This window comes from Mesorhizobium sp. IMUNJ 23232 (genome assembly GCF_044326205.1).
Lineage (GTDB): Bacteria > Pseudomonadota > Alphaproteobacteria > Rhizobiales > Rhizobiaceae > Kumtagia.
In genome coordinates this window covers 57,672-109,498 of sequence record NZ_JBIRCY010000024.1, presented here as the reverse complement: position 1 = coordinate 109,498, position 51,827 = coordinate 57,672, and the positions used below count along the sequence as shown (strand labels likewise).

The window sequence follows — 51,827 nt, the reverse complement described above, 5'->3', positions numbered from 1 at the left end:
CGGAAAAGCATCCGGGTGTGGCGGCGATGACGGCTGCCTGCAGGGGACAGTTTACTTTTCCGCGGAAGGGCGCAGCCGCTTCAAGGCTGGCGCAGGCGGAAAAGTAAACTGTCCCCGGCGTTTGCGCTGTTCCGTGCTGGTCAGAAAATACCGTTGCTCGTCCACTGGCGAAGCCCGGTCGAAAAAACCCGCTTAGCGACAACAGGCATGCAAAACCCCTATCGGGCTTTCTTCTCAGTTTATTCTTGGCCCGTTCGGTTTCGGCAACGCCTCGAGATTCGGCTTGCCGGTGTCGAAGAACGACTGCCAGACCGCCATGGTCTGCTGCCGCGAGCCGTCACGCGGCATGGCATCCAGGATCGCCCGCTTCATCTCCGGCGGAATGGCTCCCGCCTGGGCGCGGCGCGCAAGCTCGGAGCCCAGCTCCTGTGGAGACAGCATCTGCTGTGCCATGGCGAGCCATTCGAACCGCGCCTTCGCCTGCTGGTCGGGCAGATGCGTGACCAGCAGGAAACGGCGCGCCGCCAGCGCATTCCGTTCGACACTAAACAGGCGCGCCGCGAAAACCGGCCTGATCAGCAGGACACGCGGGCCGATGGCATAGCGGAATGGTGCGATGCCCGCGTACCCCAACTGATCGTACATGGTCTGGACAAAGCTTGCCTCGACCTCGGGAGAACCATGCAGCGCCATGGTCGCCAGCAAATCGCCAAAGAGCCTGTTGCCCGCCCCCTTGGCTCGCGCGATGTTGACGACCTCCGCAAGGTAGGCGTCAAGCTGGTCGACCGGCAGTTTCTGGGCATAGGCAAGCCATTCCCGCACGACCCGCTCGACCAGATCATACCGGCCATTGTCGGAGAGGAGCTGGGCAACGCGCGCCATCAGCTTGGCGTCGTCGATGGACTCCCGGCTGGTCGCAAGCCGCAGAGCCTCCTCGTCGGCGCGGGCGCGCAGCAGATAGCCGACGAAGACATCCTGCAGTGCCAGCCGCTTCTTGTCCTTCTGCCAGACGAGCGCCCCGTCCACGGCCTTGGTAAATTCCCGCTGGTCGAGCAGCGCCGTAAAGAGCTGGATGCGGCCCTCATCGGAAAGTCCCGGCGCCTTGTCGTCAAGGGGTCCCAGGATGCCGGCCACCTCGGACGATCGGCCCCGCACCGCAAGCAGATGGGCAAGCCGGATCGCATCGGCCTCGGCGAGGCCCGCTGCCTCCGGCATGCCGAGCACGCGCAGTTCGTTCTCGTCGTCGCCCCGGAGCCGATAGATGGCCGAGAGCTGGCTGGCTGACGCCGAATCGCGGGTCAGTCTGACGACGTTCTCGAGCGCGTTCCGGAACTGTTCGGACTGCCCGGACGCCTGGAAGGCCTCGGCCACCGCCCGCCACGTCGCAGCGTCGTCGGGCCGCTGTTTCAGATAGGCGTCCAGGATCTGGGCGGCGCGCTCGTATTCGCCAGCGCGTTGGTTGAGAAAGAACGCCTGGAGAAGCAGGGCCGGATCGCTGACGCCGCGCGCAACCAGATCGTTGGCTTTTTCCAGCGCGATTTCGCCCTGGCCGTCACGCACCAGCATGGCGAGCCGCTCGCTCTCGCCCGGGATCATGAAGTAGCCGCCGACCGCGGCGCCCATTGCGCAGACGAAAGAAGCGATGACCGGTAGCTTGTTCATGACGCCTTCTCCGGCGAAGGCTTCACGCAGCTTACGGTGAAGTCTAAGGGGCCCATTCCGAGCCCGGGGGGCTCGATCCTCAGAATTTCGTCGCCGCCGACGCTCACGTCGGCCTGCCACATCACGTCAGCGCCAAGCTTGGCCTCGATGTGGTAGCCACCCTGCGCGATGTCCTTCCATAGGAACCGTGGTGCGCCATACCCTCGGGCGGAATAGCTCAGCCGGCACGTCTCGCGTTCGACATCGCGCACCATCCAGTTCGCTTCGTCGAGCTGAGCGAGGGTCGCGTCCGCCACTGCGTCGTCCACGGCTTGTGTGGGCCGCAGCGAAACCAGCGCTTCCGGAACCGCTGCATCGAGCGCCACATAGAGCGAGCCCTGGTAGCGCGTGCTGCCCACCACTCCGGTGCTGCTGCCAATGTCGACCGATCGGCCGGCGACGTCGTCGAAACGCACCGTCTGCAGTCCATCCCGATTGGAAACCCGCCACCTGGCCGGGCCGGCCTGCTCCAGGCGGGTCGAGAAGAACCCGTCCGCGATCGCCGCATACTGGGACGCGGTGATGGGCGCGAGATCGGCACCGCGCGCCCAATCGAGATGGCCGCGTACCGCTTTCAGCGATGCCGGCGTCTTGGCGGCAAAGGCATGATAGTAGAGATCGACACCTTTCAGCCGGACCGGACTTTCGGTCGCTTCCAGCGTAGCCTTGAGTGCCGAGAATGCGCCGAAGTTCCCTTTGGTGTTGTCGACAAAGCCGCTGTCGGAGGCGTCGACGGCATAAATCTGGCGCTCCGCCCCAACCTGTCGCCCGATCGGCGTCACATAACTCATCGATGGATGATCGGCGTCGAAACGGGAGCCGCCGCCATTGATGTTGCGGAGTCCGGCGAGCCGCGACGCCTTCACGGCCGCCTCGAACGGCATGGCATCGCCGGTCCAGGTGTAGACCGTCGCCTGTTTGCCTTCGGGAGCGAGCCCGTTCGCCGTTTTGGCGGCACCCATTACTTCCGTCTCGAGCGAGAAGGGATCGCGCAGATAGGCGCGAGGCAGCGCGCGCTCACCCGAAAGGTACAGCGCGCGGTTGCGCTCTATGTCGGATGTCGTCTGGACGATGCCGAACGCCACCCCCACAGTGCTCAGCCAGTTGTCGGAGCCGCCGGCGCCCTGCGTGCCGGTCATCAGCTTTTCCTCTTCGGCGCGGCTGTAGTTCTCATAGAAGGACCACACCAGAGGACTTGTGGCGGAATGGCTCGCCACCTCCACCTGGGGAAGCGAGAGGATGTGGCGCGCCGCCGCCGCCGCCCGTTCGCCGTCTCCGAACGCAGGATCGAGATCGGACGCGATCAGCCCGACCGTGACGGGCAGGTCGGGATAGGGCTCGATGAACTCCTTCGCCATGACTTCCGCCGCGAGCGCATTCGATTTGCGATAGCGGTCCATTTCGACGTCGTCGTTCCATCCCTCCCCGTCCACATGGCTGAAATAGAGGCGGCGTCCCGACACGGTTGTCGTGTCCGGGACCGGGAAGGGGCTTGCGCCGAGCACTTTCCGGAATATCACGAAGGGGTTGACGATCCACTGCGTCCGGCCGTGCGAGGGATCGACATATAGATTGAAACCGGATGGGATGAACGCGCCTTTCGGGCCCGCCGTCACAAGCGCGCTGCGAACTTGCCGCTCGCGCTCCGGCGCCTGGACTTCGAGCAGCACCCCCGCATCCGCCGCCACGCGGCGGATGATCGGATAGCTCGGAAATATGGCTCCCAGCGGACGCTCGAATCCGATTGCCGAAGCGTCGCTCACCAGCACCGTCGTGCCGCCCGTCGCCTCGACGAAATTGGTCGTGTAGGCGATGCCCATCGGGCCGAGCAGCTTGTTGATCGAAGACAGGTACCGAGGCGTGGCCGGTGCACCGGCCTGGCCGAAGATGATGAAGGGGATATTCTTTCCGGCGGCCCGCCTTGCCCAGGCCATGTATTCACCCGGGCGGCTCACGTCATAAGTGAACCAGGTAAGGATCGCCGCATAGCCCGACAGGCTTTCCGGGTCCGGCAGGGGCTTGGCGGCATCGACGTAGTCGAGGATGTAGCCGAGATGGTTGAGCGGCATCTCCGCCTTCGAATGGACGAGCGTCGCAGCCGACGTCGTTTCGAAGGTGCTGTCATAGACGACGAGAATGCGGCGGTTGACCGCCTCCGCGGCGGCCGTTCCCTGGACCGTCAGCAGGCCGGCAACAACGAGCAAGGCCAGTTGCACGCCCCTGAAGGCGAGACAGAAAGCAGCTATGCGAAGGGAGTTTGCCATGCTCGCGTCAAGTCCTGGAGGTCGAATCCTGGCCGGGCAGACGATCCAGCCCGAGCGTGCCGAAGAAAGGCTTGAAGCCGAGCTCGGTCAGGCGCTGCGCGGTTTCGGTCCGTAGCTCGGGCTCCGTTATGTATTCGGTGGCGAATGTTGGGATGCCCAGTCCCTGCAGGGGCTGCAGATATCCAAGGCTCCAGTCCACGTCTTCCTGCCGGTTCAATGTATCCGGCCCGGAAAGGCCGGTGAGCAGGCTTTCCTTGCTGTGCGCGTCGATAGCCTCGACCAGATTGGCGTGATGAAGGATGTGCTCGGCATTCTGAGCCATCAAGATGAACGAAGGATCGCGCTTGCGCGCTTTTTCTCCGAGGCTGGCGACCAGCTCGGCCATCGCGTCCAGCGCCTCCGGCTTCATGCCCCAATCGCCGTAGCCGTCGACGCGATCCAGGAAAACCCCGTCGAACCCGACATCCATGATGCGATCCAGCATGGAGTCGCTGCCGGCGAACACCAGGTCCTGCCACCCCGCGTTCCAGTATTGGACGCTGCGTGCGCCGGCCCAGTTCGGGTTTTCCGGTCCTACCCAGTCGGGCACGTTCTTGCGCCAGGCCGAGGGCCAGTACCAGCGATTGATGCCGACCTCGCCGACGCACAGATAGCCGAGCACGACACGGCGGGAGCCGTCGCTTCGCTTCTGGATCGACCGGCACTCCCTCTGGGTAACGAAACGGCCGAGATCGTCATTGAGACTGGAATCGAGGACGATCAGGTCCAGATCGGATCGGGCCACGGCCTCCAGGTCGACGTTCTGATACTGGCAGCCCCAATGGGTGACTTTCATCAACGCGTCGCGTGATTTCTGCCTCGCGGCGGGAAGCGCGCGCATGGCGTCGGCGCTGCCGTGCGCCAGTCCCGCGGGCAGGAGCAGTCCGGCTAGGACTGCCCGCCGCGTGAGGTGGAGCGCGTTTCGGAGCCGCGTCATCACGGTGCATCACCACATCAAAGGGTGTTGGCCGATGTCACCACCGCGTCGCTGCCCGACACGACCTCGACCTTCACGACATCGCCCGGGAAGAGGTCCGTCGTCTCCTCGGCGGCCATGATTTCGGTCTTGCCGGGCGTGCGACGCAGTATGCTCACGTGGAGCGGCTCGCCCAGCCTGGCACCGGAGGTGGCCGTCTCAAGCGCGGCGATCATCTTCTCGGCTGCCTCGACGATGGTCCGCTGCTGGTTGATCTCCTCTTCGATGCCTGCCAGTTCGCGCTGGATCAGCACGCGGCGATCCGCCACCAGCTTCGTGCCTTCGGCTTCCGTCTGGACGATATTGTGTTTGGCGGACCCGAGTTCGGCGACCAGACGTTCTCGCTGCATTTGAAGATCGCTTACGTCCTTCTGCGCATTCCAAAGGGTTTCAAGCGTCGAGAAGCCGCGCCCCTGTATGGTCTGCAATACTCGCAGCCTTTCGGACCGGACGTCGATCTGTCGCGCGAGCAGGTCCAGGAGCGAATTCATAGTCTCGACCTGGCCACTCGCGTAGGCAAGCCTCGCCTTCTGAAGACCGTCGGCGCCCAAATTTGCAGTCAGTTCCGCGTCCAGAAGGCGCAGTTCCCCTTCCATGGCCTTGTTGGGCCCCTCGCCATCGTCCGCGTTGGACTGCTTCTCCCCTTTGCCGTTTTGCGAGTCGTGTTGCTGCATGAGGCGGGCGCGCTTGGCGATCAGCCATTGCAGGCGGTCGACCGCCTGGGCGTGGCGCTCGCGCTCCCGCTGCGCTTCGAGGAGACGGGCCGCCGCCTCGGCGCCGCGGTCGTAGCCGCCGGCCAGGGCGATCACCTGGAGCACAACCATGCCGGGCTCGAAGCGGAAGGAGCCCGGCGCCTTGACGATCCCGGTCACGAACACCGGTTTGCGCTCCAGTATGGCTATATCGACCTGGCCTGTACGGCCCATGATTTCGTCATAGGCCTGGACGATCTTGGCGCTCGCTTCTTCCGGTGTTTCCTGAGCGACCTTGAAGCGGCCGAGCAGGGGAATGCTGATCTCGCCGTCGGCGCCGACCACATGCTCGCCTGTCAGATCGAGCCGCTGATAGAACGTCCTGGCGTCGGTGGTCAGCCCAGCATCGGCTCCCTGTCCCAGGTCGAACTGCTCGAAAAAGCTCACCCGGACCTTGTCGCCGATCATGAGTTCCTCGCCCGAGACGGCTTTGGCGGCTGCCTCCCCGGCGCCGGTTCCGCTCGTGGTCGGCGTGATCGCGCCGACCGTGTCGGAAGCGACCGTGCCTTCCACCGGGGCAGCCTGCGGTTCCGTCGCCAGGGCTGGGGGACCGAACAGCAGCAACGCCGCCGCCGCAGCGGCGCATATTGAAGTTGAAGCCGAAAGTTTGGCTTTGAAATTTTTCGATACGGTAGTCATGTTGAATCCTCCAAGGTTCATTATGGCCGCAGGAGCGGGCCAGACTGCAGGACTGGCAATACGGGCACTACTTCTTCTTCAAGCCTGATCGGATTATTGGCCACTTTCTTCCTTGCCACAGCGGGGATGGTGGCTCCGTTCGGCCGCCGGAAAGCGGTGGCGAACGAGAGGAACACGACATTGCCGAGCGTCCGATCGAGGACGGCCATGGCGAGGAAGGCGCTGAAGGCACAGGCCAGAAGATGCCCGTAGCCGAAATATTCCTGGCCAAGGACGATGGTCATGAGCGTGAAGCCGACCTGTGCGGTGAAGAAGATGAGCTGAAGCGTCAGGAATCTCGCCTGACGGTCAAGAAACAGCACGATCGACGTGGCCGCCACGAACATGAACTGGAAGAAGACGGCCAGGATTCCCAGCCGGAAGATGCCGAGCTGATGGTACTGCAGCCCGACAATCGGAACGAGCACGGGCGACAGCAGGATGGAGACCGCGCAAAAAGCTGCCAACGTCATGAGGACGCGATAGACCATGCGGTAGGTCTGCTTCTCGAGGTCACGGGCGTACCGCTCGATACGCCCGAGCGGGGCCTGGCCCTGGATCGCGTCGAAGAGACGCCGGCTGTCCTCGAAGAAGGTGGTTTCAATTGCCGTCACGAAGAGGCCGAGCGCCGGGATCATGACGAGATAGGCCAGGAACATCGCACCGTCGTAAGCTGGCGCGCTGAACAGCCCGTTGGACAGGACCACCTGGTCAGGCCCCACCCACATGATCCATTTGTCGGCCCATATGGCCGCGATGGCGAAGAGGGAGCCCCCGGCGAGCATCCAGTGCTGGCGCAAGCCCTTTACCAGTTCCAGCAAATTCGTTCCCAGTCCTCCTACCTGGTCGGGGAAGGCGAGCAGGATGCGGCTGGCAAGGGTGAAGAAGACGATCGACAGGCCGAGGAGGAACATGCCGATCATGGCCGCGGCGCCAAAACCCTGGCGCGCTATCCAGATCGTGCCAAGGATCGAAACCAGCATGCCGACGCCAAAACCGGTCGTGATGCCCTTGTAGTCGCGAACAGCGCCGCAGAAGGCCAATGTCGGCCAGATCAGCGCCACGATCGCGGTTGAGCAGACTGCCAGCACAAGGTCATTGCCGGCGAGCCCGAAGACGGAGATGTGGATGGCCAGCGCCACCGCCGCCGAAGCCAGGCTGCCGACAAACAACGCCGCCAGGAAACGAGCCCTGACGCTGGTAAAGGTTTGCCGATAGATGTCGTCGGAGGCAAGCCGGATGGCGACGTTGACGAAAGGTGCCGTCGCCAGGAGCGACAGGGCGAAGGCGTACATGACGAAGCTGCGGAAGCTATAGCTCTGATCCGACGTCAGCGCCGTCGAGGTGCCGCGATGAATGAGGGCGAGCGACACGACCGTGAAGAGCCACGGGCCGGCCGCGACGATCATTCCGTGGCCTGCCGAGGAGATCGATCCGGTGATCGTATCCCGCCGGTCCAGATCGCGAAGAACGAAGCCTATGCCTGCCATCTTGCCGCCTCCCGGCCCTCAGCCTGTCCGTAGAGCCTTGCGTAGGCGTCGCGGGAAAGGTCCGAGGAATAGAGATTGTGTACGCGCGCCCGCAGGTTCTCCCCCATCTGGCGCCGCAATTGGTCGTCGCGCAGCAGCTTGATCACGCCCTCCGCAATCTGGTCCGGGGCGACAACGTCGGTGACGATTCCGCCCATGCCAAAGGCGGGATCCTCGTCCGCCGTTCCGTGCAGGATCTCGCGGCAGGAGCCTACGTTGGTGGTCACGCACGGGATGCCGGCGGCGCCTGCTTCGAGCACGGTAAGGGGCTGCGCTTCACTGAGGCTGCTCAGCACCATGACCTGAATCTTCGGCAGCCACTCGAGAACGTTGACGCGGCCGGCCAGGACGACCGTCTCCTCGAGATCCATGTCCTCGATCATGGCCCGGCATTCGTCGGCGTATTCCTTGTCCTCGTCGAGCGGCCCGAGAACCAGGAGGCACACATCGGGAACGGCATCGCGCACCGGCTGGGCTGCGGCTATGAAAGTCTTGACGTCCTTGATCGGAACGACGCGCCCGATCAGGGCTACCGTCGGCCGGGATGTCGGCTCCGGCTTCAGCGAGCCGAAACGCTTGAGGTCGATGCCATTCGGGATGACCGTCAGCTTGCCGTACTCCGCGCCCATGTCGAGCTGAAGCTTCTGGTTGTCGCTGTAGAGTGTGGTGATCTTCTCGCAGGCATCGTAGCAGGTCCGCGCATAGCTCTCGAAAGTATCGATCCAGAGGTCGCGCAGATCCTTGCGCCTGTTCTCGACCGCCAGGCCGTTGTCGATCGTGTCCTCGATCCAATCGGCCGTCAGGATCTCGATGCGGCGTTCGTTGGTATAGATGCCATGTTCCGTGACGATCGCGCGCGCGCCCCTTTCGACCGCCGCCCTGGCTGCCAGCAACCCTGCATAGCCTGTGGAGATCGCATGGTAGTTCCGGGCTGGAGGCAGGGGGAACAAGAGCATCGAGAAGAGGCCGCCCACCAGCGATTGCCAGGCCCAGAAGTAATCGATGAACGATGCTTCCGGCATCATCCGCCGGTACATGCTGCAGACAACCTGCCACGCGAATTCCGAACGGGTGAGGTTGTGGTATGTCGGGCAGCGCGGAAAGCGGTCGAGCGTGGAAAGCACCTCGCCGAGTACGTCGGCGCCACCGCGCTGGAGCAACCGGGTAAGCTGTTCGGCAAAGACCTCCGCCAGCTCGGCGTCCGCTTTGAAGTGACCTGAAAACGCCTTCTTCGGCGGCCCTTTCAGATTGATCTCGGCAAAGCGCAGCAGATTTGGCGGGAAAGTATATTTGCTCGCCCTAGCCTCGTCGCCCGAAACCAGCGATATGACGGAGAAGCTACACTGCGGCAGATTGCGCATCAGCCAGTCGAGCCAGGAGGAAACGCCGCCGGTAATGTGCGGATAGCACCCTTCCACGATCAGGCAGACATCTGTCTCCTGCCCCGGGATCCGGTCGAACGCGGGGATGCCCACGGCCGTCATTGTCCGTCTCCATGCCCAAAGGACAATAATGCGTGGTCGCCGTCGGTACGCCGCGACAGGTTCAGCCGCACCGAGTTCCCCTGGCGGTGCCGGATCACCTCCGCCGCTTCCGCCATACGTCCGGCCTTCATCAGCAGGCGCGCATGCAGACTGCGAAGGACCGCGGACTGTCCGGTATCAATTGCCGCCAGGCGCTCCTGCAATGCCTGGAGGTGCCCTGCCTCAAACAGCAACGTGCAAATCACCTCCTCCAGTTCGTCGGCTTCCGTCGCACGAGGACGAGCCCGCTGGAGCAGGTCGAGGCTTTGATTGCGTGCTGCGACGAGATCCGCTGGGTCGAGCAGCCCGCTTTTGACGCCGCGCGCCAGGGCAATCCCTCGCTCTTGCGCATCTTTGGGAGTAAGCACATCCGGCAGCGGCTTGCCGGCGCCCATCTGCAGGCGGTTCTTGTCGCGCAGTCTGGAAAAGACTGCCGCCGCCGACACTCTGACGGCGGCCTCTTCGCTCCTCAACTCCTGCCGCAGGGTCGCGCTGAAGCTCGGATCGAAGCGCTGCGAAACCAGCCCCAGCATCGTCTGGCGCTGCGCAACCGATCCGTATTGGGAGACGTCCTGGAAACTCGCCGGGTTGGTCACGCCCGGCTCGAGCATGCGGCCCTCGTTGATGGCCTGCGAAAGCCGCTGGGACAGGTCGACCTGGGACGGTTTCGCAAGTTTGCTGTGCCAGTCTGCCAGCGAGCTTGCGGAAGACTTGCTGCCGGCCAGGGAGGCGGAAAGCAGCAACGTTCCCAAAGCGCCTACCGGCCCCATCGCAAGGTTGGCGATGACGGCCATGGCCGACAGGGTCGGATCGCAATTCCGGGTGGCCAGCCAGATGAAAGGCGCGATGCCTATATGCAGCGCCAGAAGGATCGGCAGCGGCGCCAAATTCTGCAAACCGGCCACGATCAGCAGGATATCAGCGAACGCCGACACCAGGACGACGCCTACAAGTATGACGATAGACCCGTGCGCTTGCGGGCGTTTGATTTCACCGTTCCCCTGAATATTCATGACTGCGATTGCCCCCTCGCGCCTTCACCGTTCACGACCTTCAATTGAATCTTCGGATGCTGCGCATGGCTGTCTTCCAGGACAGGCAGCTCTGTCTCGAGATAGCGGAAGCCGAGGATAAAATTGCCGAGTGAAATAGCCGCCTCTCCTGCGCTGGTCATGCAGGCTGGATCGACCTCGCCGATGAAGACCACGCCGACCGGCCGGCCGTCCTTGCCCCGGATGCATGCGGCCATCGCCCCATATCCATTCAGCACCGCGGCATCGGCGGGACGGAGAGAGGAAAGCACGCTGGCGGATGAGGCGACGGCGTCGCAAACCTCTCCAGGCACTTCCTCCGGGGCGATCTCCTCCGATTCCGGCAGGGCGACCCAGTCCGACCCGGCCGGGACATAGATGTTTATTTCCTTGGCACCGATCAGCATATGAAGCGCCTGTTTGTAGCCGTCGACGCTTCGTGCACCGGAGAGCCGCAGCACCTTCTGGAAGACTTCCAGGACGGAGCCTGCGGCCGATGCGCCGGAAGAAGCGATGCGGCGCTCGAGATCGGCTGCCTCCCGCGCAAGCGCCCGGCAGCGCTCGGCCAAGACACGCGCTTCTTCCGTGCGCTGGTCGCGAGCTTCTTCGGCCTCTCTTCGGCGCTCTACCTGCCGCTCGCGGAAGCGACCGAGCACGGCAGCGGCAATAAGCCAAAGAATAGCGTTCCTGGAACTTGCTACCAGAAAATCATAGAAGTCCGGATGATCGGCGAATTGGAGCCAATCGAGGAAGGTAGCGCAGATTGCGACGAAATACCCAGCTGGCCGACCGTAGCAGGATGCCGCCAGAACCACCGGAATCCAGTACGGATGTGGCTGTAGTTGCGTCAGTTTGAACGGAAACCAATGAGCGTGGTCGACGGCGGCCATCGCGAAAAGCAGGGCGGTCATCTCCAGCGCCCCAAACCAGGCCCATCTGGAGAAGTACCTGTGAAGTCTCGCAATACTTGAAAACTGGATCTGCATCGCTCCAGTTCCGATCTGTTATGCCCACTGTTAAGTCATTCTTTACCAAGCGTGCTCGCCCCTTGGTTGACAAACGTCAACCGCGCTGGCCCGTCGCTCCGAAGTTGAATCCACGGATCGAATTAGATCATGATGGATAGAATAACATGGGCGGAAATTCTGAAACCAGAGATGGTAGGGAAAGCTGTACGCTTCGTCGAAGTGTTCAGAGCGAAGTTTACGTCCAACTTTCGAGTTCAACCCTAGGTGGGAAAGGAAAATGCCTCGCGAGATGCCTTCAGATGTACTCATTTCGCAATCGTTCTGCTGCCAGTCGCTCGAAGTTAAGGTTATCAAACTATTTATTTCGCAATGGACGGGTTGTGGTGTATTATGCTCTCGGGTGGTAGGGGAAAGAAATGGCGGCGGCGACTATCGTCAGCCCGAGCGCGCTTGTTGTGGCTGCGCTCGACGAGGCTATCCGGGCGCACTTCGATATCGTGGTAAGAAGCCCGAACCTTGTGGGTATAAACCTTCCGGTAACGGACGCGGATGTGATCCTGTACGACATGCAGTCGTCTCAGGCGGAGGTCGCATCCCTGCTGCAGTTTGGTGCAATCCACGAGCAATTCTTGCAAAGGGTCGCCGTCATGACCCACGAGGACACCGTCCTTGCCGACCTCATTCCTCTCGTCGGGGCGGTCGGCGCGATCCTACCCTCATCGAGCACCGCCCAGGAGATCGCAATGACGGTCCGGGTGATGCGGACCGGCTTGGTCATCCTTCCGGCAGACATCCTCGCCCTGTGTAAGGTCGTAGGCCCCGACGCTTCTGCTCCGGATCTCATTGCCGAGTTCGGACTTACCCATCGCGAAACGGAGGTCCTCACCTTTCTGACGGAGGGCCAGAGCAACAAGATGATCGCTCGGGAGCTCGGGATCAACGATACGACGGTACGTGTCTACGTTCGTTCGATCCTGCAGAAACTCGGGCTCCAGAATCGAACGCAAGCCGCCTTGTTCTTTTCGGGAAAGAATAAGGCTGCTGGCCGGCGTCGCTAAATCGCGAAGCCGCTTCCTCGGCATCTCGAACCGAGGCAAGCAACACTGCTTTTGATCCACTTTGGCATCGCGCCCGCCGAAGGCGAGTGCGCCTGTTCTGTGCATGCGCAGGAATTGCGTCTTAGCCAATTTAGGCTAGGCGAATTGTTTAGATGCAGCGCACCTACTACCGAATCTGAAGTAGCTCCAATGAATAAAATGGCAATTTTCAAGCCGTGAAATAGCAAAGTAAGATTACCGTGGGGTTAATGGGTAACTGGGGACACTGTGTCGAACAGACACAGTGACGGGTGACGTAGTGCAGACTTTTAGTAATCCTAAATATTTTCCATCCATCGCGGAACATGTGGCGTTGCAGGGCTCGGTGCACGCGCTCCGGCCGGCAGGCGCGAAGCCGCTGCTGCAATTGCGTGCCGGCAACTCGCTGTTCTTCGAAGACGATGAGGGGGACAATGTCTTTCATCTGGTGAGGGGCACGGTCGCTTTCTATCGATTCATGTCCGACGAACATCGCGTGATATGCGGATTCGCTCTGGCCGGCGAAGTCTTCAACATGTCGCACAGAGGCAGATATCTCTGCTCGGCGGAAGCCCTGTCGGACTGCCTCTATCGCCGGCGTAGTTGGCAGGATGTCGAGGCGAACCAGGTTCAGGACGAGATGCAGGAGAAATATCTGGCCTACCTGCATAGCGAGCCGTGGACGATGCAATTCCAGACCCTGCGCCGGTTGCACCTGTCGGCGGACGAAAGCGTCGCCAACTTCATACTCGAAATAGGCCGGCGCACCAATCCCGGGCTGACCAACGGCTCCCGCGTGCATCTGGAGATGTCCAGGGCCGATATCGCCAGCTATCTGGGGCTGACTGTGGAAACGGTTGTGCGATCGCTGAAGCGCCTGACGTCCAAGGGGCTGCTTATCGCGTATACGCCTCACGAGTTCGGCATCTGCGACATCGCGGGTATCTATAGGTGCTTGCGCGGATCGCACGACTAGCCCTGAAATCTCAGTTGAGGCGCCCTGGCGTTCCGAACCAGGGAACGATCCCTTCGGACGCCGGTGCGCTTCTGCTGGATTGACGGATCGTGCCGTCAGTCTGGTCGCCGGACCGGCGGCCCGACGTCTACTATCTTCCTTCAGAGCATTTTCACGGACGCCAGGGGCCGTATGTCTCCCGTCAGGGGAACTGACGTCAATCCCAGCCTGTTTGCGAAACAGCCTGTATTCGCAAGCGTTGATGAATATCAAGGGGACCAAGTCTCCACACAATATAGTCGACCCACCTTCGAGCTGGATGACAGAACATCTGGGCCGTTGCTGTGCAGTGGCTCTCATTGCTCTCTTTTTGGAGCACGCAATTGACAGTGCTGATCAGTGGTGGGGCTGGCTATATCGGAAGCCATATGGTCCTCAGCATGTTGGACAAGAGCGAGCAGACGGTCGTGCTCGACGACCTCTCGACCGGCTTCCGGTCCGCCGTGCCTGCCGAGATTCCTTTCTACGACGGCGACGTCGCCGATTCCGAATTGGTGGCAAAGATCATCCGGCATCACGACATCACCGAAATTGCCCACTTCGCGGCGCGAACGGTCGTACCGGATTCCGTGCGCATGCCTCTCGGTTATTATGAGGCCAACACGGTCAAGACCAGGTCTCTGATCGAGACGGCAGTCCTTCATGGCGTCAAGCGATTCATCTTCTCTTCGACCGCCGCCGTCTATGGCGAGCCGGACGTGATCGAGGTCGACGAGGACGTCGCTCCCGCCCCCATCAATCCTTACGGCCGCTCGAAGCTGATGAGCGAATGGATGCTCGGCGATGCCGCTGCTGCCACGGGACTGAGATACGCGATCCTGCGCTATTTCAACGTGGCCGGCGCGGATCCGCAGATGCGAGCGGGACAATCCACCGAACAGGCGACCCACCTGATCAAGGTCGCATGTCAGGCCGCACTGGGGCTGCGGCCCTCGATAACCGTCTTCGGCACCGACTTGCCCACGCCCGACGGGACCGGTGTGCGCGACTACATCCAGGTCAGCGACCTGGCGGACGCGCATGTCTGTGCGCTCTCCTATCTCCGCGAAACCGGCGCCAATCTCTTGCTGAACTGCGGCTACGGCCGCGGCTACTCCGTCCTGGAGGTGCTCGACGCGGTGAAGCGTGTTTCGGGCGTGGACTTTCCAGTCATCTTCGGCAGCCGGCGTCCCGGCGATCCGGCGGCGCTGATTGCCAAGGCAGACAGGATCCGATCCCACCTCGACTGGCGCCCGCGGTTCGACACTCTGAAGGACATTGTTTCGCAAGCACTCGCCTGGGAGCGGTATGAGGCACTCAGGCGCCATCCCGCATCCAGCAGCCATGAGGCGGCATCTTCAGCCTCCACGCGACAACCAAACTGAAGGAGATTAGGCCATGTGTGGCATCGTCGGCATAGTCTCGCACGAACCCGTCACGCCCCGGATCGTCCTGGCGCTTAAGCGGCTGGAATACCGCGGCTACGATTCGGCTGGAATCGCCACTTTGGAAGATGGGCGCCTGACCCGCAGGCGCGCCGAGGGCAAGCTGGCGCGTCTCGAGGAAACCCTGCGGACGAGGCCGCTGGAAGGCTACATCGGAATTGGCCACACGCGCTGGGCAACGCATGGCAAGCCAACGGAGACCAACGCGCACCCACATGCAAGTGACGTGGTGGCGGTGGTCCACAACGGCATCATCGAGAATTTCCGGCAGCTCCGCCGCGGCCTCGAGGCGGAAGGCGTCGTCTTCGAATCCGAAACGGATACGGAGGTGGTGACCCATCTGGTGAGCCGGCAGATGCGCTCTGGCCTTTCGCCGAAGGAAGCGGTTCTGTCGGTACTTCCCGGCCTGCGCGGTGCGTTCGCGCTCGTGTTCCTGTTCGTGGGCCATGACGACCTTCTGATCGGAGCCCGCAGAGGGTCGCCGCTCGCCGTCGGACAAGGACCTGGCGGCGCTTTCCTGGGTTCCGATGCGCTGGCGCTCGCTCCCCTTGCCGAGAGCATCACCTATCTCGAGGAAGGCGACGTCGCAGTCGTCCATCACGAAGTGGTGGAATTCCTGGACACGGCCGGTCAGCCCGTCCAGCGAAAGTCGCAGGCTCTCACAACCGAGTCGCTGCTCGTCGAAAAGGGTCACTACAGCCATTTCATGGCGAAGGAAATCCACGAGCAACCGGAGGTCATCGCGAAGACGATCGCCGCCTATGTCGATTTTGCCGGCGGCCGCCTTAATCCGCTCGAAACGCCTTTCGACTGGCGCGCGCTGGAGCAGGTGACGATTTCCGCCTGTGGCACCGCCTATTATGCCGGGCTCGTCGCCAAATACTGGTTCGAGAAGATCGCCCGGCTGCCGGTCCAGATCGATGTGGCGTCGGAATTCCGTTACCGTGAACCGCCGATGCCCAGAAACGGGCTGATGCTGTTGATCTCTCAATCCGGCGAGACAGCCGACACGCTGGCCTGCCTGCGCTTTGCCAAGAGCCGGTCGCAAAATGTCTGCTCCGTGCTCAACGTGCGCACATCGAGCATGGCGCGCGAAAGCGAAATGGTCGTCCCGATCCATGCCGGCCCGGAAATCGGCGTCGCCTCGACCAAGGCATTCACCTGCCAGCTCGCGGCTCTGCTGGCGCTCGCGCTGCATGCCGGCTGTGCGCGCGGAACCGTTGCGGAAAACGACCTGCCGAGCCTTCTCGACGAGTTCGCGATGCTGCCAGGGCTGGTCCGCGAGGTCCTGCTGCGCGAGCGGGAGGTCGAGGCGATTGCGGGCGAGATCGCCGGCGCCACGACTGTCCTCTATCTGGGCCGGGGCACCTCGTTCCCGCTTGCGCTCGAAGGGGCCCTCAAGCTCAAGGAAATCTCCTACATACACGCGGAAGGCCTGGCGGCGGGGGAGTTGAAGCACGGCTCCATCGCGTTGATCGACCAGCACGTGCCGGTCGTGGTGCTCCTGCCCAGTGACGACGTTCTGGACAAGACCATATCCAACCTGCAGGAGGTCGCTGCTCGGGGCGCCAAGGTCATCCTGATCGGCGACCGGCGCAGCATTGAGAGTTCCGGAGTCGAGGCTGCGGCACAATTCATCATGCCGAAGGTGGCGCCGACACTCGCGCCGATCCTATACGCGGTCCCGCTGCAACTCCTGGCCTTCCACGTCGCCCTGCGGCTTGGGAGGGACGTCGACCAGCCCAGGAATCTGGCGAAGTCGGTGACCGTCGAGTAATCATGTGGAACGCGAGTGTTGCTGCGGCACAGCACGGCTAATGTCGCGAGCTCGGCGCGGTAGGCTGCGGCGCAGCCAATCGGCAGCGAACCATGGCGGTTATCTGTCGGCTTAGAGGCGTCGCGCTCAATCTGCCTCATTCTGCCGGGCAGTTTTGGGTCCAGGTCGAGGGTTTCGTCGCCCGTCGGGCTGGTGGCCCGGATAAGACGAAGACCGAAAAATTCGACCGAAACCTGCCCGGCAGAACGAGGCAGATTGAGCGCAACACGCTTTAGTTCTTGGTCAACCGCCGTATCACCTTTCCCCTTTCTGTCTTGGTTGACAGTTGTCAACCAAGACCGGGGACAACCAAAGTAATGCTGCGGTTGGAAAATCACTTCGAGCATGGGCGCTTGGTCCGTGCCTTTCGGGGACCGTGTCTTCTCCGGGAATGAGGATATGTGGGGCATTGGGCATCAACCAGCGCCGGTAATGGCGTTCCTGTTGGCGGGAGGAGTAGCGGCGTTTGCGACGCACTACGCCTCCACCGGAACTTCTTCCCATACCCGATCCTGCGGATACGAGCTCCAAGAAGTCGGCCTGCAGGATGACGCCTGCTACTTCCCGCTCGCGGATTTTTCGCTGGACGGGTCCGCAGCGGCGGAACCATCAGCCGCCGACGTCACCGCGCTAGAGCAGCGCGATGTCCTCCCAAGTAAGCTCTCCGCCGGAGGCTCAACCATTTCTCTTCCCGCCAGGGCGGCCCCTTCCCCGGCGCTTCGCGCCTCTATCGGCGACGGCAGAGCGGGCGCGTCGAACACTGTTTTCAATCCAGATTATGAACAGGAGTCATCACCATGACGATCACAATCGACGGCTCGCTCCTTGACTGGACGCAGGACGATCGTCTGGAGACTTCGGCCACCCAGGTTCCTGGCTACGAGATGTACGGGCGGGTCGAGAGCGACACGTTCTATCTCGCCTTGCTTTCTTCGCAGGCGATTGGCACCAACACGACATTCTGGCTCAATACCGACGGAAATCCGACGACTGGCTACCAGGTGTTCGGTGCATATGGCGGCGCCGAACTCTACATCAATTTCGACATAGCGGGCGTGCCGCATCTCTACGATGCAAGCACGAACCAACTCGTCAGTAACATCACCTACGCGCTAAGCCCGGACCACCTCTCGCTCGAAATTGCTTTGCCAAAGGCGCTTTTCGGTCCCTCGGTTACATCGCTCGGCATTCTGGCCGACGTGAACGACGCCCAGTTTTTGCCGGGAGCCTATGCAAGCGGTTACTATTCGCTGACCGATCCGTCGGTTCCATCGCAGTTCGACGGCAACCTGAACGACTGGTCCCAGTCGCAGCGGCTCGACCATGGCACCAACGTTCAGGCCGGCTACGAGATCTACGGAAAATTCGCCAACGACGCCTTCGTCTTCGGCGTGAAGAGCGCGCTCGACATCGGCGTAGGCACGACGTTCTGGTTTGACACGGACGGGAACACCTCCAGCGGGCACCAGATCTTCGGCTTTGCCCTGGGCGCCGAGTTCAACATCAACATCGGCGGCGATGGCGTGGCGCGGCTCTATTCCGGTGACGCCGGCCAGACCTTCGTCGGCAACATCGACTACAAGGTCGCCGTGGACGGCAAGTCGATCGAATTCGAGCTGTCGAAGTCGCTGATCGGCAATGGCGTCAACACCGTCAAGATGCTCGCCGACATCAACGACCAGCAATTCCTGCCGGCAGACTACAGCAGCCAGCCCTTTACCGTGACCGACCCTGCATCGATCCCGCAGCCGGCCGGCGACGGCTACAAGATCGCCATCGTTTATTCCGCGACGACTGCCCAGAACTACTTTTCGGAGACGGCCTATTCGCAGCTCTTCATGGCCGCGCAAAGCCAGGCCATGGCTGCCGGCATTCCTTTCGATGTGCTGTCGGAAGCCGACCTGACCAATGCTAATCTTGCAACTCTGGCCGGTTATGACGCGATCGTCTTTCCGTCGTTCCAGAACGTGCCGGCAAACTATGCCGAGATCGAAGCCGTACTGAACGACCTCGTCTTCGATCATCATGTCCCGCTGATCACCGCGGGCAATTTCATGACAAGCGATGCCGAAGGCAATGCGCTGCCGGGAAATGCTTACGCACGCATGCAATCCCTGCTCGGCGTTACCGTGAACGGGAGTGACACCGGGACCGTCAACCTCATCGCCGAAGACCATCAGATCACCGACGGCTATGGCGACGGCCAACTGATCCGCTCCTATACCGGCTTCAACGGCGGCGGCGTCGGAACCTCCTTTTTCGAGGCCTTTGGCAGCAACCTGTCGACGGTCATCGCTGAGCAGACGGTGAACGGCGGCACGGCCCACAATGCCGTGATCGGTACCGTTACCGGCGGACGCAATGTGCACTTTGCGACGGACGGGTTCCTGGCCGACAACAACCTGCTCGGCCAGGCGCTCGACTGGGTGACCGAGGACGCCAATGACGGGCCGCAGCTTTCGCTGCACATGACCCGAAACGAGTCGGTCGTTGCTTCCCGCACCGACCTCGACCAGGCGATGGAAACCGAGGATGTCGGAAACAACGGCGGCATTCTGGCGTCGCTGGTCAACATCCTTCAGCAGTGGAAGACCGATTACAATTTCGTCGGTTCCTACTATGCCGATATCGGCCTCTACCCTGCAGACGGCCAGCAGACGAACTGGGCTGTCTCCAAGCCCTTCTACGACCAGATGCTGGCCATGGGTAACGAGATCGGCTCGCATTCAGTCTCGCATCCGGAAAACACCAACCTGTTGTTCCCGGAAGTCTTGACCCAAGATATTCTGGATCAGATCAAGGCCGCCTACGCCGATCCGCTCATCGTACCGAACAATCCCAACGGAAATTTCACACCCTACGGCATGCGCGACGGCGCCAGCCAGGCGATCATCAACCAGCTTGCCAACATGTCGCTGACCGAGATCAACCAGCGCATCGCCGCCGCAAAGCTGGTCGCCGATCCGACCACGCTGGACACCGTGGACAAGGCCCTACTCGAGGCCACGTTCCAGTTCCAGTTCGAGGCATCGCGGGAGATTCTTGAGGCGCAGGGTATCACCGTCACCGGTGCGGCGGTGCCCGGCATGCCGGAATCGCACGCCACCGCCAGCCAGATCCTGCAATATTACGATTACATCAGCGGCGGCGGTTCTCTGGTCGGCGCCGGTTATCCAGGTGCCATCGGCTATCTCTCGCCCAGTGAGAACGACAAGGTCTATATCGCACCGAATATGTCCTTCGACTTCACCTTGGTCGGCTGGCAGAACTTGACGGCGGAGCAGGCGGCCGACGCATGGCTCGCCGAGTTCAACTCCCTGTCGAAGAATTCCGACATGCCGATCGTGGTCTGGCCTTGGCACGACTACGGCCCGACCGGCTGGATGATCGATCCTCCGACGGCGTCGGAATATACGCTCGCGATGTATACGAGCTTCATTCAGGCGGCCTTCCAGGCCGGTGCCGAATTCGTGACGCTTGCCGATCTCGCCCAGCGCATCGAAACCTTCGATCACACGACATTCTCGTATTCCGTGTCGGGCAACACGATCAACGCAACCGTGACGCCGGACACGAATGCGCTCGGAACTTTCTCGCTCGATCTCGACGAGCTCGCCGGCGGGGACAAGATCAAGAACGTTGCCGGCTGGTATGCCTATGACGAGGACAGCGTCTTTCTTGACGCCAACGGCGGCACCTTCCAGATCGAGCTCGGCACCGCGCAGGACGACGTGACCCATATCACCTCGATCGGCCAGCGCGCGAAGCTGGTCGACCTGACCGGCGACGGCACGAACCTCAGCTTCACCATCGCCGGCGAAGGAAAGGTGGTCGTCGACCTGAAGAACCTGCCCGGTTCCAACCTGACCGTGACGGGCGCTACGATCCTCTCGCAGGCCGGCGAGATCCTGACGCTCGATCTCGGCGGCATGGGCAACCACGTGGTTTCCGTCCAGCAGACTGCGCCAAGCAACACCGCGCCGACGGACATCACCGTCACAGGCCTGACCGGGTTGCTGGAGGAAACGGCGACCCTGACCAAGGTGGCAACGCTGACAGTCGTCGACAATGACGTCGATCCGCTCATGAAGAACAACACCGTGACGGTCAGCGACACTCGGTTCCTCTACGACATCAATGATGGCGGGCTCTATCTCAAGGCCGGCCAGAAAGTGGATTTCGAAACGGAACCGACGATCTCGCTTACTCTGACGGCGACCGATGCGGGCAATCCGGCGCTCACCTTCTCCAAGCCGCTGACGATCACCGTCATCGACGGCAACGATGGGTTGGGCCTCCTGCCGACCAAGATTGTTTCAATGGAGCGCGCATCCACCGATACGCCGTTGAACTTGTCGGTTCCGGTCGATCCAAATGGGGATACCCAGACATTCATCGTCGCCAGCCTGCCGAGCCTTGGCCAGGTCCTCCTCAACGGAGTGGCCATCGCTAACGGGCAAAGCCTGACGCTGGCTGAGTTCCAGTCTCTCACCTATTCGTTCCCGGATGTGGTGCCGCAGGATATCAGCCTCGCATTCCAGGTAGACGACGGCCATGGTCATCTGGATCCATTCAACGTGACCCTGCAAGTAACCGCGGGCGTGAACAACACGTTCAACGGTACCCCGGACCCCGACCGGCTCGACGGCGCCTGGGGCGACGACAAGCTCAACGGGCTTGGCGGCAGCGACATTCTGATCGGCGGGATCGGCGCCGACACCCTCGACGGCGGCATCGGTGCCGATACTATGCTTGGGGGCGCCGGCAACGACAAGTTCTACGTCGACAATGCGGCCGATCAAATTATCGAATTGGCCGGAAACGGCGACGATATCGCTTACGCGACCGTGAACTACACGCTTGCCGCGGGTCAGGAAGTAGAAACTCTGTCCGCACACAATGCGGCCGCGAAAAACGCGCTGAACCTCACTGGCAATGAGCTTGCCAACAAGCTCGTCGGCAATTCCGGCGCCAATGCGCTGGATGGCGGTGCGGGCAATGACAAGCTCTACGGGCTTGACGGGAACGACAAATATTACGTCGATAGCGCCAGCGATCAGGTGTTCGAAACGACCGGCGCCGGCGACGACACGGTGTACACGACAGCGAGCTACGCCTTGCTGGCGGGCCAATACGTCGAAACCCTGAGCGCCAAGGATGTCAACGGCACGACGGCCCTGAACCTAACCGGCAACGCCTTTGCCAACAGGCTGGTGGGAAATGCCGGCAACAACATCCTGAATGGCGGCGCCAGCGCTGACATCATGGAGGGCGGCGGCGGCGATGACACCTATGTCGTAGACAATGCCGGCGACCAGGTGATCGAGGCGACGAATGCCGGAACCGACACTGTCCAGAGCTCGATAAGCTTCACCCTCGGGGCCGATTTCGAGAACCTGACACTGACGGGCAGCGCAGCCATCAACGCTACCGGCAATGCAGGGGCAAATACGATCGGCGGCAACTCCGGCAACAATACCCTGGACGGCGGTCTCGGCGCCGACAAGATGTCGGGCGGCAGCGGCAACGACACCTACATCGTGGACGACGCGGGCGATCAGGCAATCGAGGCGGCGGGCGGCGGAACCGACACTGTCCAGAGCTCGGTCAGCTTTACGCTTGGCGCCAATGTCGAGAACCTGACGCTGACGGGCAGCGCCGCGATCAACGGCACCGGCAACACGCTCGCCAACGTGATCAACGGCAATTCCGGTGACAACATCCTGAATGGCGGCGCCGGCGCCGACACCATGACAGGCGGTGCCGGCAACGACACCTATGTCGTCGACAATGCCGGGGACTCGATTGTCGAGGCCGCAGGAACCGACAGCGATACCGTCACCGCCAGCGTGAGCTACACGCTGACCGCCGGTGCTGCGATCGAGACGCTGCGCACCACCTCCGATGCAGGTACGGTTGCGATCAACCTGACGGGCAACGCGCTCGCGCAGGAAATCATCGGCAACGCCGGCGCAAACGCGCTGAAGGATGGCGCCGGCGCGGGCGACGTGCTGCGCGGCCTCGGTGGCAACGACAACTACCTCATTTACAGCGCTGCCACGACCATTGTGGAGGGCTCGACGCAAGGCGCGATGGATCGCGTCCTGGTCAATGTCGACTATACACTGGGCTCGGGCGTCTTCGCCGAATGGCTGGCCACCACCAGCGGCGCGGGCACATCGAGTTTCGACCTGACCGGCAACGAGATCGCCCAGCAAGTCGTCGGCAATGCCGGCGCCAATCGCATCGACGGCAAGGGCGGCGGCGATACGCTCACGGGCCTCGCCGGCAAGGACATGTTCGTCTTTTCCTCTGCCCTCGGGCTCGACAACGTCGATACGATTACCGACTTCAGCACGGTGGACGATCGCATCGAACTGGAAAACGGCGTGTTCACCGTGCTGACCGCGACCGGCGTGCTTGCAGCCTCCGCCTTCCGCGCCAACACGACCGGCCTTGCCGGTGATGCCGACGATTACATCATCTACGAGAGCGATACGGGAAAACTGTTCTACGATGCGGACGGCACCGGCGTGACTGCCGGCATCCACTTCGCCACGTTGACGGTCGGGCTCAACCTTTCAAGTGCCGACTTCGTGGTGGCTTGAGGGCAGGGAGGGCGGCCACATGCAGCCGGATGTGTTCCATGATGGCCCGACGAAAGAAGGGTTTGGGCAGGCCCTCTGCCGTCAGGATCGGCTTGCCACGCTGCATTCAGGCTTGGCCGTGACCAACGGCGACTTCGTCATGATCTGAGCAGGCGGGAGCAGCGCAGATTGTGCTGCGGAAACACACGGGCCGGCGAGCCAAGCCGGCCCGTGTGTTTGCGTTGGCAGCGGTTGGAAAATTTCCTGCAAAGGCGGATTTCAGATCGCCACAAAATCCGCTGCGTTGATTGTCGGGTGGCCGGTAAGCGTAGCGAAGTGGATTCCGCCGCCGGCCCCGGTCCCGTTGGCATCGTAGAACAGACGGCCCGTGTCGGTGTCGTAGATGATGCGGTCGTTGCTGTCGTGGGCCACGCCAGCCGTACTCGCCCAGAAGGCCGAGGCCGTCAGCGCACCCGTCGCGGTCAGTACGGTAAAGATCGCGTTCTCCAGCCGGATCGTGTCGGTGGATGCGTTGAAGTCGGCGATCGTGTCGACGTTGGAAGCGCCCGGTGCGGTGGAGAAGGTGAAATAATCCCTGCCGGCGCCGCCATATAACGTGTCCGAACCGCCCTTCCCGTCGATGATGTTGATGCCGGCATTGCCGATTATCTTCTGAGCGATCTCGTTGCCGACCAGGCTGATGGTTGTGGTGGCCGACGAGATGGCGGTCTGCATCTGCTCGACGTGGACGCCGGCCGCGAGCCTGTAGTCGGTCGAGGTGAAGACCTTGTCTAGTGTGCCTTGCGACGCCGTCTCGACGATGACCGCGCCGGAATTGTAGATGCGGTAAGTGTCGTTGCCGCCGAGCCCGGTCAACTTGTCCGCCGCGCCGACAGCCCCCTCGCTCAGCACATTGGCGCCGGCATTGCCGGTGATATACTGCTTCAGCGCGTTGCCGGTCAGGTCGATCGCCGCGGTGCCGGACGCCCCATTCGTCGTCATGACCTCGACACGCACGCCCGACTTGAGCGCATAGTCAACGGCCGCCATCACCTTGTCAGCGGTGCCCTGCGACGAACCTTCGGCAATGGTCGTACCGGAACTGTAGATCCGGTAGGTGTCGTTGCCGGCGAGCCCGCGAAGGTGATCGGCCGCGCCACCGCCGTCGTGCAGCACATTGTCGCCGTAGTTGCCGATGATCTCCTGCTTCAGCGCGTTGCCGGTGAGATTGATCGCCGTCGTGCCTGTCGAAAGATTGGTCGTCAGTTGTTCGACATAGGCGCCTGCCGCCAGCACGTAGCTGACCGAGGCCGCCACACGATCAGCAGCGCCCTGGGCGGACGTCTCCACCACCTTTGAACCCGCATTGCCGATGACATAGACGTCGTTGCCGCTCAACCCATGCAGCGTATCGGCGCCGCTGCCGCCGCCGTCGCTGATGACGTTCCTGCCGGCGTTGCCAATGATCTCCTGCTTCAGCGTGTTGCCGGTCAGGCTGATCGCCGACTTGCTGCTGGAAAGCGTTGTGGTCAACAGTTCGACCGCCGAATTGGCCGTCAGCCTGTAGCTTACCGAGGCGAGCACACGATCGTTGCCCTCCCCCGCATTCTCCACGACACGGTCTCCGGCGTTGTCCACATACATCAAATCGTTGCCGGCCCCGCCGACCATCGTGTCTGCGCCGCTGCGCCCGTTCAGCGTATCATTGCCTCCAAGTCCATAGATCATGTCCGCCAGACCAGTGCCTGTTAGCGTGTTCGCCAGGCCGTTGCCGGAGATGGGCAGGACGGCGCCCGGCTGCGGATAGATGTCGGTCAGGTCGCGGTCTTCCGAGACATAGATCGGAATGCCGTTGTCGCGGAGGTACTGGATTTCGGTTTGCAGCATGCTCGCATACTGCGTCTGGCGGGCCTGCGTCATGTATTCGACCACGAAGACCTGCACGCCGTTTTCCTCGGCGAGTTCCAGATATGGCTTGGAACCCTCGTACCAGCCGTTCGGCGCGGGGGCGAAATCGCCCTCGTGCCCGTTTTCGTAATAGAACCTGAGGTCCTCCTTGCCCATTCCGTCGATCGCGTTGCGATAGGTCCCGTTCTCGATCAGCTCCTCGGCGTTCTGGCCCATGATGACGAAGTCGCGCGTGTCGCCGAGCGAAGCCAGTTTGGCTTCCGCATGGGCGCGGATGGCTGCTACGAAATCAGCCATCTCCTGCGCGTAGTCCATTCCCGGAACGGGATCGATGTCTTCCCAGTATTGGTAGGCGTCTATGATATCCATGTAGACGCCGTTGAACCCGGAGGCGATGATCTGGTCTACATACTGGAACATGATGGTCTGCCAGGCCGGGTCCCAATATTTGACCTTGTAATTATCCGGCCATTCCGGGTTAGCGCTCGACAGGAAGTTTGGCGGGTTGGAATTCCAACTGCTCTGCCAATAGGGACGGTAGTCCTCTGCTTCGCCGATGCTGAGATAGCTGACGATCAGTTTGTCCTGACCGCCGCGCATCACGTTCAGCTCGGCGGGAGTGTGGGGTCGTGTCCCGTTGCTTGCGTCGACGGCATAGTCGATAACCACGAGCCCGGCATTGTCGGCGCCAATTCTCGCTGCTTCAGTCGCGTCCACATTGCCAAGATGATAAAGCCAGCTCGTCACACCATCGAGTGGGTTGGCCATAAAGTCCCTCCTTCAAGCCATTAATCGATTCTCCCCACCACTTCCCAGACAGGTTACTTACAGGGCGATTTCGTATCGCGCCTCCCCCTTTCCACAGCAATATCGTTGTCATCGAAAATGTTGTTTGCCGACGGCAAGCTAAGTTTTTGATTTTACCTAATTACATCTTGCTGAATCAACTCTGTATCTTCGATCCGACGGCCTGCGACAGCCGGAAGACAAGCCTATTGCTCGCACAGGGGTGGCGGATTTGCGTTGGAAATGTGGCATGCCGCGTGTCGAATCAGTCGCGAAAAAGGATCGACGAGGTGCAGGTTTGCCGCCGCCAGTCCGTGCAAAGGAGGGCAGACGATCCGTCTGTGGCGCACAGATCGGCAGCCAACGCAACCAAGAGAATTAAGTATAACGAAGCGCGATCCAGTCCTGTGATGGAAACACCGGGCTCCGCTGACAAATATCAATCCCGCTGGTCACTGCCGTAGCTAAAGGTGAACGAGGGGTTAATTTGTCTGGGGCAGGTGGGTTCTTAAGGCAAGGACGAGGAATATCACGGATCTCTAATCAAGCCCGCGTGGGCCTTGCACCAGCTTAAGGTGTCCGGGTCACTGGCATGATCGAAATGGCGCTGCCTTCCGGTACGCCAGCCTTCGAGAGACTCCTCTTTTTGCCAAAAAATCCGGCTGCTCCGTGCCTGCAGGCTTGTGAAGGACCGTCACAACAGCCTGCCGTTCCGGAGGAAGACCTATGGCTCGTGAAGTTGCGTTCCTGGATGCCAACATTTCCGCCATCGAACAGTTGAGGGCTCACCTCAGGGACGGAGTGGACGCCATCGTCCTGTCGCGCGACGCGCCGGCGCTGGCCCAGATCGCCGATGGCATCAAGAGCCATCGCGACATAGAGGCGATCCACATCATCGCCCATGGCCGGCCGGGCAGCATCGAATTTGCCTCGGGACCTGTCGGCGCGGACGCGCTGGACCTCCATGCGGACGACCTCGCAGCGATCGGCAGATCGCTCGACGGCGGCGAGATCAGGCTATGGGCCTGCGAGACCGCAAAGGGATTTGAGGGCGCCGCTTTTCTTGCGGCGCTGACCGCCGCTACCGGCGCATCGATCGCGGCTTCGACGGGTCTTGTCGGAGCTGCCGACAAGGGCGGCGCTTGGGAACTCGACGTGCAGGCTCGCCCAAACCAAGACCGCTCGCCGCTGACGGCGGAAGGCGTTTCTTCCTACGAGCATGTGCTTGCGCCGACAATTAGCAACTGGAACGCTGCGCTGACTCCTACTGAACAGGCGGGTGCAGTCTTTATCGACACCAATGTGTCGATTGGCTCCTGGAACGACAGCAATTCCGGGACTTCTCTTCGTGTAAGCGTGGCATCTGCGCATGCGGGAGATCAACTGACGGTCGGCACGACATGGGTGTCTGGCACCACCACTGGCATTTTTGTCAGCGGTTCGAATGTCTACTACAGGCAGTCGAACGAGACCGGCTCCAACCTGGGGACATTGATCGGCACAATCGACAACACAAGCAATGGCGTCAACGGTGCCGCGTTACAGGTCAACTTAAACAGCTTGTTCTTGTTTAGCCCGAGCGATGACACGGTCGTTACTGCCCTTGCTCGCGCATTCCAGTTCCGGAATACGTCCGATTCGCCGCCGTCCGGCGGTCGCGCGATTACTTTGGTTGCGAACGACGATGACGGCGACGCAGGTGACAGTGACGGCGGCTCATCGGTGAATATCACTGCGGTTAATGACGCGCCGACAGCGGTGAATTTCGCCAATGCGACCACCGCGCTCGCCGAGAACACGAGCACCGCGACACATGTCAAGGTGGCCGACATCGTCGTGACCGATCCGGATACCCAGGGCACGAACACCCTGTCACTGTCGGGCACCGATGCGGCGAGCTTCGAGATCGTCGGAACGGAACTGTTCGTGAAGGCAGGCGTGACGCTCGATTTTGAGACGAAGTCCAGCTACTCGGTCACGGTGAACGTGAATGACGCGTCCGTCGGAGGGAACCCCGATGCATCGAAAAGCTACACGCTGAACCTCACCGACGTCGATGAGATCGCGCCGACCGTCACCATCAGCGACGACGAGCCGGGCACCGCGAACATCGCTGGCGGCGACATCGTCTACACTTTCCAGTTCAGCGAAACCGTCACGGGCTTTGACGCCACCGACGTAGTGGTCAACGGCACCAAGGGAACCTTCACCGCTGTAGACGGCGACACCTATACCTTAGTCGTCACGCCGGCGGCAGGGTTCACCGGCAACATTACCGTGGATGTTGGAGCCGGCGCAGCGAACGACACTGCGGGCAATCCCAGCGTGGCTGCGAGCCAGTCCATTCAGGCCGTCGACACAGCCGCCCCGAGCGTCTCGTCCGTCGCCTACGGCACCAACGACGGCACCCTGTCGGTTGGAGAGCCAATCGAACTGATCGTCAACTTCAGCGAGGCAGTCACGGTCGCAGGCGGCCCACCCACCCTGACGCTCAGCAGCGGCGGCACCGCGACCCTCGTAAGCGGCAGCGGAACCACCGCACTTGTCTTCAGCTACACGCCGGTCTTCGGAGAATCGACCCCCGACCTGGAGGTGACCGGCATCACGCTCAACGGCGCAACCATCAGGGATGCGGCCGGCAACGATGCGGATACGGCAGGGGCGGTCACCAATCCGCCGGGCACTGTTGTGGTGGATGCCGCCATACCGACCGTCTCGTCTGTGGAGTACGGCACCAATGACGGCGCGCTCGCAACCGGTGAGACGATCGAACTGATCGTCAACTTCAGCGAGGCGGTCACAGTTGCGGGCGGGACGCCCACGCTGGCCCTGAGCGGAGGCGGCACCGCGACCCTCGTCAGCGGCAGCGGCAGCAGTGCCCTGGTCTTCAGCTACACGCCGGCCAGCGGCCAAACCACCGCGGACCTCGAGGTGACCGGCTTCGACCTCGGCGGCGCGACCATCAAGGACGCGTCCGGCAACGATGCCGTCACAACAGGGATCGTCACCAATCCGGCCGGCACGGTCGCGGTAGATACCACGACGCCGACCGTCTCCTCCGTGGAGTATGGAACCAACGACGGCGCGCTTGCGGCAGGGGAGCCTATCGAACTGGTCGTCAATTTCAGCGAGGCGGTCACGGTTGCTGGCGGCCCGCCCACCCTGGCCCTTAGCAGCGGCGGCGTCGCGACCCTCGTCAGCGGCAGCGGAACCGGCTCCCTGGTCTTCAGCTACACGCCGGCCGGCGGCGAATCCACCGCGGATCTAGAGGTGACCGGCATCGCTCTCAACGGCGCCACCATCAGGGACGCGGCCGGCAACGACGCGGACACGGCTGGAGCGATCGCCAATCCGACCGGGACGGTCGCGGTGGAAACCACTGCGCCGACGGTCTCGATCGTCGTGGACGACGCGGCGCTTATCTCTGGCGAGACCTCGCTCGTCACCTTCACGTTCAGCGAAGCGCCGTCCAACTTTACCAATGACGACGTGACGGTCGGCAACGGCACGCTGAGCCAGATTCTTCCGACGGGCGATCCGCTTGTCTTCACCGCGATACTGACCCCGGATGCCGGCGTAGAAAACGCCAGCAACGTGGTCACGGTGGGAACGAACTGGACCGACGCGGCGGGCAATCCGCCGGCGGCGTCGACGAACTCGAACTCATACGCCGTCGATACAGCGGCCTTCGCCACGATCAGCGTGAATCCGGTAACCGCCGACAACATCATCAATGCCCAGGAATCCGGGACGACCGTGACGATCACGGGCACAGTCGGCGGCGATGTGCAGAACGGCGATATTGTCACCATTACGGTGAACGGGAACAACTACGACGGCACCGTCAGCGGCGGGTCTTTCAGCATCGAGGTGAGTGGCAGCGAACTGGCTCAAGACACCAATATCCACGCCAGCGTCACGGCGACCGACGCAGTCGGTAACACGGCGACGGGCACTGCGGACCGTGCATACCAGGTCGATCTCGCGGCCACGGCCACGATCAGCGTGAATTCGATTACCGCCGACAACATCATCAACGCCGCGGAAGCCGGCGGCCCGATAGCCGTCACCGGTACGGTCGGCGGCGATGCGAAGGACGGCGACACCGTCACGCTGACCGTGAACGGGCACAACTATGACGGCACCGTCAGCGGCACGAGCTTCAGCATCAATGTGGACACCGCGGATCTCGTGCTTGACACGAACGTCCATGCGAGCGTTTCGGCGACCGACGCCGCCGGCAACACCGCGACTGGCACAAGCGACCATTCATACCAGGTCGATCTCACGGCGACTGCTACGATCGCGGTGAACGACATCACCGCCGACAACATCATCAACGCCGCCGAAGCCGGCGGAACGGTGGCCGTAACCGGAACGGTCAGCGGCGATGCCAACGACGGCGATGCCGTCACGCTGACCGTGAATGGCAACACCTACGGTGGCACCGTGAGCGGTACGAGCTTTAGCATCAATGTAAGCGGCGCGGACCTGGCGGCTGGATCGAGCATCCATGCCAGCGTCGCGGCGACGGACGCCGCGGGTAATCCGGTCACGGCTGAAAACTCCAAGACATACAGTGTCGACACGACGGCAGACCAGGGTGGCAATCTTGCCGTGTCGATCCCTGACGGCCTGATCGGCAATGCCGAGAAAACAAGTGTCGCCTTCTCGATTGCCGGCCTCGATCCGGATGCGACAGCCACGGTCACCTTCACCTCAAGTGGCGGTGGCTCGCCGGTCGTGCTGGCCGGCCTCACCGGCGGCGGTTCGGCCAATCTCTCCGGTCTCACCGACGGCGACATCACCGTCACCGTCTCGGCCACCGACGCGGTCGGCAACACGGCCAACGGCGCACCCGCAGCAGCGGTGCTGGACACTGTTGCCGACCAGGGCGGCGACCTTGCCGTCTCGATTGCGGACGATCTCGTCAACAATGCCGAGAAGGCAAACGTCGCCTTCACGGTGACCGGTCTCGATCCAGATGCCACGGCGACCGTCACCTTCACCTCCAGCAACGGCGGCTCGCCGATCGTGCTGAACGGCGTCACCGGCAGCGGCACCGCCAACCTGTCTGGCCTTGCCGACGGCGACATCACAGTCACCATCTCGGCCACCGATACGGCCGGCAACCACGCCGACGGCGCTCCCGGCGCGACCGTGCTGGATACACAGGCGGATGGGTTCGTCATCCTCGACCCGATCACCGACGACAACGTCATCAACGCCACCGAGGCGGCGACGGCGAACATCGCCATTACGGGCTTCGTCGGCGGCGACGCCAAGGACGGCGACAGCGTAACCCTGACCGTCAATGGCGAAACCTACACCGGGACGGTGTCGGGCAGCGCCTTCAGCATCAACGTGAAGGGCAGCGACCTCGCGGCCGATACCGACACCACGGTCGATGTCAGTGTGGCCGCAACCGACGACCTCGGCAACACCACAGCGCTGACCTCGAGCCAGGCCTACACCGTCGATACGACCGTCGAGGCGTGGATCGTCATCAATCCGATCACCGACGACAATATCATCAATACCGAAGAGGCGGGGCAGACTATCGCGGTGACCGGCCAACTCGGCCCCGATGTCGCGGACGGCACCATCGTCACGCTCACCATCAACAGCGTAAACTACACTGGTGAAGCCTCCGGCGGCACGTTCAGCATCGACGTGCTCGGCAGTGCCCTCGCTGGCGCGAGCACCGTGCATGCCAGCGTCACCGCCACGGACGCGTTCGGAAATGAAGCGACCGAGACTGCGGACCAGGCCTACACCGTGGACCTTTCGGGGGCAGCAAGCATCACGCTCGATGTCATCGCCGGCGACGACATCATCAACGCAACGGAAGAGGCCGGCCTGGTGACCTTGACCGGTACCGTCGGCGGAGACGTCCAGGACGGCGACCTCGTGACGCTGACGGTCCATGGCAGCGAGTATGTCGGCTTTGTCTCCGGCAATGCCTTCAGCATCGACGTGCTCGGGACCGACCTGGCCCTCGACACGAATGTGCACGCCAGCGTCTCGACGATCGATTCTTCCGGGAATCCAGCAACGGCGACGGCTGACCGGGCCTACACCGTGGACACCACGGCGGACGAGGACAGCGACCTCGCCGTCTCGGTTGAGGACAATCTCGTCGGCAACGCCGAGAAGACCAGTGTTGCCTACACCGTGGCAGGTCTCGACGGCGATGCCACGGCAACCGTCACTTTCACCGACGGCACCAATTCGGTCCAGGGCGTCAACGGCGTCGCCGACCTGTCGGGACTGACCGACGGGCCGATCACCGCCACCGTCTCGGCCACCGATGCGGCCGGCAACACAGCCGCCGGCGCATCCGGCGCGACCGTGCTCGACACCATCGCCGACGAGGGCGGCGACCTTGCCGTCTCCGTTGCGGACGATCTCGTCAACAACGCCGAGAAGACCAGCGTCGCCTACACCGTGGCCGGCCTCGATCCGGATGCCACGGCGACGATCACCTTCACCTCCAGCGGCGGCGGCACCGCGGTCGTGCTGACCGGCGTCACCGGCAATGGCTCGGCCGATCTCACCGGCCTTGCCGACGGCAACATCACCGTCACCATCTCGGTCACTGACACAGCCGGCAACACCGCCAACGGCGCGCCCAGCGCGACCGTGCTCGACACGACGGCGGACGGCACCGGCGACCTTGCCGTCTCCGTTAGCGACAATCTTGTCGGCGCCGCCGAGAAGACCAGCGTCGCCTACACCGTGGCGGGCCTAGATCCCGATGCGACGGCAACCGTGACGTTCACCTCCAGCGGCGGCGGCACGCCAGTCGTGCTGACCGGCGTCACCGGCAGCGGCTCGGCCGATCTCACTGGGCTTGCCGACGGCAACGTCACCGTGACCATCTCGGCCACTGACACAGCCGGCAACACCGCCACCGGCGCGCCTGGCGCGACGGTGCTCGACACCACGGCAGACCAGGGCAATGACCTTGCCGTCTCGGTCTCAGACAATCTTGTCGGTGCTGCCGAGAAGACCAGCGTCGCCTACACCGTGGCCGGGCTCGATCCCGACGCCACGGCGACCGTCACCTTCACCTCCAGCGGCGGCGGCACGCCAGTCGTCCTGACCGGCGTCACCGGCAGCGGCTCGGCCGATCTCACCGGCCTTGCCGACGGCAACGTCACCGTCACCATCTCGGCCACCGATGCGGCCGGCAACACCGCCAATGGCGCACCCGGCGCGACCGTGCTCGACACCACGGCGGACCAAGGCAGCGACCTTGCCGTCTCGGTTACGGACGATCTCGTCGGTGCTGCCGAGAAGACCAGCGTCGCCTACACCGTGGCAGGCCTCGATCCCGACGCCACGGCAACGATCACCTTCACTTCAAGCGGTGGCGGCACGCCTGTCGTCCTGACCGGCGTCACCGGCAATGGCTCGGCCGACCTCACCGGCCTTGCCGACGGCAACATCACCGTGACCATCTCGGCCACCGATGCGGCCGGCAACACGGTCAACGGCGCTCCCGGCGCGACAGTGCTCGACACCACGGCGGACCAGGGCAACGACCTTGCCGTCTCGGTCTCAGACAATCTTGTCGGTGCTGTCGAGAAGACCAGCGTCGCCTACACCGTGGCCGGCCTCGATCCGGACGCTTCGGCAACGATCACCTTCACGTCAAGCGGTGGCGGCACGCCGGTCGTGCTGACCGGTATCACCGGCAGCGGTTCGGTCGACCTCACCGGCCTGTCCGATGGGAACATTACGGTCACCATCTCGGCGACGGACGCAGCCGGCAATACAGCTAGCGGCGCGCCCGGCGCGACAGTGCTCGACAGCACGGTTAGCGGCGACCTTGCGGTTTCCATTCCCGACAATCTCATCGGCGATGCCGAGAAGACCAATGTCGCCTACACCGTGGCCGGCCTCGATCCGGATGCCACGGCGACGATCACCTTCACTTCAAGCGGCGGCGGCACGCCGGTCGTTTTGACCGGCATCACCGGCAGCGGCTCTGTCGATCTCTCGGCGCTCGCCGACGGCAACGTTACTGTCACCATCTCGGCTACCGATACGGCCGGCAACACCGTCGCCGGCGCACCCGGCGCAACCGTGCTCGACACGGTTGCCGACCAGGGTGGCGACCTCGCCGTCTCCGTTAACGACAATCTTGTCGGTGCTGCTGAAAAGACCAGCGTCGCCTACACAGTGGCCGGCCTCGATCCGGACGCCACGGCGACGATCACCTTCACCTCCAGCGGCGGCGGCACCCCCGTCGTGCTGACCGGCGTCACCGGCAGCGGCTCGGCGGATCTCACCGGCCTTGCCGACGGCAACATCACCGTCACCATCTCGGCCACCGATACGGCCGGCAACACCGCCAACGGCGCGTCCGGCGCGACCGTGTTCGACACGGTTGCCGACCAGGGCGGCAACCTCGCTGTCTCGTTAGCAGACAGCCTTGTCGGAAATGCCGAGAAGGCGAATGTCGCCTATACCGTGACGGGCCTCGATCCAGATGCCACGGCGACGATCACCTTCACTTCAAGCGGCGGTGGCACGCCGGTTGTTTTGACCGGCATCACCGGCAGCGGTTCGGTCGACCTGACCAGCCTGTCCGACGGCAACGTCACCGTCACCATCTCGGCCACTGACACTGCCGGCAACAATGCCAACGGCACCTCCGGCGCGACCGTGCTCGACACGGTTGCCGACCAGGGCGGCAACCTCGCTGTCTCGATAGCAGACAGCCTTGTCGGAAATGCCGAGAAGGCGAATGTCGCCTACACCGTAGCCGGCCTCGATCCGGATGCCACGGCGACGATCACCTTCACGTCAAGTGGCGGCGGCACGCCGGTCGTGTTGACCGGCGTCACCAGCAGCGGCTCGGCCGATCTCTCCGGCCTTGCCGATGGGAACATCACCGTCACCATCTCGGCCGCGGACACTGCCGGCAACACCGCCAATGGCGCACCCGGCGCGACCGTGCTCGACACCACGGCGGCGGCGACGATCACCATCGGCTTGGTCACGGCGGACAATACGCTCAGTGCGGCTGAAGCGGCTGGCGACGTCTCGATCACCGGTACAGTTGGCGGCGACGTTGAGAATGGCGATACCATCACCCTGACGGTGAACGGCAAGGACTACAGCGGCACTGCGAACAGCGGAACCTTCAGCATCGACGTGAAGGGAAGCGATCTCGCTGCCGATTCAGACAGCAAGATCGAAGCCAGTGTGTCCGTCACCGATGCGGCAGGAAATACGGCTGTCGCGCAGGACACGCAGACCTACCTGCTCGCACTCAATCAGGCTCCTGTCATCACTTCCGATGGCGGTGGGACCTCGGCCGGAATCTCGGTGCCGGAGAACGGCACTGCGGTGACGACTGTCACCGCGACGGACCCTGACGTAGGAACGACGCTGCTCTACTCGCTCTCCGGCGCGGATGCGGGCAAGTTCCAAGTCAGTTCGACGGGCGTGCTCAGTTTTACCTCTGCACCGGATTTCGAAATCCCCGGCGATGTCGGCGGCAACAACGTCTATGACGTCGTCGTCGAAGTCTCCGACGGCACGCTGACGGACAGCCAGGCGATCGCCGTTACGGTCACCAATGTGTCCGGTAACATCCCAAGCGACAACAATGACAACATCCTGATCGGAACGGACGAAGAGGACGCGATCAACGGACTGGGTGGCAACGACCTGCTGAGAGGCAAGTTGGGCAAGGACGCCATCGACGGTGGAACTGGTTCCGACACGGTCGACTACAGCGACAAGACGGCAGCCGTCGTCCTTACGCTGAACGGCAGCACGAACGCGACAGCCTTTGTGGGCGGTGTTGCGGAAGACACGGTCAAAAACGTCGAGAACATAATCGGTGGATCCGGCGACGACACTCTGACGGGCGACGGCGCAGCAAACGTCCTGAAGGGCGGAGCCGGCAAGGACACCCTGGACGGTGGAACTGGTTTAGACACGGTCGACTACAGCGACAAGACGGCAGCCGTCGTCCTCACGCTGAATGGCAGCACGAACGCGACTGCCACTGTGGGCGGCGTTGCCGAAGACACGGTCAGGAACATCGAGAATGTAATCGGCGGCTCGGCCGACGATACGCTGACCGGTGACGGCGGGGCAAACACGCTCAGCGGCGGCAATGGCAACGACTTGCTGACGGGTGGAGCGGGTGCCGACGCGCTGGATGGCGGCGCCGGCAGCGACCGGGTGTCTTATCAAACGGCGGCGGCAGCGGTGATTGCCAGCCTGACGAACGCGGCGGGCAATACAGGCGATGCCGCGGGCGACACCTACACCTCGATCGAAAGCCTGACCGGGTCGAACTTCAACGACACCCTTACCGGTACGGCTGCGACCAACAGCATCATTGCGGGTCTCGGCGACGACACGGTCTTTGGTCTTGGTGGAAACGACAGCCTGTTCGGCCAGGACGGCAACGATGTTCTGGTTGGCGGCTCTGGCGTGGATGCCCTGAGCGGCGGCAACGGCAGCGACCGAGCGTCTTATGACACGGCAACGGCCGCTGTTGTTGCCAGCCTGACAAACCCCGGCGTCAACGCAGGCGATGCCCTGGGCGACACCTACAATTCGGTCGAGAGCCTGACCGGCTCGGCATTTGCCGACACCCTGACAGGCAATACCGGCACGAACAGCATCATTGGCGGTCTCGGCAACGACAAGGTCTTCGGTCTGGCCGGCAATGACAACCTTTTCGGTCAGGATGGCAATGACATCCTGGTCGGCGGGGCCGGCGCCGATGCCTTCAGTGGAGGCGTTGGATCGGACACCGCATCTTACGAGGATGCCACCGCCGGGATCCTCGCAAGCCTGGTGTCTCCGGCAGCGAATACCGGCGATGCGGCAGGCGACACCTACAGCTCGATCGAGAACTTGACCGGTTCGGCATTTGCCGACACGCTGACCGGCAACAACGGGGCAAACGTGCTCAAGGGCGGCAACGGCGCCGACGTGTTGATCGGTGGTGCAGGCGCCGACACGCTAGACGGCGGCGCCGGCAGCGACCGGGTGTCTTATCAGACGGCGGCGGCAGCGGTGATTGCCAGCCTGACGAACACGGCGGGCAATACAGGCGATGCCGCAGGCGACACCTACACCGCGATCGAAAGCCTCACCGGTTCGGATTTCGACGACACCCTTACCGGCACGGCTGCGACCAACAGCATCATCGGCGGAAGCGGAAACGACACGGTCTTTGGGCTTGGCGGAAACGACAGCCTGTTCGGCCAGGACGGCAACGATGTTCTGGTTGGCGGGGCTGGCGCAGATGCCTTGAGCGGCGGCAATGGCAGCGACCGTGCGTCTTACGACACGGCAGCGGCCGCTGTTGTTGCCAGCCTGACGAATCCCGGCGCCAACACGGGCGATGCCCTGGGCGACACCTACAATTCGGTCGAGAGCCTGACCGGCTCGGCATTTGCCGACACCCTGACAGGCAATACCGGCACGAACAGCATCATTGGCGGTCTCGGCGACGACAAGGTCTTCGGCCTGGCCGGCAATGACAACCTTTTCGGCCAGGATGGCAACGACGTCCTGGTCGGCGGGATCGGCGCGGATGCCTTCAGTGGAGGCGCCGGATCGGATACCGCATCTTATGAGGATGCCGCCTCCGGGATCATCGCAAGTCTGATCTCTCCGGCAGCCAATGCCGGCGATGCGAAGGGCGATACCTACAGCTCCATCGAAAGCCTGACCGGTTCGGCATTTGCCGACACGCTGACAGGCAACAACGGGGCAAACGTGATCAATGGTGGCAACGGTGCTGATCTGATCAACGGAGGGCTGGGGAACGACACGCTGACAGGCGGCGCGGGAACCGATACGTACTTCTTCAACTCCGCGCTGAACAGCAGCACCAATGTCGACACGATCACGGATTTTTCCGTCGCGGACGACACGTTCCGGCTGGAAAATACTGGCGTCTTCACCGCGCTGACGGCGACCGGCACGCTCGCCGCCACTGCCTTCGTCGTCGGTTCTGCGGCGGCTGATGCGCTCGACCGCATCATCTACAACTCCAGCACGGGGATCGTCAGCTACGACAGCGACGGAACAGGCGCGAATGCGGCCATTGCATTTGCAAAGGTCACACCGCTCACGGCACTGACCAACCTGGATTTCTTCGTGGTGTAAGCGAGACTAAAACGCCCGCCCTGTCGAATTCGAGAGGGCGGGCGTAGAGAAGTGTAGCGCAATGTAGTATAGTGTAGTTCCTGCCACGATCGAGAGCCAGACCGCATTCCTGCCGTGCGTTTGCGTTAGTCCTCGCGCGAAATGCGGAGAGCCTTCGCCGAATATTGACCTCGTCAAATTCGCAGTGGGTTTTCTTGGGGTAAAGTTACATCATCTATTATGATTGGAGAATCTGACCCGCGGCTCTAGGGAACAGCGGGGCCAGCCTGCAGATACACAGACAAGGCAGAATGTCCCCTACCCAGGGCGCGGGACCGATCTATTTGGATCAGTCTCGCGCTCTGATTGTAGCAATTGCGGTTCAAAGGTCCATAGGCTGAATGTAGTGTAGTGGGGCCTGCCCCGGGCGGTACGCCCCACATGCAACGCCCGCCGCTCTGTTAGGCGGCGGGCCTTACCAGCCCAGCGTGCTGGGGATGGGGTCAGGGTAAGAGCACACCGTTCGTGGCGAGCCACGCTGACACGTCCGACTGTGAATAAAACTGATTTTCATCAATGAACTTATCTGCTGACTCCTGCATACGGAGCCGTTTCGGCTGCGTCTCCAGGCTAGGTATCCATCCTCCAACTACGCCGGCAACATCTCGGCCAATTCACGATGCGTTTCGAGATTCCGTACATCGCCACTGACGGCAGGCCCGTTCCAACAGAACCTCAGGCCGAGCCTCTCGCGGAAATCTTTCGAAAGTCGGAGGGCGACATGCCGGCAAGCTTGCGGAAGGATTTGTTGAAGGCGCTCAACGAACCGAAGCCACTGTCCATGGCGACCGTCAGCACTTTTGCACCCTCGTGCATCAGCATTGCCTGAGCGTAGCTCAGCCGCAGCAGGTTTACATATTCGTTGAGCGTCATGCCGGTCGATTTCTTGAAGATGTTCATCGCGTATTTCGGGTGGATGTCGGCAGCGGCCGCGATATCGAGGCAATCGACGTCATAGAGGAAGTGCTCGGCAATGAAGTCGCACATGCGCCCGACATTGCGCGAGGACTGCTGGTCGAAGACGCCGCCGGTCTCGCCCGGCGGCGTGTCGGGGACAAGCCGGTAGGGCTCGAAACGGAAACGTTGCAGCCTGAGCAGGAGTTCGCTCACCGCGTGCTCGGCCCTGGCCGCATCGCCCGAACGCGCATAGCGGTTCCAGCGCTCGAAATTATGCTCGTCGGAACTGTCGGTCGCGTCGGTGACGAGGGTTGTCCCGGTCATCAGCCGATGCCGCAGATCGTCGGGCAACTGCAGCCGGAAGAAGTGCACCAGCGGCAGATGCGCGCCGGCATAGATCGTGTCCTCGCTGCGCCAGTCCATCTGATGCGGCAGGCCGCCCCAGAAAAGGCAGAGATCGCCGGCCGACAACGTCAACTCGTGCTCGGCCATCAGGTAGTGCACGGTGCCGCGCACGATGAAATTGACTTCCACCTGGGCGTGCCAATGCGGCGTCGTCATCACACTCGGGTGGTTGTGGAACATCTGCAGCGCCATGGGCGCGCTTTCGACCGAGCTGACCCCGGGCTGCCACACCGAACCGCCGATGATCCTACCATTCGCCAAATAGATGTTCCTTTCCGCAGAGACGTGGAACGCGCTCCAGTCTAGCGTCACCGTCGCATAGCGCAAACGAATTGGGAGGAGAGCCGATGCCAAGCCTGCCGGAGATTCCCCTGACGTCCAACGGCTACCGTCTCGACGACGCGCCGGCACGTCTTGGACGGCTGGCCGCCAGCGATCCCGCCGAACCGCTCGACCGGCTGGCGGCGCGCTATGAGGACCAGGGGTATCTGTGGCTGAAGGGCCTGCTGCCGCGCGACGAGGTGCTGGCGTTCCGGCGCTATTTCTTCAGGCAGTTCGCCGCCACCGGCCTGCTGGCTCCCGGCACCGATCCCCTCGATGGCATCGCCAATCCGGCGGAAGGCGCCGGCGAAGGCGCGCGAAAGGTGCTGTTTCAGCTCGTGCGTTCGGCCGCCTACGAATCCTTTTGTCTTAAGCCAGAGCTCTGGTCCTTCCTCGACCGGTTCCTTGGTGGCATGTCCTACCTGCACAAGCGCAAGCTGATCCGATACACCCGTCCCAACGACCCGTCCTCGACCGGCGCGCACTACGACCTCGTCTACCTGCGCGGCGGCACGAAGCGGCTGGTGACTGCATGGATCCCGGTCGGCGACGTGCCGGTGCGCATGGGTGGCCTCATCTATCTCGAAGGCTCGCACAGAATCGGGCGCAGGCTGGAGGAGGAGTTCGCCCGGGCCAATGCCGATCTGCCGCCGCAGGAACGGATCAGCGCCTTCAACAGGAACATGTCGGAGACCGGCTGGATCTCCAAGGACCTGCCCGACATGGCCGACCGCTTCGACCGGCGCTGGCTGATTGCCGACTACGAAGCCGGCGACGTGGTGCTGCACAGCCCCTACACCATCCATGCGGCAACGACCAATGTCGATCCGGACGGGCTCATGCGGCTGTCGACGGATATTCGCTACCAGCCCGTGGCAGAGGAGATCGATGCGCGCTGGTCAAATCACTGGTCGCCCGACGACGGTCTCTAGTCCGTGCGATCTTACCATCCGGCAAGTTCATGTTCCTTTTGCGGGAGACGGGCGGCGCGCACGGCCTAGTCTAGCCGGGCTCGTAGAGGGAGCAAATGAAATGGGAGGATTTCAATGCGCATGACAATGACCTGCGCCGCGCTCGCGCTTGCCCTGGGCTCCGGCCCGGCCTTTGCGCAATCCGGTGAAATCACGATCTGGAGCTGGAACATCGCCGCCTCGTCGCTGAAGGCCACCGTCGCCGGCTTCAACAAGCAATTCCCCGACGTGAAGGTCACGGTCGAGGATCTCGGCAACCAGCAGACTTTCGACAAGACGCTTGCCGGATGCGCGGCAGGCGGCGCCGGACTGCCGGACATCCTGTCGATCGAGAACCACGAATCCGAGATATTCTGGAGCCAGTTCCCCGACTGTTTCGTCGATTTGAAGACGCTGGGCTACACCGACGAGATCGCCGCGAAGTTCCCCGACTTCAAGCGCACCGAACTCGAGGTCAACGGCAAGGCCTATGCGATGCCATGGGATTCCGGTCCGGTCGCCATGTTCTACCGCCGCGACTTCTACGAAAAGGCCGGCGTCGACCCGGCAACCATCAAGACCTGGGACGATTTCATCGCCGCCGGCAAGAAGGTCATGGAAGCCAATCCCGGCGTCACCATGACCCAGGCCGACATCAATGGCGACGCGGAATTCTTCCGCATGATCGCCAACGAGCAGGGCTGCGGCTATTTCGGCAGCGACGGCCAGTCGATCACGGTCAACCAGCCGGGCTGCGTGACGGCACTGGAAAAGGTGAAGGCGCTGAAGGATGCCGGCGAACTGATCGCCGGTACATGGGACGAGAAGATCCAGGCCAACAAGGCTGGCACTGTGGCGACGCAGATGTATGGCGGCTGGTATGAAGGCACCATCCGCTCGACCTCACCCGATCTTTCCGGAAAATGGGGCGTCTACATGATGCCCAGCGCCACGGCGGACGGGCCACGCGCCGCCAATCTCGGCGGCTCCGCGCTCGCCATTACCTCGGCCTCGAAGAGCAAAGAAGCTGCCTGGGCGTACCTCAATTACACGCTCGGAACCAATGAGGGGCAGGTCACCATGCTGAAGGAGTTCGGCCTGGTGCCCTCGCTGCTCAGCGCGCTCGACGACCCCTACGTCAAGGCGGATCAACCCTACTGGGGCGGCCAGAAGGTATGGGTCGACATCCTGTCGACGCTGCCGAAGGTCAAGCCGAGCCGCGGTACGCCGTTCTTCCAGGATGCCGACAAGATCATGGTGGCGACGCAGCTCAAATATCTCAACGGTGAGTATGCCGACGCCAAGGCCGCGCTCGACGAGGTGGCCAACCAGGTCGCGGGTGCGACCGGATTGCCGATCGCGCCATAGGTCTCCACCGAATAGCGGGAAGGTAACCTGGCGGCGGCCTTCCCGGGAATTCGAAGCTTTGCGGAAACAACCATGCGGCTGCGCACACGGACGGCCTACGCCTTCCTGACGCCCTATCTGCTCATCTTCCTGGCGTTCTGGATCTGGCCGATCATCAACTCGTTCTGGCTGTCGTTCCTGAACACCAGGACCGCCAACTGGACCTTCAATCCGCGCGTCACATGGGGCAGGCTTCTCGTCGATCCGGCCTTCGCCAGCGCGCTGAAGAACACGCTGATCATCCTGGTCATCCAGGTGCCGATCATGATCGCGCTGGCGACCGTGCTGGCCACGCTGTTGAACTCGCCCGCGCTGAAGGCGAGAGGCTTGTTCCGTTTCGCTTTCTTCGCCCCGGTGGTGGTCGGCGAGGTCGCCTATGCCGCGATGTTCCGTCTGCTGTTCAACGAGTTCGGCATCATCAACAAGATGCTTGCCGGTGCGGGCCTCGCCACTATTCCATGGCTTTCCGATCCGAACGCCGCAATGGCGGTGATCATCATCGCGCTGACTTGGCGCTGGGCCGGCTACAACGCCATCATCATCCTCGCCGGGCTGCAATCCATACCGGAGGACGTCTACGAGGCCGCTACGCTCGACGGGGTGTCGAAGCTCAGGCAGTTTTTCTTCATCACCCTGCCGCTGCTCAAGCCCGTCATCCTGCTCTGCGTGGTGATCTCCGTCATCGGCACCATGCAACTGTTCTCGGAGCCGTTCCTGATCACCAACCGCGGCGGTCCCGGCCAGGCGACGGAAACCCTCGGGCTGTTCCTCTACCGGCAGGGCTTCAACACCTTCAACTTCGGCTACGCGTCGGCGATTGCCTACACCATCGCCGCGCTCGCCGTCGTCATTTCGCTCATCAACCTGTGGCTCGGACGGGAGCGTCAGCAATGAAGAAATCGTCGACCGAGCTGAAGCGCAGCATCCTGCTGCACGGCGCGATGGCGCCGCTGGCGCTGATCTGGCTGTTTCCGCTGTGGATGATGCTGGTGTTCTCGACAATGGACGACAACGGCATCTTCAGCCCCGGCATCAATCTGGCGCCGTCGACGCATTTCGCCGCGAACTTCGCGGCGCTGGAGGCCGACACCGGCTTCGTCCGCGCAACGACGATCTCGGTGCTGGTGGCGATCGCCTACACGTTGCTGTCGGTGGCGTTGACCTCAATGGCCGGCTGGGCGCTGGCCAGCTATCGCTTTGTCGGCAAAAGGACGGTGTTGACAACCATCCTTGGCACTCTGACCTTGCCCTACTTCGTCGTGGTGATCCCGCAATTCGTCATGGTGGCGCGCGACTTTCACCTCGACAACACCTGGTTCGCGCTGATCGTGCCGCCGCTGTTCAATTCGCTTGGCGTGCTGTTCATGCGCCAGAGCTTTCTGATGATGCCTGGCGAGTTGTTCGACTCGGCGCGTGTCGAGGGCGTCAAGGAGTGGCGCATCTTCCTGTTCGTGGCCATGCCGCTGGCGCGGCCGACGCTGGCGGCCCTGTCGATCATCCTCTTCCTGCATAGCTGGAACAACTATCTCTGGCCGCTGCTGATCAACAGCCGGCCGGAGATGATGACCGCGCCGGTGGCGCTGGGCAGCCTGATCGGGCTGACCAAGGTGTCCTGGGGCGGCATCATGACCGGCGCCGTGCTGCTGACTGCGCCGATGCTGGTCGTATTCCTGCTGTTGCAGCGCCATTTCGTCGCCGGCATCGCCGCCGGCGCGATCAAGTAACGCGAGAGGAAGCATGGCAGGGCTGTCGCTCAAGTCGGTCGTCAAGCGCTTCGGCGCTTTCGAGATCATCCATGGCGCCAGCCTTGATGTCGAGGATGGCGAGTTCGTCGTCTTCGTCGGGCCGTCCGGCTGCGGCAAGTCTACCCTTCTGCGCATGATCGCCGGGCTGGAGGACATTAGCGCCGGCGAGATCAGCATCGGCGGCCGCCTCGTCAACGATGTCGAGCCTGCCGAGCGCGGCATTGCCATGGTGTTCCAGTCCTATGCGCTCTACCCGCATATGACGGTTGAGCAGAACTTGTCGTTTGGCCTGCGCATGACAGGCAACCCCAATGCCGACACCGACCGGCGCGTCAAGCGCGCGGCCGAAATCCTGCGCATCAACGAGCTGATGCAACGGCGACCGCGGCAGCTCTCCGGCGGCCAGCGCCAGCGCGTCGCCATCGGCCGCGCCATCGTGCGCGAGCCGCAGGTCTTCCTGTTCGACGAGCCGCTCTCCAATCTCGACGCCGAACTGCGCGTGCAGATGCGGGTCGAACTGGCGCGCCTGCACAAGGAACTCGGCGTCACCATGATCTATGTGACGCACGACCAGACCGAGGCGATGACGCTGGCCGACAGGATCGTCGTGCTCAACGCTGGCAAGATCGAGCAGATCGGCGCGCCGCTCGAGCTCTACGACGATCCGGCCAACCGCTTCGTCGCCGGTTTCGTCGGCTCGCCGAAGATGAATTTCTTGAGTGGCAGAATCGCCGAGACAGGCAGCGACGCGGCCGTCATCGAACTCGTCAACCACGGTGGGGCGCGTCTGCGAAAGCCGCTCGCCGATCTGCCTTCGGTCGGCGACGAAATCGTCCTCGGCGTCAGGCCCGAGCAGTTCTTCAATGCGGGTGAAGGCGACTGCGACATCACGATCAAGGCTGATGTGGCCGAGCATCTCGGTTCGGTCAGCTACGTCTATGCCAGGGCCGGCAAGGAAGAGCTGATCATCGAGCGCGAGGCATCGCGGCATCGGGCCGACGGCGATCACCTGACCGTCTCGATCAAGGTCGACCGGTCGCTGCTCTTCGACAGCGGCGGCCGCCGGCTTCGCTGACCCTTTTTCACGATTGCCCGAAGCGGCTGGAAGGAACCATGACATGAACGCTGAGAAAATCCGCTGGGGCATCCTCGCGCCCGGAGGCATCGCCAAAGCCTTTGCCGGCGGTGTTGCCGGCTCGCGGACCGGGACGCTGGTTGCGCTGGGGACGCGCGACCCCGGAAGGCCCGGCCTCGCCGAGACCTTCCCCGGCGCACGCATCCTCGCCGGCTACGACGCCCTGCTCGCGGACCCGGAGGTCGACGCGATCTACATTTCGACCCCGCATCCGGGTCATGCCGAATGGGCGATCAAGGCGGCGGAAGCGGGAAAGCACGTGCTTTGCGAGAAGCCGCTTGCGCTCACCGCCTTCGAGGCCGACGCGATCATGCACGCTGCGCGCAAGGCGGGCACTTTTCTGGGCGAAGCCTTCATGTACCGTCTGCACCCGCAGACGCTGAAGCTGGTGGAACTGATCCAATCGGGCCTCATCGGCGAAGTTCGCATGATCAAGTCGAGTTTCGGCTTCGCCATGCCTGGCTTCATGCCGGAGCATCGGCTCTATGCGAACGACCTTGCCGGCGGCGGCATTCTGGATGTCGGTGGCTATCCCGTCTCGATGGCGCGCCTGGTCGCCGGCGCGGCGATTGGAAAGCCGTTTGCCGAACCGGACAAGGTGTTCGGCGTCGCGCATCTCGGCCAGTCTGGCGTCGACGAATGGGCCTCGGCGTTGCTGCATTTTCCCGACGGCGTCGTGGCCGAGGTTTCGTGCAGCATCTCGCTCAACCAGGACAATGTACTGCACATCCTCGGCACGCGGGGCCGGATCGAGGTGCCGGACTTCTGGTTCGCCGGCGGCAACCGCGATGTCGGGCTCGGCAGGATCGACGTGATCACCGCCGACGGCAAGCGCGAGACGATCAGCGTGAACGAAACGCGCCACCTCTATTCGTTTGAGGTCGATGGCGCCGGCGAGGCGATCCTGGCCGGCCGTCAGGAATTCGCCTGGCCGGGCATGGGCTGGGACGACAGCCTCGGCACTCTGCGCGTGCTCGACAAATGGCGCGCGGCGGTCGGGCTCGAATACGGGATCGAGAAAGCCGAACGCCGGGTGAATACGATCGCCGGCCGGCCGCTGCGGTCGGGCGGCGCCACCATACCCAAACGCAGTATTCCCGGCCTGGCGCGGCCGACTTCGGTTCTGGCGCTCGGCTTCGAGGATTTCCGCACCTTCTCGTCCGGTGCGATCCTGCTGGACGCCTTTTTCGAGGCGGGCGGCAATCTGTTCGACACGGCTTACGTCTATGGCGCCGGCTATACGGAGAAGCTCCTGGGCGACTGGCTGACAAATCGCGGCGTACGCGAACAGTCGGTCGTCATCGGCAAGGGCGCACACACGCCGCTCTGTTATCCCGACATGATCGGCAAGCAGCTCAGCCAGTCGCTGGACCGGCTCAGGACCGACCATGTCGACATCTACTTCATGCATCGCGACAACATTGACGTGCCGGTCGGCGAATTCGTCGACGCGATGGACCGGGAGGTCAAGGCCGGGCGCATCCGCGGGCCGTTCGGCGGCTCGAACTGGACGATGGAGCGCATGGACGAGGCGATCGCCTATGCCGAGCGCACCGGCAAGCAGAAGCCCGGCGCGCTTTCCAACAATTTTTCGCTGGCCGAAATGCTGGAGCCAATCTGGCCGGGCTGCGTGACCTCCTCGACCGATGCATGGAAAGCCTGGCTGAAAGCTCGTCAGATGCCAAATTTTGCCTGGTCGAGCCAGGGGCGTGGCTTCTTTACCGAGAGGGCAGGACGCGACAGACGCGACGATGAGGAATTGGTGCGGGTTTGGTACTCGGAGCGGAATTTCGGCCGGCGCGACCGCGCGATCGAACTGGCGCGCAGACTGGGAAAGAGCCCGATCCACGTTGCGCTCGCCTATGTTCTGGCGCAGCCCTTCCCATCCGTTCCATTGATCGGCCCGCGCAGGCTGGATGAGTTGGACGACAGCCTGAAGGCGCTTGATATCGCGCTGTCCCCGGATGATCTCAATTGGCTGGATGGGGCTGGGCTCGTCTCCTGATCCGACGGCGATCTTGCCGAGGCCGGGGCGAGCGACGATGTCGCAGACCCCCGTGACTTTCACCTGGAGCGGTGGGACAGGCGGTGAAGGCGGACTGCAAAAGCGCCGCCTGAATGGCCTACTTGTAAAGTGCTTCGTATTTCTTCCTGAGATCGGCCTTGAGCACCTTGCCCATCGTATTGCGCGGCAATGCCGCATCGAAGAGTACGCGCTTCGGCAGCTTGTATTTCGCCAGACGACCGTCGAGCGCCTTCAGCACCGCGGTCTCCGTCAGCGAACCTCCGGGTTCGAGCACCACGATGGCCGTCACGGCCTCGCCGAAATCGGCGTGTGGCAGGCCGATCACGGCGCTTTCGTTGACGCCGTCCAGTCCGTCGATCTCGGTCTCGATCTCCTTTGGATAGACATTGTATCCGCCGGTGATGACCAGGTCCTTGTTGCGGCCGACGATCGAGACGTAACCGCGGTCATCCACCACACCCAGATCCCCGGTGATGAAGTAGCCGTCCTCGCGGAACTCGGCGCGCGTCTTGTCGGACATGCGCCAGTAGCCCCTGAAGACGTTGGGGCCTTTCACCTCGATCATGCCCACCTGGTTCGCGGCAATGACCTCGCCGCTCTCGAGATGGGTGATGCGCACGTTGACGCCAGGCAAGGGGAAGCCGACCGCGCCGGGAACCCGCTCGCCGTCATAGGGATTGGACGTGATCATGTTCGTCTCGGTCATGCCATAGCGCTCGAGAATGTGGTGGCCCGTGCGGCTGGTCCATTGCCGATGCGTCTCGGCGAGCAGCGGCGCCGACCCGGAGATGAACAGCCGCATATGGTTGGTGTTTTCGCGATTGAGCCAATTCTCCTTCACCAGCCGCGTGTAGAAGGTCGGCACGCCCATCAGGGTGGTGGTGCTCGGCAATTCCTTGCGGATCGTCTCCACATCGAATTTCGGCAGGAAGATCATCGACGCGCCGGCAAACAGGATGACGTTGGTGGCGACGAACAGGCCGTGCGTGTGGAAGATCGGCAGCGCGTGCAGCAGCACGTCGTCCTTGCTGAACTGCCAATAGTCGACGAGGGTGCGCGCGTTCGACGACAGGTTGGAATGAGTCAGCATTGCACCCTTGGAGCGCCCCGTGGTGCCGGAGGTGTAGAGCATCGCCGCAAGATCGCTCGCTTCGACCGCGGCGGTCGGATAATTGTCCTCCGCGCCGGCAGCCAGTTCCGGCAGCGTGCCATCGCCTTTGGTGCCCAGCGTCAGCAGCGACGCGACGCCGTGCCTGGTGGAAAGGGGGGCAAGCTCTTCCTGCTTTCCCGGATCGCAGACGAAAATGGGGGGCGACGCATCGCCGATGAAATATTCGACCTCGGCCGTCGTGTAGGCCGTGTTGAGCGGCAGGAAGGCGGCGCCGACGCGCAGGCAGGCAAGGTAGAGGATGATCGCCTCGGGTGACTTCTCGACCTGTGCCGCGACCCTGTCTCCGATCACGACGCCCTTGTTGCGCAGCACGTTCGCATAGCGCGCGGAAAGAGCGAATGCCTCGCGATAGGGTATCACGCGGCCCTCGGCGGTCCGCATGAAGGGTGCGTCCAGATCGGCCACCCGCGAGAAAATCTGGGAGAACAAATTATGCGACATGATTTTTCTGGGACTGGTGGGTGAGCATCTGGCTGTTTCTCGCCCTTGCCATAAACTTCCTGAGAATATCCTTCACGCCCGGCGAGGCAACGACAATCCCGCGCTCGGCATAGGCCTCGTGGTTGGCCTCGATGTCGGCGGTGGCGTAGCGATAATTCTCCATGAGGGTGCGAGCGCCGGAACGCCCTTTTTCGGACAAGTCGGCGACCGGCGCTCTGGGTATAAAGGAATGGTCATACCTCGCACCCATCTTCGTCGGTGATACGCTTCACATCGAGGTGAAGATATCGGCGAAGAAGCTGACCAGCGACGGCAGCCGCTACATCGTCGACCGCGACATCAGCGTGGTCAACCAGACCGGCAAATTGATCCAGAAAGGCACGGCCCGATCGATGTGGAGGCGCGCCTCCACAGAGCCCGCCGGTGCTTGAGTCCGGCCGCAGGAACGGGCCTGATTCCATTGCCAGTTCATCGTTCACATCGGCTCCCCTCGCGAAAGCGTAGCCGCCTCCGGGCAACTGCCGGCGCATCGGCGCCGACGGCTAGCCGTCTTGAGATCGATACAGCGTCAGACGACGCGAACCTCGATGTCGCCGATACCATCGACATGACCCTTCATCACGTCGCCGCGCTTGATCGCACCGACGCCTGACGGCGTTCCCGACATGATGATGTCGCCCGGCGCCAGGCGGAACAGACCGGACAGATAGCTGATCATCTCCGGGACTTTCCAGATCATCTGGTCGAGGTCGCCCGTCTGCCTGCGTTCGCCATTGACGTCCAGCCAGATCGCGCCCGCCGACAGGTGACCGACCTTCGACGCCGGCACCAGCGCCGCGCAGGGCGCCGACTGCTCGAAGGCCTTGCCGACTTCCCACGGACGGCCCATGTCCTTGGCCTTGCCCTGCAGGTCGCGCCGCGTCATGTCGAGGCCGACGCCGTAGCCGTAGACGCAGTCGAGAGCCTTTTCGACGGGGATGTCGACGCCGCCGCTTTTCAGCGCGACGATCATCTCGATCTCGTGATGCACGTCGCTGGAAGCCGGCGGGTAAGGGAACTCCCCGCTGGTGTCGAGATTGTCGGCGTTCTTCTGGAAGAAGAAGGGCGGATCCTTGTTCGGGTCGTGCCCCATCTCGACCGCATGCGCCGCGTAGTTGCGGCCGACGCAATAGACACGGTGCACCGGGAAAAGCTGGTCCGACCCGGCGATGGGAATGGCCGGGATCGCTGCCGGTTCGATGACGTAGTTGGCGGCCGCGGCCTTGATGTTCACTGTCTTGCTCCTGCGTAGAATTCGACCTTCGCCTCGCGGGTCCCAAGCGCATTTCGGTGCAATTATTGCTACAAGCTGCGCGCGGCCTGCTCGATCACCGCAGCCACTTCCTTCGGACGGGATTCGTAGGCGGCGTGGCTGGCGCCTTTGATCTCGGTCGTCTTACTGTTGGCACGGGCGTAGTACCAGCGTTCGAGATCGGGATTGATGATCTTGTCGTCGCCCGCGACGATCGCCCAGCTCGGCCTAGTCTTCCAGGCGGCAGCGGTCAGCGGCGTGGCAAAGACCGAGGCAGCGGTCAGAACCTGCGAGCGCGCCATGAATGTAGCCTGCTCGTGCGGCAGGTCGGGGGCGAACAGTTTCGGGAATTCCGAAGGATCGAGATAGGTATAGCCATCCGCCGTCTTCTCGATGGCGCCGGCGGTTCCGGCAAGCACGCTCGGGGTCTTCTTGCCGAGATCGCTCTCGTCCTCGCCGACATCCGGCGCATGGGCCGCGACATAGACCAGCCCGGCAACCTTCGGGTGGACGCCGGCCTCGGTGACGACCGAGCCGCCATAGCTGTGGCCGACCAGCAGCGTCGGGCCGTCCTGCAGGTCGAGGACGCGCTTCGTTGCAGCCACGTCATCGGCAAAGGAGGTCTCGGGCTCCTGCACCATGCTGACGCGGAACCCGTCCTTGACGAGGATGTCGTAGACCGGCTTCCAGCCCGAGCCGTCCACCCAGGCGCCGTGCACCAGCACGATGTTCTTGACCGGATCGGCATGCGCCGGAACCGCCAGCGAGACGGTCGAAAGAGCGGCCGCGACCGCCAGTTTGATTGCGTGCTTGTTCATGATCGTCACTCCCGGTTGATTTTCCGACGAATACGATTGGCAGCGCCGGAAATATTTCCTCGACAAACCCTTTTTTCAACTTTGCACGCCTCGGTTCGCGGCGACCAAACTCTTCGTCAGGACAGTTGCTGCCCCAGCGCCTTGCCGACGCAGGACATCAGCGACGCCGCCTCGAAAGGCTTGCTCAGGAACCCGAAGGCGCCGGCGGCTTCGGCCTGCCGGCGCAGCCTTTCCTCTGGAAAAGCCGTGATGAAGATCATCGGGACCGCGCAGCCCCGCGCCCGCAGCGCCCGGTGCAGATCGATGCCGCTCATGCCTGGCATCTGCACGTCGGTGATGAGGCAGGCCGTGCGGTCGACCATCGGCGATTCCAGGAACGCTTCCGCCGACGTGAAGGTCTGGGCATCCAACCCATAGGATTGGATAAGATTCTCCGTCGCGACGCGAACTTCGTCGTCGTCGTCGATAATCGTGATCGTCGGCACTTTCTGTACTTTCTTGCTTTTGCCGATGCCTGCGCATCGGTCCGGGGCTGTTCAGCCGTGCGCTTAGGATGGGGCAATTTGGCCAGCCGCGAAACTTATACGGTGGTTTGTCCGGCTTATCCCCTGGAGCCTGTTTTGAAATTCGTCAGGGCGAGTCGAAAATGGCGATTTTCGAGCATCGAAGCGCAGAAAATCGCCATTTGCAGACCGCCATCACGAATTTCAAGGCAGGCTCTTGTGGATGCCGAGGCTCTCGGCCATGCGGACCAGGTCGGCCACGGAGCCCGCCTGCATCTTGCGCATCATGTTGCCGCGATGGATCTTCACGGTGATTTCGGCGAGGTCCATCTCGCCGGCGATCTGCTTGTTCAGCAGGCCCTTCGTCACATATTTCATGACTTCGGACTCGCGCGGGGTCAGCGCGGCGTAGCGCTCGCGCAGCAGGCCGGCCGACTGTCGCGTCACCCGGC

The 51,827-nt window shown here is 62.7% G+C and carries 30 protein-coding genes (1 of these 30 only partly in view); 14 read left to right on the top strand and 16 right to left on the bottom strand.

Annotated elements, in window-relative coordinates:
- Window positions 1–234 precede the first annotated feature (234 nt).
- From ACH196_RS18495 to ACH196_RS18460, 8 genes are read right to left on the bottom strand one after another with little or no spacing between them, the layout of a single operon-like run.
- Window positions 235–1,662 (bottom strand): tetratricopeptide repeat protein, encoded by a 1,428-nt coding sequence (locus tag ACH196_RS18495; RefSeq protein WP_396648387.1) that lies wholly within the window; start codon window positions 1,660–1,662, stop codon window positions 235–237.
- Entirely contained in the window at window positions 1,659–3,965 is a 2,307-nt protein-coding gene (locus tag ACH196_RS18490; RefSeq protein ID WP_396648386.1) for a hypothetical protein, read from the bottom strand. The genes ACH196_RS18495 and ACH196_RS18490 overlap by 4 nt, the downstream gene beginning before the upstream one ends.
- Before the next feature lie 7 nt (window positions 3,966–3,972).
- Window positions 3,973–4,941 (bottom strand): endo alpha-1,4 polygalactosaminidase, encoded by a 969-nt coding sequence (locus ACH196_RS18485; RefSeq protein WP_396648385.1) that lies wholly within the window; start codon window positions 4,939–4,941, stop codon window positions 3,973–3,975.
- Between the two features lie 17 nt (window positions 4,942–4,958).
- Entirely contained in the window at window positions 4,959–6,371 is a 1,413-nt protein-coding gene (locus ACH196_RS18480; protein ID WP_396648384.1) for a polysaccharide biosynthesis/export family protein, read from the bottom strand.
- Between the two features lie 20 nt (window positions 6,372–6,391).
- Window positions 6,392–7,900 carry an exopolysaccharide Pel transporter PelG gene (gene pelG, locus ACH196_RS18475; protein WP_396648383.1) on the bottom strand — a complete coding sequence of 503 codons (1,509 nt, stop codon included), beginning with the start codon at window positions 7,898–7,900 and terminating at the stop codon, window positions 6,392–6,394.
- The gene (pelF, locus tag ACH196_RS18470) at window positions 7,888–9,423 is read right to left on the bottom strand and encodes a GT4 family glycosyltransferase PelF (RefSeq protein ID WP_396648382.1); all 1,536 of its coding nucleotides are present in this window, start codon (window positions 9,421–9,423) and stop codon (window positions 7,888–7,890) included. The genes pelG and pelF overlap by 13 nt, the downstream gene beginning before the upstream one ends.
- Window positions 9,420–10,475, bottom strand: a complete 1,056-nt coding sequence (locus ACH196_RS18465; RefSeq protein WP_396648381.1) for a hypothetical protein — start codon at window positions 10,473–10,475, stop codon at window positions 9,420–9,422. Before ACH196_RS18465 ends, pelF begins: the two co-directional genes overlap by 4 nt.
- Window positions 10,472–11,404 carry a hypothetical protein gene (locus ACH196_RS18460; RefSeq protein WP_396648380.1) on the bottom strand — a complete coding sequence of 311 codons (933 nt, stop codon included), beginning with the start codon at window positions 11,402–11,404 and terminating at the stop codon, window positions 10,472–10,474. Before ACH196_RS18460 ends, ACH196_RS18465 begins: the two co-directional genes overlap by 4 nt.
- Before the next feature lie 473 nt (window positions 11,405–11,877).
- Here ACH196_RS18460 and ACH196_RS18455 point away from each other — a divergent pair, with 473 nt between their 5' ends.
- The 6 genes from ACH196_RS18455 (at window position 11,878) to ACH196_RS18430 (ending at window position 23,548) form a co-directional block, all read left to right on the top strand.
- Window positions 11,878–12,519, top strand: coding sequence for a response regulator transcription factor (locus ACH196_RS18455; RefSeq protein WP_396648379.1), 642 nt, complete (start codon window positions 11,878–11,880; stop codon window positions 12,517–12,519).
- 283 nt (window positions 12,520–12,802) lie between these two features.
- Window positions 12,803–13,513, top strand: a complete 711-nt coding sequence (locus ACH196_RS18450) for a helix-turn-helix domain-containing protein (RefSeq protein ID WP_396648378.1) — start codon at window positions 12,803–12,805, stop codon at window positions 13,511–13,513.
- A gap of 362 nt (window positions 13,514–13,875) precedes the next feature.
- Window positions 13,876–14,916, top strand: coding sequence for a UDP-glucose 4-epimerase GalE (gene galE / locus ACH196_RS18445; protein ID WP_396648377.1), 1,041 nt, complete (start codon window positions 13,876–13,878; stop codon window positions 14,914–14,916).
- A gap of 13 nt (window positions 14,917–14,929) precedes the next feature.
- Window positions 14,930–16,753 carry a glutamine--fructose-6-phosphate transaminase (isomerizing) gene (glmS, locus tag ACH196_RS18440; RefSeq protein ID WP_396648376.1) on the top strand — a complete coding sequence of 608 codons (1,824 nt, stop codon included), beginning with the start codon at window positions 14,930–14,932 and terminating at the stop codon, window positions 16,751–16,753.
- Window positions 16,754–17,589: 836 nt separating this feature from the next.
- Window positions 17,590–23,400: a hypothetical protein gene (locus ACH196_RS18435; RefSeq protein WP_396648375.1), complete on the top strand. Its 5,811-nt coding sequence runs from the start codon at window positions 17,590–17,592 to the stop codon at window positions 23,398–23,400.
- Between the two features lie 19 nt (window positions 23,401–23,419).
- Window positions 23,420–23,548, top strand: a complete 129-nt coding sequence (locus ACH196_RS18430; RefSeq protein ID WP_396648374.1) for a hypothetical protein — start codon at window positions 23,420–23,422, stop codon at window positions 23,546–23,548.
- A 110-nt stretch (window positions 23,549–23,658) separates the two neighbouring features.
- Here the strand turns inward: ACH196_RS18430 and ACH196_RS18425 are convergent, their stop codons facing one another.
- Window positions 23,659–26,055 (bottom strand): MJ1477/TM1410 family putative glycoside hydrolase, encoded by a 2,397-nt coding sequence (locus ACH196_RS18425; RefSeq protein WP_396648373.1) that lies wholly within the window; start codon window positions 26,053–26,055, stop codon window positions 23,659–23,661.
- A gap of 744 nt (window positions 26,056–26,799) precedes the next feature.
- Between ACH196_RS18425 and ACH196_RS18420 the strand changes: the two genes are divergently transcribed.
- Window positions 26,800–38,226 carry an Ig-like domain-containing protein gene (locus ACH196_RS18420; protein WP_396648372.1) on the top strand — a complete coding sequence of 3,809 codons (11,427 nt, stop codon included), beginning with the start codon at window positions 26,800–26,802 and terminating at the stop codon, window positions 38,224–38,226.
- Between the two features lie 714 nt (window positions 38,227–38,940).
- On the opposite strand, the gene ACH196_RS18415 is transcribed toward ACH196_RS18420, so the two are convergent.
- Window positions 38,941–39,759, bottom strand: a complete 819-nt coding sequence (locus ACH196_RS18415) for a helix-turn-helix domain-containing protein (protein ID WP_396648392.1) — start codon at window positions 39,757–39,759, stop codon at window positions 38,941–38,943.
- 155 nt (window positions 39,760–39,914) lie between these two features.
- On the opposite strand from ACH196_RS18415, the gene ACH196_RS18410 reads away from it, so the two are divergent.
- The 6 genes from ACH196_RS18410 (at window position 39,915) to ACH196_RS18385 (ending at window position 47,130) form a co-directional block, all read left to right on the top strand.
- A complete protein-coding gene (locus ACH196_RS18410) occupies window positions 39,915–40,820 on the top strand; it encodes a phytanoyl-CoA dioxygenase family protein (RefSeq protein WP_396648371.1) in 906 nt (301 codons plus the stop codon).
- Window positions 40,821–40,934: 114 nt separating this feature from the next.
- A complete protein-coding gene (locus tag ACH196_RS18405) occupies window positions 40,935–42,206 on the top strand; it encodes an ABC transporter substrate-binding protein (RefSeq protein WP_396648370.1) in 1,272 nt (423 codons plus the stop codon).
- Between the two features lie 72 nt (window positions 42,207–42,278).
- Window positions 42,279–43,139: a carbohydrate ABC transporter permease gene (locus ACH196_RS18400; RefSeq protein ID WP_396648369.1), complete on the top strand. Its 861-nt coding sequence runs from the start codon at window positions 42,279–42,281 to the stop codon at window positions 43,137–43,139.
- A complete protein-coding gene (locus ACH196_RS18395; protein WP_396648368.1) occupies window positions 43,136–43,969 on the top strand; it encodes a carbohydrate ABC transporter permease in 834 nt (277 codons plus the stop codon). Before ACH196_RS18400 ends, ACH196_RS18395 begins: the two co-directional genes overlap by 4 nt.
- Before the next feature lie 13 nt (window positions 43,970–43,982).
- Entirely contained in the window at window positions 43,983–45,065 is a 1,083-nt protein-coding gene (locus ACH196_RS18390) for an ABC transporter ATP-binding protein (protein ID WP_396648367.1), read from the top strand.
- A gap of 43 nt (window positions 45,066–45,108) precedes the next feature.
- Window positions 45,109–47,130 (top strand): aldo/keto reductase, encoded by a 2,022-nt coding sequence (locus ACH196_RS18385; RefSeq protein ID WP_396648366.1) that lies wholly within the window; start codon window positions 45,109–45,111, stop codon window positions 47,128–47,130.
- Window positions 47,131–47,248: 118 nt separating this feature from the next.
- On the opposite strand, the gene ACH196_RS18380 is transcribed toward ACH196_RS18385, so the two are convergent.
- Both ACH196_RS18380 and ACH196_RS18375 read right to left on the bottom strand, forming a co-directional pair.
- Window positions 47,249–48,763 carry a malonyl-CoA synthase gene (locus ACH196_RS18380; RefSeq protein ID WP_396648365.1) on the bottom strand — a complete coding sequence of 505 codons (1,515 nt, stop codon included), beginning with the start codon at window positions 48,761–48,763 and terminating at the stop codon, window positions 47,249–47,251.
- The gene (locus tag ACH196_RS18375) at window positions 48,753–48,926 is read right to left on the bottom strand and encodes a hypothetical protein (protein WP_396648364.1); all 174 of its coding nucleotides are present in this window, start codon (window positions 48,924–48,926) and stop codon (window positions 48,753–48,755) included. Before ACH196_RS18375 ends, ACH196_RS18380 begins: the two co-directional genes overlap by 11 nt.
- Here ACH196_RS18375 and ACH196_RS18370 point away from each other — a divergent pair.
- Window positions 48,925–49,194, top strand: a complete 270-nt coding sequence (locus ACH196_RS18370) for a hypothetical protein (RefSeq protein WP_396648363.1) — start codon at window positions 48,925–48,927, stop codon at window positions 49,192–49,194. The genes ACH196_RS18375 and ACH196_RS18370 overlap by 2 nt on opposite strands.
- Window positions 49,195–49,331: 137 nt before the next feature.
- On the opposite strand, the gene ACH196_RS18365 is transcribed toward ACH196_RS18370, so the two are convergent.
- From ACH196_RS18365 to ACH196_RS18350, 4 genes are all read right to left on the bottom strand, one after another.
- Window positions 49,332–50,036: a fumarylacetoacetate hydrolase family protein gene (locus ACH196_RS18365; protein ID WP_396648362.1), complete on the bottom strand. Its 705-nt coding sequence runs from the start codon at window positions 50,034–50,036 to the stop codon at window positions 49,332–49,334.
- 68 nt (window positions 50,037–50,104) lie between these two features.
- Complete coding sequence (locus ACH196_RS18360) at window positions 50,105–50,872, bottom strand: alpha/beta fold hydrolase (RefSeq protein ID WP_396648361.1); 768 nt, start codon at window positions 50,870–50,872, stop codon at window positions 50,105–50,107.
- Between the two features lie 116 nt (window positions 50,873–50,988).
- Window positions 50,989–51,357, bottom strand: a complete 369-nt coding sequence (locus tag ACH196_RS18355) for a response regulator transcription factor (RefSeq protein WP_396648360.1) — start codon at window positions 51,355–51,357, stop codon at window positions 50,989–50,991.
- Window positions 51,358–51,579: 222 nt separating this feature from the next.
- A protein-coding gene (locus ACH196_RS18350; protein WP_396648359.1) for a response regulator transcription factor crosses the window boundary here: on the bottom strand, window positions 51,580–51,827 show its final stretch. The gene runs 409 nt beyond the window's last position; 248 of the gene's 657 nt are visible here — the last part of the coding sequence; the start codon falls outside the window, past its right edge; the stop codon is at window positions 51,580–51,582.

Coding starts and splice junctions, on each gene's coding strand:
- ACH196_RS18495 (WP_396648387.1), bottom strand. CDS start 1,662: ATGAACAAGCTACCGGTCATCGCTTCTTTCGTCTGCGCAATGGGCGCC.
- ACH196_RS18490 (WP_396648386.1), bottom strand. CDS start 3,965: ATGGCAAACTCCCTTCGCATAGCTGCTTTCTGTCTCGCCTTCAGGGGC.
- ACH196_RS18485 (WP_396648385.1), bottom strand. CDS start 4,941: ATGACGCGGCTCCGAAACGCGCTCCACCTCACGCGGCGGGCAGTCCTA.
- ACH196_RS18480 (WP_396648384.1), bottom strand. CDS start 6,371: ATGACTACCGTATCGAAAAATTTCAAAGCCAAACTTTCGGCTTCAACT.
- pelG (WP_396648383.1), bottom strand. CDS start 7,900: ATGGCAGGCATAGGCTTCGTTCTTCGCGATCTGGACCGGCGGGATACG.
- pelF (WP_396648382.1), bottom strand. CDS start 9,423: ATGACGGCCGTGGGCATCCCCGCGTTCGACCGGATCCCGGGGCAGGAG.
- ACH196_RS18465 (WP_396648381.1), bottom strand. CDS start 10,475: ATGAATATTCAGGGGAACGGTGAAATCAAACGCCCGCAAGCGCACGGG.
- ACH196_RS18460 (WP_396648380.1), bottom strand. CDS start 11,404: ATGACCGCCCTGCTTTTCGCGATGGCCGCCGTCGACCACGCTCATTGG.
- ACH196_RS18455 (WP_396648379.1), top strand. CDS start 11,878: ATGGCGGCGGCGACTATCGTCAGCCCGAGCGCGCTTGTTGTGGCTGCG.
- glmS (WP_396648376.1), top strand. CDS start 14,930: ATGTGTGGCATCGTCGGCATAGTCTCGCACGAACCCGTCACGCCCCGG.
- ACH196_RS18435 (WP_396648375.1), top strand. CDS start 17,590: ATGACGATCACAATCGACGGCTCGCTCCTTGACTGGACGCAGGACGAT.
- ACH196_RS18430 (WP_396648374.1), top strand. CDS start 23,420: ATGCAGCCGGATGTGTTCCATGATGGCCCGACGAAAGAAGGGTTTGGG.
- ACH196_RS18425 (WP_396648373.1), bottom strand. CDS start 26,055: ATGGCCAACCCACTCGATGGTGTGACGAGCTGGCTTTATCATCTTGGC.
- ACH196_RS18420 (WP_396648372.1), top strand. CDS start 26,800: ATGGCTCGTGAAGTTGCGTTCCTGGATGCCAACATTTCCGCCATCGAA.
- ACH196_RS18415 (WP_396648392.1), bottom strand. CDS start 39,759: ATGGCGCTGCAGATGTTCCACAACCACCCGAGTGTGATGACGACGCCG.
- ACH196_RS18410 (WP_396648371.1), top strand. CDS start 39,915: ATGCCAAGCCTGCCGGAGATTCCCCTGACGTCCAACGGCTACCGTCTC.
- ACH196_RS18405 (WP_396648370.1), top strand. CDS start 40,935: ATGCGCATGACAATGACCTGCGCCGCGCTCGCGCTTGCCCTGGGCTCC.
- ACH196_RS18400 (WP_396648369.1), top strand. CDS start 42,279: ATGCGGCTGCGCACACGGACGGCCTACGCCTTCCTGACGCCCTATCTG.
- ACH196_RS18395 (WP_396648368.1), top strand. CDS start 43,136: ATGAAGAAATCGTCGACCGAGCTGAAGCGCAGCATCCTGCTGCACGGC.
- ACH196_RS18390 (WP_396648367.1), top strand. CDS start 43,983: ATGGCAGGGCTGTCGCTCAAGTCGGTCGTCAAGCGCTTCGGCGCTTTC.
- ACH196_RS18385 (WP_396648366.1), top strand. CDS start 45,109: ATGAACGCTGAGAAAATCCGCTGGGGCATCCTCGCGCCCGGAGGCATC.
- ACH196_RS18380 (WP_396648365.1), bottom strand. CDS start 48,763: ATGTCGCATAATTTGTTCTCCCAGATTTTCTCGCGGGTGGCCGATCTG.
- ACH196_RS18370 (WP_396648363.1), top strand. CDS start 48,925: ATGAGGGTGCGAGCGCCGGAACGCCCTTTTTCGGACAAGTCGGCGACC.
- ACH196_RS18375 (WP_396648364.1), bottom strand. CDS start 48,926: ATGGAGAATTATCGCTACGCCACCGCCGACATCGAGGCCAACCACGAG.
- ACH196_RS18360 (WP_396648361.1), bottom strand. CDS start 50,872: ATGAACAAGCACGCAATCAAACTGGCGGTCGCGGCCGCTCTTTCGACC.